The following is a 57671-nucleotide window of genomic DNA, read 5'->3' on the forward strand; positions in this document are numbered from 1 at the left end:
CTCAGATAAATTCGAATCAAACATTGAACAAATCAATGTTTATTTAGAAAACACACCCAAAGTCATGAACAAAATATTTGGCGAATATTTAAAAAGGTTCATCTAAATAAATGATTTGAGATAGGTAAACAAATGAGGGACGGACCTTGAAAAACAAGGTCCGTCCCTCCAATTACTTTTTCTTCACTGGAATCCAAATTTCACTTCTATACTTCGGATCCTCTGTGTCCTTGCTCTCATTCCACACAATTTCAGGACCTTCAACCGCTTCATAGCCTGAAGCCGGGAACCACTCTGAGTAGATCCTCCCCCAAATATTTTGAAGTGTTTCAGGGAATGGTCCAATCGATTCGAATACTGCCCAGGTACTGGCTTTTATCTTTAATTCATCAAATTCTCCTATGTCATCACTTGAAGTCGCTACACCGATGTAATGATCCACCTCTCCCTTTTCTTCCATCCTTCCTTCAGAAAAATTAGTTGAAGCGCTGATCATACCTGTTGGCTCAACGTTAGAAAGTGCTTTTAATTGTTTAATAACCTCAGGTGTCAATTGCTCATACATTTTAGCAATCTCTGGATTCACTCCATTGAAAATGATAGGAACCCTCTTCTTAAAGCCCGCTAACTTAAACGGTTCTTTTTCTACAATACGATAATTCATTTCGCATCCTCCTCTTATTGTGAGTTGGAAGGTCATTTTAGGATAAGCTTTTAATGGTGTATTCTCACTTCTTGCTTCAGAAGGAAGAAAGCCATGCATTGAATGAAAGGCACGGGTGAATGAATCAGCTGAACGATAACCGTATTTGACGGCAATATCGATTACTCTTAAATCGCTATCTTTCAAATCAAGGGCAGCAAGCGTCAGTCTTCTCCTTCGAATATATTCTGATAGGCTTATACCTGATAAAAAAGAAAACATTCGTTTAAAATGATACTCTGAACAGTAAGCAATTCTTGATAGTTCGCTATAGTCAATATCCTCTGTCAGGTGCTCTTCAATATAAGCAAGTGCATCATTCATACTGCTTAAAGAATCCATCAAATAACCTCCTTTCACCAACAATATTAATAAAGAATGCGTTCATCCATCCGACAATTCGTGCACAATATAGTCGGCATCTTTTAAACATTATATTTCTTATGGTATCCCGTCTCAAAATATCCACAAGTATTTTAACGGACTACTACTATATAAACCTGCTCATAACCCTGTAACAATATCAAAAGGTGCAGGTTCCCCATCCACCAGCACATGGATTACGTCTTGTCCCGGGCCTCTTGTCAGATAATATACTTTTTGTTTCACAGTATCACCTTGTAAACCTGAGGTACTGAACTTTATCGTGACCGTATCGCCTCTTGCTTCTACATCCGTTTCTATTTCTCCACTTGATTGAAATACTATATATGAACCTTCATCTCCTTCATCCATCAGTTGAAGTCTAACATTCGGGTCAATTTTGTTTTGTACATGATGAGGTACATTTTCAACCTCACTAAAACTTAATGTTGATGAATCGTTTGAAGATGATGTGTTACATGCGTTTAAAATCGAGAGCATTAAAATGGCTAATCCTACTAATTTCTTCATTTCTCCCCCTCCTAAAGCCTTAATCCTTGGTACGGTTTCAGACATATGATTCGATTCCTGTAGACACTCTTCTTGATGTCACAGCCATCCACTAAATTCCAATTATTTCAAAAAACCTTTCATTCGGCAATCCGCTTGTAAAATTATTATCTTACTATGTCTTGGACCGCAAACGGTAGGCTCATATAATTAAATGCTTTCGTCTTCTTTTTTATTTATTAAAAAAATCACCAATTCTATATTTCCACTTCTTACCATTCATACTATAATACTATATTGTAACAGAAATATTTTCACACTAGGGAAGTAGTTCAGTGGGGAATCTTAAATAAATTTTACAAGTTTTTAAGAATACCTGGCCCTGCTCCACAGTAAAATGAATTTTGTGGCCAACAGTTAGGAAAGAAAGATGAACTACGCCTCAAGACCTAGTTGAAAATTAGCCTGGAGGAGGCTGTGATGCAGTCCGTAATCAAGTATCTTTAAAAAGAAAGGAAAACTCATCCAATTCAGTATTAGGGGGGAAACACATGCAAGCTTTAATAAACTGGGGTTTTCGCAATAAAGCGGCCATGGGTCTTTTTATCATCATCACTTTGCTTATCGGCATCATTAGTTATTTCCGTCTGCCTATGGAGTTCTTGCCTGAAGCGGATAATCCACAAGTCACAGTCGTCACCTTGGGACAGGGGTATGACGCAGGCTCCATGACAACGAACATCACAGAGCCCGTGGAACAGGCGGTCGCATCCATTTCAGGAAAAACATCGATCCTATCCACGACCGGTGAGGGATATTCCCAGGTGACCATCAACTTTGATTCCAAAACCGACATGAAGGAATCCAAGAATAAAGTCGAGGATGCCATCAACGGAATCCGGCTTCCCGAAGGAGTCGGAGAACCTCAAGTCTCTCAGCTGAATACGTCGATGATCCCAATCGGTCAAGTGTCGGTGACATTTGATGACGGACTGACGAAAAAGAACCTTGACCTCGTCAACGATGAATTCAAACCGCTGTTTGAGAATCGATCAGGCCTGTCCCAGGTAAGTGTCGTCGGGGAAAACAACGCCCGGGTCCAGATCAACCTGGACCATGACAAGCTGAAGACATTACAGATCCCGGTCAACGCGGTGATGGGAGTGCTGCAAGGTCAAAATGTCTCTGCTTCTGCCGGAAGCACCACGATTGATGGACAAAAGAGTACCATTAATGTCACGGACAATTTGACTTCCGTGGACGCTTTGAAGAACTTGACCGTACCGCTACAAGTCCCGAATGCTCCTGTCGTCAAACTGAAAGACATCGCAACCGTCGAGACGGTGAAAGCTGAAAATACCATCACACGGGTAAATGGGAAAGAAGCCCTGGCAATCGTCCTGTTCAAGGAAAGCGATGCGAGTGCCGTTACGGCCGGGGAAGAAGTGAAGGACACGGTCGATAAAATCAATACGGATTATGACGGTGTAGAAGCGAAGGCGTTATTCACCACGGGTGATATGGTGAAAAACTCGGTGAACACGATGGTTCGAGAAGTAGCCCTGGGTGCATTGTTCGCAACGCTCGTCATCCTTCTGTTTTTAAGAAAGGTCAAGCCGACACTGATTACCGCCGTTTCCATTCCATTATCTCTCTGTATCACGCTTTTCCTTCTCTGGTTATCCGGAGTCACATTGAACATCCTTACGCTCGGAGGGGTGGCGGTAGCGGTCGGACGACTGGTCGATGACAGCATCGTCGTCGTCGAGAATATCTTCCGGCGCAGCCAAAATGAGAAGCTTTCGAAACAGACTGTTATACAAGCCACCTTGGAGGTTTCCCGTGCCATCACGTCTTCGACTCTTATCACTGTGGCTGTATTCTTGCCGATGGGACTCGTCAATGGATCGTTAAAGGCGTTCCTGCTTCCTTTTGGACTGACGGTTACATATTCCTTGCTCGCTTCTCTTCTTGTAGCCGTGACGGTCGTGCCACTCTTAAGCCGTGGCATGTTGAAAAATACTATCCTGCCGACTCATCACACGCCGCAACGCTACGTAAATGTGTTGCGATGGTCACTCAATCATAAAGTCGTTCCGATTCTATTGGCCATTCTTGTATTCGGGGGATCGATTGCCCTTTATATCACTCTGCCGAAAGCAGCGACAAGTGCCAATGATGCCTCTTTTGTAGCTGTCACGATGGAATTCCCGAGTGATACGCCGCAAGACACCATAAAGCAGCGGAGCGCAGATTTCGAAAACAAATTATCGGAGTTTGAAGGGTACGATTATTTAATTACCCAGTACGGATCAAGTGAAGAAAACGCTCAATACGGAGCCGTGAGTGATCCCGACACCGTTTCCTATACCGTGATCATGAAGGAAGATGCCGATGCTGAATCCTTCATCGAAAAGGTAAATGAAACGAAAAAAGATGAAAACAACGTGACCATCACTGCGTCACCATCATCCATCTTTGGAGGGTCATCCAATTCCAGCATTACCTATGACGTCGTTGGAAATGACACCAACGAACTTCTGGCCACTTCCAAAACAATAATGGATAAGATCGAGAATGTTGATGGAGTGAAGAAAGTTTCAAGCAATCAGGAGAAAACGTCACCCGTCTTCACGGTGAAGGTCGACACGGAGAAAGCGAATGCCCAGCAAACGGCCATGCAAATCCGCTCATTACTGAATCCGCAGCCGATCGGGGCAATCAACCTGGATGAAGTAACGACACCAGTCTTTCTGGACGCCGGAGTCAAACCTGATTCGAAGTCAGATCTAAATGACTTGACGATCGCCACAAGCTCGGGCATCCAGCCACTTACTGAAGTGGCTACCATCACCGAAGAAGAGAAACCAAGTACCATCCTTCACAAAGATGGAGAATTATATGTTCGGATCACGGCAGAAGTAGAGCCTGAAGAGCTTTCGGTCATTTCGAAAAATCTCGATACTGAAATCAAGGATATCGAGCTTCCAAAAGGCGTATCCCTGGATACCGGCGGCGCCGCTGCCCAGCAGTCCGACGACTTCAAGGACCTTGGAATGACCATGCTTGCTTCTATCCTGATCGTCTATCTGATCATGGTCCTGACCTTTAAGACGTTGAAAGCACCACTGGCCATTTTGATTACGCTGCCTCTCGCTTCAATCGGTGCCGTCCTCGGGCTGCTCATTGCACGTGTCCCTGCAGACGCAACGGCTCTCATCGGAGCATTGATGCTGATCGGTATCGTTGTCACCAACGCAATCGTCTTGATCGACCGTGTCAAGCAGAATGAAGAAACGATGATCATTCGTGACGCCATCCTGGAAGCCTGTGGCACGCGCCTTCGTCCTGTCGTCATGACCGCGATTGCCACCATATGTGCCATGCTTCCCCTTCTTTTCGGTCATACGGAAGATGGAAGTCTTGTATCGAAATCCCTTGCTGTCGTCGTCATCGGTGGTCTTGCCGGTGCCACCGTGCTGACGCTAGTCGTAGTCCCTGTGTTCTACGAATTGCTGTACTTCAAGAAATCGAAGCGTCAACGGGCTCAGCAATTGGCAAGTGATGAGAAAGTAGCTCAGTAACGACATAAGAATGTCAGTTCTGATCATGATAATTAAGAAGGTGCTTATCCTGTGTTGGATAGGCACCTTTTTGTTTCGTTGGGGTAAATAATCTCACCTTTGTTCCTGTATGTTTGTATCAGGTACAAATCGAATCTTTGGTATTCTTTCAGCTGCTGAATATCCGCTTGGAATCAGAAAACACACTCATATTAACGTAATCTCAATTAACATCAAATAGATTAAAGGATATCCACCCTCTTCATAGAACTTATCTATAGATAGTTAATAGAAGAGGAGAAGATAAGAAGTGGTAGATCAACTCATACCAGCAGTCATCGCTTTTGTATTAGTCTCGGCTTTATCCCCATTATTCATTGCACTCTTAAGAAAACTAAAGCTCCTTCAACCGATAAGAAAAGAACTTCCATCCAACCATCAAATAAAAAAAGGGACGCCGTTAATGTTTGGAATCATTCTCTTTATCGGTATTATTGTAGCCTTGGTTTTCTCACCTACCCCACTGATGTACTTCCTGGCCACCACCTACATTCTATTCAGCTTCATCGGCTTTTTGGATGATTTTTGGAAAGCGTCACGCCAGGATCCTGGAGGCGTATCGAGTAGAACCAAGCTTATTTTCCAATTCCTATTTACAGGTGCTTTGCTTTTTTACGTAATGAATGAACTCGGAATTGATACTACGATTGGTGTTTATCAAAATCTCTCCATCAATCTTCCAGCTTCGGTATATTTCATTGTGATCACCTTGTTTGTGGTAGGTTCTGCCAATGCGATCAATTTTACAGACGGGTTGGACGGACTCTTAGGAGTGGTGGCGATCCCTACATATTTTTTCTTTTTTATGATTTCAGACAGTAGTGAGGTCCAGCTTTTTTGTTTAATCATGATTGGCTGCTTACTCGGCTTTCTTATCTATAATATCTTTCCAGCCAAAGCTTTTATGGGGGATACAGGATCATTGGCGATTGGGGGATCCCTTTCCTTCCTGGCCATTATTGAGAAAGTGGAGATCCTCATTCCAGTGTTGTTCTTTATCTATTTCGCAGAACAGCTTTCAGTCATATTACAAGTGGCTTCATTTAAATCGACAGGTAAGCGAATCTTCAGGATGACTCCTATTCATTATCACTATGGCTTAAAATATGGGTGGGGTGAAACGACTATTGTTACCGCTTTTGGGTTTGTTTCGTGGATTTGTACGTTTATCTGTTTTGCTTATTGGAAGTTTATTCTTTATCCATAATTGAAGAGGCTCAGACAAATCTAAAAAACCACCATATAAATAAACCGAATAATAGAAGTTTAGGTTCTTAATACCGCTAATGATTTCCGTGCAAGACTACGCTTTCCGCGGGTAGCCCGTGAGCCTCCTCGGCAAGCCTGCGGGTAGAAAAGCGGAAGGGCTTCGCTCAGAGGCGGTTGGCATAAGGCGGAGCGGCCTTGAAGGCGTTCTTTGCCTTCATGGACGATCAGACTTATGACATTTGCCTCTAAGCCCTATAGCTAGACAAGTCTCACATAAGCTACTTTTCCCGCAGGAGTCTTCGTCTTGCACTCCAATCAACCGCTAGAAACAGCTAAAATCAAATGATATAAAAACAAATCTGCCCACTATGAAGCAGATTTGTTCGGGTTTGACTAAGGCTAAAAATACTTTTGTCCCAGCCTCTGTATTTCAATCTCGATTACGATAGAAGACCAATTTTATTTCTCGAAAAAGCCATCTCTTTCTACTTTACTTATCGGTATTCAAATACCGATTCCTAATCAAACTCCGATGATGAATCTCATGCCCGGCAATAATGTACGCAATAGCACGGACCGTCACTTCTCCTCCATTTGCCTTCCCGCGCTGGAGCAAGGCTTCTTCATACATGCTGCTCAGAAGAAGAATGGTATTCTGGCGGACAAGAGATTGATGGTGTAATAGTTCCTGTAAGGAAAACCGATTAAATCGGCCCCTTCTCACATACTCATCATCGTTATATCCAGGCAGCATCTCCTGTTCCCCTCTGGCAATGCTGAGAAGTCGGTAGCACATAATGCGCTCGGTATCGGTTATGTGACCCAAGACTTCCTTGATTGTCCACTTTTCCGGAGCATAGCGAAACCGGGCTTGTTCGTCACTTAGATCTTTTAACAGATTCGTAGTTTCTTTTAGTTGAACATCTAGAATCTGGAGCAAATCTCCATCTGGTACATTATTGATATAATCCTTATAATACGCAGGATATTCTTCTGTTCCTGGTTTCCTCAGCATGGCTTCTCCCCCATTAATCTGTCATTCACTTCCATTCATCAACATACCCATCACATCAAATTGATAGAATGGTTACCTTCTCCTTTATCTTGTCTACAATTTCGCCAACACTGACATGTTCAGTATCTATGTATTCCCCAAAGTTATTTTCTTGAAATGCTTTCAAACATTTATCTGTTTGCTGAAAACACCAATTCCCTTCTTCTTCACCGCGTTCTTTCAACCTTTTGTGGATTGTTTCTTTACTGGCTGTTAGGCAGAAGTGGTGAGTATCTTCATCTATTTCTTCAAATCCACTCTTAATGGCATTGAAATAGTCCATTTTCCTGATCGTCATGGGGACGATCAAGTCAACTCCATATTTTGCTACTAAGCGCTTGGCCACCTCTACAGTTAAGTCTCTCCATAACTGCAGATCTTGAAAATCGCCAGTTGCTGCTTCCATTCGTTTCTCTTTCTCTGGGATCACATGTCGTAACATGTACCCCACTACCTCCGGATCATAAATCATACTATTCTTCAATTCTTTATGAAGCTCATTTGCAATAGTGGTTTTCCCTGCACCAAAAGCTCCATTTATCATAATAATCATGTTTATCTCCCTATATAAAATAATTTTTTGTATAAAAATAAAGGCAGTTGCCGTTTTAGAGTGCTTTCATTAAAGATTCGCTTAAACCAAACAATGAAAATCCTTCACCATACTGCTGAATTTTTCTTTTTCCTCTAAATGAGGCGAATGGTCACTATCCTCGAAAATATAGAATGATGAATTTGGAACAAGATCAAAAATTTCTTCAGAATAAATAAATGGGCATTGAGAGTCGTGCTTTCCACAAAAAATGATTGTCGGGGTTTGGATTGTTGAAAGGTCTTCCCTGATATCATATGTTGGCAATTCGGAATAAGAGTAATAATCCAAACGCTTTTGAACCACTTTACCGCTGCTTGGCTTAGAAAAGTACTCCTCGAATCTGGCCGGGTCATACAAGGACATCTCGGTCCATTCCCTGCTTGCTTGTACCCGTTCTTCTTTTGTTGATTCTTCAGACTTAAGTATGGAAACGATCTCTTTCAATCTATTGTTATCGGGATGCTTGTCACAATAGATACTCTCCTGATGTTCCACATATTCATTTGTAGCTGATGCTCCACCTACAACCAACCGTTTTAAAGAATCAGGATGATGTGCAGCATAAACCAATCCTAACATCCCTCCAGTGGAGTGGCCGGCAAAGTTCCAATCATCATACCCCAATGCAACCCGGACAGCTTCTAAATCCTTGCATGTTTCATTCATACTTAACTCATCTTCATTTCTAACCTCAGTGGAATTCCCGGTTTCTTTAAGATTTACAAGGTACACCTTAAAATCGTCCACAAACCTGTCCGCAAAATTATAGCCACGCTCGTTAAATTCGTTATATAGATGAGTCACACATAATGGTTCACCACTCCCGGCTTCAAATACTTCAAAAGCCCCTCGTTCTGTTTGAATTAGTTTCTGTACCCACATAATGTCTCCCCCGTTCTTTTCATGGTCGGTTAACTGAATACAACAAAAGATATTTTTTTAAAACATTTACTTACTACCTATTAGACGTTAATCAAAGAGTGAAAGTTTCGATTTCTTTCATTAACTTACGAATTGTAAAGGGCAATAGCCGCAGATCAAGGTGATCTGCGGCTATTGCCCTCTTTATCAAAAGAGAGTTTATAAATCTATTTCCATCCGCCTGATTTTCGTCTTCAAATTCATTGATTCATAGAATTTTATAGCATCTTCGTTAAATTCCCACACACCTAATTCTAATGAGTCAGCTTCTATCTTCTTAGCGAACTCCACTATTTTTTCAAAGAATCGTTTCCCCAGCCCTTTTCCTCTGCACGTACGATCGACACCAAAATCGTCCATATAAACCACTTTCTTTGGAATGAGGATAGGCCTTTCCGCTGTATGTTTTATTGTAAGGATGGTATATGCGATGGGTTGGTCTTCTTCCACCAGGAATACCTTCGTGTCTTCTCCATCTATCAAATTGTTGAAATACTCTTTGTCTAACGTGGTATCAGCCATCCTATAATGGTCCGGTCTTTTCTTTACATGAATTTCGTGAACCTGTCTTTGCAGTTGATGAACCGCATCATAATCATTCTTTGTGGCTTCTCTCATATGTATATCCAATATATGTCCCCCTGATCGTTGTTGTTTGAGTTTTAGTGACTGACTTATTAAAGCACACTGGCCCATTAGTCTAATAACTTCAACAAAAAAAGCGTTAATCCTCCTTGGATCAACGCCCCTTATCTTTATATAACTTTCATCCCTTTTAAAGAAATCGCTGCATTAATCATTTTTTTCTCTTATCTACGCTGGATGGCTTATACTCCCCTACTAAGTCTGACTGATATTCTGTATTACTTAGTACTGTGTTAAAAAAATGACTGAATAGTGAAGAGTAAATACCACATTCGTAACCAGCTATTCAGTGGACATTATCTATTTCATTCCCTTTTTTTTGAAAGTCTTCAGGAAAATTGTTAAGAAAACAGGCGCAGCGTAAGAACAGGTGAAAACTCACTGGGCCTTGATTGTTAGTCACGACCAATCGTATCGTTCAACTTAGCGCGATGCTTGTCACTCCAAGTTTCCGAGCCCTTCACCAGTTCATCACAGAAAGCAGCCACGTCCTCACCCGTGAGGTCAGTCACTTTCCTGCCTTCCGCTGCACCATCCTCGAACAGATCGAGAATGCCATTGAAAATACGGCTGGTGTCCTTCCAGTCGGTGAGACCACTAGTGGTCCACATATATTTTTGGATCGCTTTGTAAGCGTGGAGGTATTCATCTGGAAGTGTTTTCGCACGCGCCTCCATCTCCTTCCATTCCCGCTTGTCAGCCAAACTTCCGGTGATTTTTTCAATAAACTTCATCTTATCCTCTCCTTTTGATTTCTTTCGTTTTGAGTTCGTTCATTTTGCTTGAAACGAAATCCCATTTCCCCCAGAAAACGTCGAGCTTCTCACGACCTGCTGCGTTAAGTGTGTAAAATTTTCTAGGTGGTCCCACAGTAGATCGCTTTTTTTCAATGTCCACCAAATTGTTTTTCTCAAGGCGCATGGTAATCGTATATACTGTACCTTCGACCACATCGGTGAAGCCAAGATCTCTCAGCTGTTGCGTGATTTCATAGCCATACGTTTCACCACGGCTGATGATCTCAAGCACACAACCCTCAAGCACCCCTTTCAGCATTTCTGTGAAGTTTTCCAAATGTTCACCCCCGTATTTGTATTTCATTATAATTTCGGTACTCTGCATAACAGACATTTTCCACTCTGTACTCAGTAACACTTACTACTGGTATATAGTATGACAAAGTAGTGTGGTGTGTCAACAAATATTTACGATATACAATGCATAACAAGCATTGACAGGTTTATATATGCAGTATAAGATACACATATAATAACTATGCATAGATTTACTATGTATCTGGAGGTAGAGTGTCTATGAAGATAAGTAAAGAGTTGCTTAAAGGGAGTACCACTACTCTTATTTTAAGCTTGCTTCATGCTAAACCAATGTATGGGTATGAAATTATTAAAGAATTGGAGTTGAAGTCTGACGGGATATTCAGCTTGAAAGAAGGAACGATCTACCCTATCCTTCACACCCTCGAGGATAAAGGGTTGATTGTCTCTTACTGGGGAGAAGGGACTGGAAAGAGAAAGAGAAAATATTACAAGTTAAATGACTCCGGAAGAGAATTTATTCAGGAAAAAAAAGAAGAATGGTCCGTTTTCAAAAATGCAGTTGACGAAGTACTAAATGGAGAGAAAATCATATGGGAGTAGAAAAGAAGTTCGAAGTGTATATTGAAAAATTGTGTAAACGGATCAGGAATAAGGATGTACATGCTAGTATAAAGCTTGAAATAAACGATCATCTTCATGCACTTAAAGAGGATGCCATGCAGAGAGGTCTCTCTGAAGAAGAGGCTATAGATAAAGCATTGAACCATATGGGAGATGCAGAAGTATTGGGGAAGCAGTTAAACAAGACACATAAAGCCCCAATGGATGCTAAAACCATTCTTCCAGTGCTGGCAGCTTCCCTATTTGGGTTGTTAGTCATGTACTATTTACAATTTCATTCAGCTATTACAGAGCTTCATGAAATGAATGTATTTAATAAAAGTCTTGTTTTTTACTTGATCGGCCTTCTGCTCATGCTAAGCCTGTTTACCTTTGATTACAGAAGATTGCTGAAGTACTCCAATCACTTTTATGTAGGAACTATCCTCATTCTTTTAGTGACCGTTTTAATCGGTGTCAGAGTCGATGGCGTGCCATATTTAAATGTAGGAGTTGCCAGTATTAACTTCACGGAAATCACTCCATTTCTTCTGGTCATTTCCTTTGCAGGAATCTTTCATTCATGGAATTGGAAAGAGAATCAAAAGTCTTGGCTGGGAATAGGCATCCTTTCCATACCTATCATTTTATTGGCAACGACAGGAGCCTTTGCAGCTACTTTTATTAGTATTATTGTCTGCACAGTGATCATGCTTGTGTCGAAAGCCACTCTCAAACAAGCTATAACATTTTCAACAGTAGCTACCATATGGCCAATCGTGCATCTGTTCGTTCAAGCTCAAACGTATACGCTGACAAGTCCTTATACTGACCTAAAGTTAGGAGACGCAGATTTTATAGGAAAAACCCCTCATGACACTCCTAGTTTTATTTCTGAAGTCCATACAGATTTCATCTTTGCTTATACCATCTACTCATTTGGCTGGTTGGCCGCAACCATTGCTTTGGTGTTGATTGGATACTTCATTTACAGAATCTCCAGTACGGCTAAAAGCGTGAAACATGTGTATGGTAAACTGCTTATTATAGGCTTGGCAGCTACATTCACAGCTCAGTTTATACTAAGCATCCTTACAAACCTGGGGTTATCGGTTCTGCCTGGTGTAGCCATGCCATTCATGAGTTTTGGTGGCTCACATATTTTGCTTGAAATGATTGCTGTAGGGTTCATATTAAGCATCTATAGGAGACGTAAAACCGTTGATCAACCTTTAGCATACAACTAAAGGAAGAAAATAATTGTAATGGGGCTTTTAGCAGTCGCAGCAAGTTCTTGCTGTTTTGATTCAAATTTTATATAAAAGAGACTGGGTAGAGTGATTCCGGCCCTACTCTACTTAGTCTCTTGCCTCAATATAAACTCAACGCAACTTGGCAATCATCATCAGATTTTCCCGCGCGGTTTGCGTGCCGTCTAAAGTGGCAAACCATCCAGTCATGCTGATGCTCTATCTCCCACGACCAATTGTATTATCATGTTAGCTGACTCCAGAAGAAATGAAACTCAATCCAATCACTCATTTTCCAAAAGCTTTTTTGATGAAGCCTTTACTATAAGAAAGTGAGGACTGGTCATGAGATAGTGATAAGACTTTTCTTTCACTTCTTTCATCTTTTCTTGCGGTTGGGGTTCAATCAGCTCATCGAGATTGAAGAATTGAGTGGTTTCATTAATAATCCTTTGCATGGGTCTCCTGTAAAAGCTTACGTCAATCGTAATATTCGGTTTGTTCCAGGTTTCTGTGAGGAGTTGGGTTTGAAAATAATCCTCGCAATTATGTCTTGTATAGTCCATGAATGGGTGATGAACCGAAAATAAAAAGGTTCCACCAGCTTTTAGAATGCGGTTGAATTCTTGAAATGGATGAGTCCAATCCTTGAGATAATGAAGGGTAAGTGAGCTTACAATCACATCAAAGGAATCATCTTCAAACGGGAGGGGTTCTTGAAGATCATGGCATAGGAATGTCGCTTCTTCACCTAAACGATGCTTCGCTGCTTTCACCATTTCGGAGCTGATATCTATACCCGTAACTTTCGCCCCTTGAAGCAATAACTGCGAAGAATACCATCCAGCTGCACAACCGGCATCAAGCACTTTTTTCCCTTTTAATTGTGGCGGCAAAGCCGTCATCATCGCCGGGCGTTCATAATATGCGTTATAAGGACTTTTCTCATCGACGTCGTTTTGATATGTATCGGCTAACTTATTATAAATGTCTTTCGTAGGTTTTCTCATTTAATTTCCCTCTTTCATGCCCTTGATAGTAAAAATCAATTATTAGTAAACTAGCTTCCGATAAAAGGGTAAGTACCAAAAAGAAAGCACCACTTTCATAAATAAGTAAACTTACTATGGCGGTCTCCAAACACTTTGGCAAATATTCTTTTCATCTACCTCTGGTAAGTATAAGTTCAACCTTTTTCGTTTAAATATTCACCATAAAGCAACTCCATTGCTTGAATAATCTTACTGTCAGCATCCTGACTGTTTAATCTATCAGGTAAATGAATTGCCCCTAATGCAAAGATATAAGGGTTTTCATTAAAGTCACCAATTATTCCGATATCAACAACAACATTTTCTAGTCCACCTGTCATATGGTTTAAATGGTGTGCTGGTATTTGGTTTATATCACCGTTTTGTCTAACCAATCCGTTAATGATTGGTGTCCATATGAGAGGTTTTGTTTTGTATCCTTGATAGATACGTATCATCAAATCAAGCATTTCGTTTAGCTGAGCCTTATTTTCAAGATCCCTTGGGTTTTCAGTAACATTTATTGTAGGATAATAAGACTGGATGGACTTATTTAACTTTTTCCATCCACCACAAAAATCAACTATACATCTAGCAATATAGCTATCGTGACAAGCAATCATTACTTCAACCGCCTCCCTCAAAGGAAGGCTTTGTCTGTTTTGTAGATGAGGATAAAGTTCTTTGCTGTCTTCTTCTGGATTAAATGATACTTCTTCAACAATGGCATCCCAATTAACCAAATCATCCTCTACCCATTTCGCTACACAAAATGCTATCGCTACTTTTGCTGCTGATGCAAGGGGGATTTTAAGTTCACTATTTAGAGAGGTATTTTCTTTATTTTCATTAGTGGAATATATAGTTATCCCTACCTCTCCAACATCTATTTCTTTAAGTTTTTCTATAACTTTACTCACTTTCCTTCACCTGCTTCGTTTTCTTTGCTTCATTCATGCACAAATACCCCGTTAATCTGCCCAATAATGGAATAGTTAGCCTCTACTAGCAGGTTTACTGAATATGGATTATAAATGGAAATCAGCTGACTGATTTCCATTTATAAACCCGTTTGCGGAAGAAACTATATATTCCCAAACCAAGGTAAAAAAGAATACCAACTGCCATTATGATATGTCCCCAAACCATCCACCCCATTCCAGTCCACCCTCTGATATACACAATCCCTATAATAAAGGCGATGTATCCTAGAAGTATGACGGTGAAGGGCGTGATTACCACTTTTTTAAACTTTGTAAACAAAAAGTGAACAAAAAACAAAATCACAATTACACTCAAGACTTCAACAGATGTTACCGCTTTCCAAATATATTCCCCCATACAAAAAACTCCCCCTAAATATTGATCTTTACATTCTGCCCTTTAACTTAATACCAATTATTCCAAAATACAGCAACTTACTCAAGGGGATATCGAAAACTAAATAGAGGCTCATCCTGTTCCGGATAAGCCTTCGTTTGATAAGTAAGATCTATACATGAATTTGTTTAAATTTTTTTGAAAGAGTAATTATTTTTTCTACAATTACTTGTTCACAATCTGCACTTATTGATATCATTTCTTTCGCAAAAGGAGCTAAATGTTTGTGGTGACCAATCATAACCGTATGTAATGCGTGTTCGAACATTGAGATATCATTCGCATCGTTCCCAAAAGCAATATATGTATTTTCTTCTATTCCAAGCGTTTTTAATGCACTCCATTTATTAATTCCACTTGGGCTGATATCCAGTACATTTTCGTTAGCGTGTGTATTTACATAGACATTGAGTTTCGAAAGTTTTACTGATAGTTCATCCATATTATTAGAGGTAAGAAACAGAATCTTAACGATTGAATCAAGAGAATCCATACTAACCATTTTGGCTAACTTTTCAGGGTCTAAATTTTGAAGTATAGGGTGTGTATCTGGTCCAGTATACGCATAGTCCCAATGACCGTCTATTAAATAAGTAGCATTATATTCTTTGATAAGGTTTTTTATATCTCTCATTTCATCTGTCGAGAACGAGTTGGAATGAATTACTTTTCCTTCTTTTGATATTAAAGAACCATTTCCACCAATCATTGTATAATGGTGAAATGCTTCGTCTATGACAGGTAGCATATCTCGAATCGGTCTTGCCGAGGCGAAAATGACTTCTATACCTGATTCTGTCAACTCTGACAATGAATGAAGGATCTTTCTGGAAATTGGTTGTCCTTTAAAACAAACTGTCCCGTCTAAGTCAAAAACAAATCTCAAAAAACTCACTCACTTCCGTATAAATGATATTCCAAATTATAACATAAAAAATTATTACTTAATCTCATTCTCCCTAATTAGATACAGTTCACCGTAACGCCTTTGAGGGAAAAATTAGCGAATTAAATTTTTGAAATTCCCCTCCAAGCAAAAAGGATCTGAAGTCTTACTTTCAGATCCTGTCCATATTGAGGCTGTATTTCCCCATCAAATCTTCATGAATTTTTCAGTGGTACCTATTTATTCATTCGCTTGTTAACTTCAATCGTAATGAATTCCGGCAAATAATTAGGCGTACATCCTTTTGATACCATTTCATCTTTGTAAAGTCCCGTTTTCTCACCAAGCTTCATACAACGTGCTCGATACTTTTCATCATAAACGCCTATCCAGCCTGCGGTAAAATTCATAGCCCATTGAACTTCCGGTTCTTCCTGCGTAATAGTAGCTTCAATTGCAGATAGTAAGTCTGCAGTGTTATCAGGCGGTGTTTGTCCAGTCCATCTCAATCGCGCTTGAAAATACCAGAAAGCTCGTCTTTGAAGGGCAGAAGGGCTATTCTCCCATGACTCCATCAATGCAATGTTCTTCTTGTTTTTAGTCAGCTGATTAGCCATTAACCAATCCATTAAGTTATTTCGTTCATCAAATGTGTGAGTCTGCATATCCTTATCAAGCTCATTTAGTACATCTTGTGAAAGAAGCTTTTTGTCCATAATTAAGATTGCCAATAGTCTTGGCAAAAACTCTCCGGTTGACCAAAGTTCCATAGCTAGTTTGTGATCTTTTTTAATGTCCTTCGCGATTTTTCGTAAGTCGCCTAGCTTCGTTTTACTATTGATCTGAGATAGAATATTTTCTGCCTTTGATGAGCGTTTTATTTCTGTGCTTTTATTATTATTCATTTGACACCACTCCTTGTTCAAGCATATTTCATAATATATTTTGGGGGTATATATCAGTAACTTACTTCCGTTATGAGGCTTATTACATACGATTGTACCATAACAATAAGGGAGTGATTTCGCCGCGATTTAGTACGATTAAAAGCTACTAGTGCTAAACAACATCTTCAACAATCTGGCACGTTAGCTGAATAAGAAAATTCATTCATTTAGATGTAAATACAATACTTCATTAGCATCCGGAGTTTTTACTAGCAATTGATTGTACTTGGTTAAACATACTCCAATACACTCTTCTTCATCACTGGTATCAACTTTTAAATTGAATTCTTCAGGCAAGAACAATAGATAATCACCAGCAATTCTTTCCCATAAATCCTGTAAATATTTCATGTCATTTTGGCTAATGGTTTTTGTATATGGTTTACTTATGTTTTTCCCATTCATGCAGTTTGGTTCATACCACCAAAGAATAGTGCATTTTTCGGAACCATAAATACTTGTTATGTAGTCAAATAAGCTGATTAACAATTCTGTTTTTGGTTCTGCTAATGGGAATTCTATCAATACCTTTAAATCAGCTTTTTGTCTGATATCTTGATTTAAACCAATTTGATCTAGAAACCCTTTCCAAGTCACTTCCATCCCATCTCCTTAGCTTGGTAAATAATTTGAAAATCTAATAGAACGACCTCCTCGTTAGAAAGAAAGTGACTTCCCTTATTAAGCAATACATGAATAAGTGTCAATTGAAGTATTATAATGACCGAGGAGTGTCAGGCATTGTATTAACAAGAATTAAATATATAAGTACATTAGCTGGTAAGAAAAGAAATAGTAGTCTTACTCCGAAAGAAGGAATACCGAAATATTTCGCTATCCCTCCACAGACACCGCTTATGGATTTATATGTTCGCGATTTTTTTAATTTGTTTTTCAATTCAACTCCCCCTACATGATTAACAGAGTAATTGAAGCTCGAATTATCCCATTAATTTGCCATTTAATGAAATACCGATAAAGCTTAAGAAAGCAGCTGATAAGAGATTTCATGAAGTTTGTATAGACACAACGAGTTTGACTATATGCCTATTTTTTATAAAACAGCATATGATGAATGACTGTTTCATCTTCATATATCCTGTACGGATATCCATCTATTAATCACAGAACCCTAAAATCTTTCATGCTTTCTCCAAGAATATAATGTGAAAACCACATCAAATTCTGCTTCATAATTGCCGCATTCGTAGTTGGCTGGTCAGCACTATAAGCCATTCCTTTAAATATAATTAATTCTGTATCTACTTCCATATCCTTTAATCCTTGATGGAGCTCATAGGAATTTGGAGTTGGGACCCTCGCATCCTTTTCTCCATGTTGGATCAAGGTGGGCGTGCAGGCTGATTGAATATAGGTCATAGGTGATGTTTTCGCATAGATCTCTGGATCATTCCAGGGGGTATCCCCTAAATACATCTTAATAAAGGAAGGTATATCTGTATTCACATAGTGGTTGCGCCAGTTCGTAATTCCGCCCCCGACGGAAGCCGCCTTAAATCGATCACTGTATATCGAACAGAAGGCTGATATAAATCCACCTTGGCTCCATCCCATCACCCCTACACGGTCCTTATCCACCATCCCTCTTTCTGCGAGTGCATCCACCCCGGATATCACATCTTGGCAGTCACCTATTCCCAGGTTTCGATAGTTTGCTTTTAGAAAGTCATTCCCATATCCTGAACTTCCTCTGTAGTTTGGTTCTAACACGATAAAGCCCTTTTCAATAAACTGCTCAACAGGATATTTATCATTGAAACAGCCTGAATGGATCGGGAAGGATGCCCACCCAGGACCACCATGGATGAGTAGCAGCAAGGGATATCGTTTATGGGGATCAAAGTCTGCCGGCGTTGATAACACCCCTTCTATTTCAAGATCATCACTACTTTTCCACGAGATGACTTCCCTGTTACTTTTCAGTTTCCCCTTAAACATATGATTCTCATTTGTTATTCTTTTATCGTCGAGATAGACTTCAAAGGTTTCATTGGGTGTGGCCTTACTGTAGGCAAGATGCTCCCCATTCTCGGTTATTGAAACATCTTGTATAAAGCAGTCCTTTGTTTCGCTAACCATGCTCACCTTACCATCCTCAGATAACAACCCTATAAGGCAATTCGTTTTATCCTGCCACTTAATGAGAATCCCTTTAGCCGTCCACCGTATGGGCATGACCGTACTATCAAAATCGGTTAAAGGCTGGATGTGCTCTCCACTAATAAGATCATAGATCACCAGTGTATTGCCTCTTATATGTGTCTTATAATGAGCCTTCTCCTTTATGCTTGCTGTATAAACTATTTTGGTGCCGTGAGGAGAAAAGCAAACGCTCCCTCCCAATAACTTATTTCCATTCACCTTATGTAACTTTCTAGATTTCCTATCTAGTATGTATAAATCTTTATTCTGATCATCTTCCGCGTCCGGACTTGGTGTAGCCATAAATACAACCTTTTCCCCATCCCTTGAAATATCAAATTCGCTGATATGAAAATCCTTATCGTCAGTTAGTTGATACGTAATGCTCCTTTCGGTTTTTTCCTGACACTCACTGCTAGAATCGTTTATTTCTATGTAATATAAACTATGATTCTGGTATTCCTTGCCTATATGATGGAAATCTCCATAAATCTCCTTGCGTTTCTTGATTTCTTCAGGTTCCTTTGACGGTGCAACATAATAAAAGCCCTTGCCGGCAGGCTCCCACTTGAATTGACTGACCCCTTCTTTCTTATCCGTCATTTGCAAACTACTATGACCATCTAATGATTCAACAAAGATCTGATTTTTCTTCTCATCCCCGTCACCAACTGAACGAAGGTATGCAATCTGTCGGGAATCAGGGGACCATAAGGGAGATGAACCCTCTATATCGCTGGTTGTTAATGCGTAGCATTCTCCCTTATCTTTTTCATATATCCATATGTGATTCGGATATGTATTCTCTTCCCAATCAGCTGTCCGTTTGACAAATGCTGCGTTTTTACCGTCGTCACTTATATGAATGCCTGATAAGGTTGGGAATGAAATGAGATCTTCTATGGTTAGGTACGTATTTTCGTATTGATTCATTGTAAGCCCCTTTATTTTTTAGAAAAATTTGTTATTTCAATTATTTCAAACTCCTTCAGGTTGTACAATCCCCTATTAAATAATTTAGGTGCATTCATTACCTAAGGAAGAAACGCTGCTTGTTTGCCCGATTATTGAAGAGGGCATTACGGAGATTATCCGTTGAATTTCCATTTTTTCTCAGATGACAAAGTATAAAAAAATAGCCCCCTCTCAAAAGGGGACTACTGTTCTCCATCTTATCTTTGATTCAAATAAATCGGAATAAAAGAGAATCCATTTTCTTCCCTTATTTTTTTAGCTGTTTTTGAATCCTGAGCCTCACTCATACTTAGAACTCCAGATCCTTCTGATATACTCATTTCTAGTATTTTCGAGTTATCATGACCCTTTAGCTTCCCAATAGCTTTTCTCTTAATGGAAAGTTCTTTCGGGAATGTCTCCAGATATTGATTGATCTCTTTCTCTTCTTCTTTGGTCAGTGGCACTAATGTATATCCACTTTCAGCTAACAATGCATTTATTTCAGATTGTTCATCCTCTACTTTTTTTTGTATGACCTTTCCGGATTTATCCAGAGGTATCTCGACAGAGTCACCTACTTCAAGAACACAGTCCTTTTGATTTTCAACCGGGGCAAACGTCATAATGTATTCATCATTTTCCCCTTCCACTTCGCCTTTACTAAAAATCGGTTCCACTTTTTTGCCGCCTGATTTTATAAACACTCCTGATTTCTTTTCGTTGACACTATACCCGTATTCTTTACTATTTTTCCTTGCATTGAGGAATTGTCGTTCCAATTTACTCATCACGTCGTATTCCGTAGCATTTTCATCTGTCAGGGTCCCTGTGTCTGACCCCGTAACCACTACCCTTGTTTCCAGCTTTGAGAACTCTACACGGGTAACGGTGTAGGTTTCCCTTTTGTATGTGAATGTTTTATTGAGCTCTACTGTTCTTCTTTCTGATACCGCAGCCGGCTTGATGGTGAAATGTAATGGCCAGGTTGTTTCCACACTATCCCGACCTCTATCTTTATAAATCGTTAATTGATCGATTTCCAACCGGATGTCCTTTCCCTCATAACCCTTTAATGATTCAAACGACAGGGCTGATACTACTTTGTTTTCCTTACTGTCATAATATCTACTTCCCCAGCCTACATTTTTCAATTTTCTTTTTTCATTTCCAACCATTAAATTGATCGAGCTCACACCTTCGAATAGATCAATATAATAGTCCTCCAAATCGGTTGTTTCACTTTGATAGGTAAGGAGGAGCTTTGTTTCTTTATCATCCGTCAACACCCTGTGGAAATGGACGGTGATGTCGTGTCTCTTATCGGTATATGTTTGATCAAGTATCTGCCCATCCCCAGATATGACGGCATTCCTCACACCTGAATCATCAATATGCTTACTTGAGAAGATTTTGTCATATACCTCTTGAATGGCCGCTATCACTGGTGTGAATGTTAACGTTGATGCAATTAGTAAAAGTGCAGCTGCAATGATTGAAAGTCTTTTATAAAGGGACTTTTTGCGCATTGGAGAGCGTCCTGGACTGCGTTTATTCTCCTTTGCAGGGGTATGACTCTCCTCATTTAATTCCGATTTTGCTTTCTTGACGCCTAATCTGGCCCTACTATGTAATTCATCAGGAATATCAATTTTTTCTAATTCGCGTCTAATATGGTTACTCATACATATCAACCCTCCTGACCTGTTTTCGGAGTTTTGCCAATGCTCGATATAAAACAGACTTTACTGTACCCAAGGGTGACTCCTCGATTTCCGAAATCTCCTTAAGGGTATATCCGTGATAAAACTTCCAGAGTATGATGTTTTTTTCACTTTCATTTAAAGTTTCAATCAAATCATGCAGGGATAGTGAAAGAGGAATATCATTGTCTTCCAAATTGATAGGATGAGAGTATTCCGGATTCAAATGAATGATTTTCTTTCTATGCCTCAGCATATCCGTTGCACAGGTTATGGTGATCTTTATTAACCACGTTTTGAAATAGGCAGGGTTCCTTAGTGTGCCTATCTTTTTGAATGAGCGATACGCCGTTTCTTGAACGACATCAAGGGCATCCTCCTGATTTTTCACGTAGACATAAGCCATTCGGTAGATATCTTTCTCGTATTCTTGAAACATTGTCAAGAAAGCCTCTTCGTCGCCTTCCTGGGCTTTGTGAACTAATTCAATAATTGAACTCACCTTCTTTTCCTTTGTGTATGACTATGTATTAGACGGACGTGTGCATGTTTTGGCTTCAATAATTTTTAACACTACGTAAAAAAGACCAAGGTGCCCCTTGGTCTTGATCTTTTGTGGGAAAAGAAAACAATACATCGCGCTAAAACCTATTAGGAATCCTTAGAGGAAAGTGACCAGAGGTGGTCACTTTTCTTTTTGATAAAAACGCCGCACCTTCGCCCGATTCCCACAATCAGCCATGGAACACCAGCGCCTGCTTCGATTCCGGCTCGTATCAAAGAATAACCAGCCACAAGGATCCCCTTCACATTGCTTAACCCGTTCCAATTCATTTTTTGAAACGAGTAAATCCACAGCAGATTGCAGAATGGGAGGAAGCATAGCGTCCATGTTTTTCTCTGGGTGGTTGAACTTCAACGTGAATTGATCCTCATCTTGGATGACTTGCAACGATCGATAGAAAGTGCTCACATATTCATTGAAGCGTTTCAGATCCTCCTCGTTCGGCGAGTTTTTTTTGGAAATGCTCTTGAATATTTGATACATGACTTCCCGCAGTCCGATTGCCTGCTTCAGGGCTTGTTCTGCTTGAGAAGGATTTTCTCCGGCTGCAATAAGAAGATTCTGTGCCTGTTGGGCAGTCAACACTTCAGCATGGACGGACCAGTCAACCAACTTAGGGTAACTCGTAAACCAATCCCGCCTTTTCTCAGCGCTTTCCCGCCAGCTGACGGTATTGATGAAATCCATACACAGCCGTTCACCGACCATCATATAAGGGTTTGTTTCCGACATGATCATGACTCCTTTACTCTAACCATCATAATACATATTGACAGTTAGAAACAACCGGGGTAACATTATAACCATCTAAAGTTATTTTGATGGTTAAATCCAAATTCAGGAGGTACTACAATGGAGAATCCGATGTTGGCAGCTGTTAAGACGTTGTTGAAGGAAACATTTGAAGGACCTGAAGGAAACGGAAGCTGGTACACAGAATCGAAACCTAGAAGTGGTTTATTCGGAACACTGGAAGAATTATCGGCAGAAGATGCTTCGATACCGGTCAACGGAACGACCATTGCCGCTCAAACCGATCACACACGTTATTATATATGGGTGGTAAGATCCCATTTGAATGGGGAAGTACCCGACAAGGACTGGGAAGCTTCCTGGAAAATCACGAGCGTAGACACCAATACCTGGACACAATTCACCTCTGAACTTCAACAAGAATACACCGCACTGCTGACAACGATTGATTCCGTGACCTCTTTAGATGAACAGACTTTATCAGGTATGCTTGGAGCGATCGCCCACTCCGCCTATCATCTTGGCTCCATACGACAAATGGTCAAAGCGATTAAAGTTCCAAGCCAGTCATAATTTTGAAAAGAGCTTCTGGCAAACCGTTTTAAATAGAAGAACCCGCCGTGTAGTTAGAATTGGCGGGTTTCTTTATTGGGAATATTAAAATAAGCGGAGATTTTCCGGTTACATTCAGAATGGAACATGTTTTTAGGGTAAATAAGGGGAGGTTTTCCGCTTATGCTCAGAAAAATCGCTTATAATTGGATCTATTGAGTCAATAGGCGGAATTCTTCCCTCTATTTCAGTCTTTTTTAATCGTAATGACTAGTTAAGCGGAATTTTTCCGGCTATTTATCAGTTCTTGAGCTCAACCTGATCTCCCAACGGACATAAGGCTATAAATAAAGGTACTCTAAAGAAGAAGCCATACACAAGGAGGAACGAACAATGAAACCAAGAATCACCGTACTCACTCTCGGAGTGGATGATTTAGAAAAATCACTGGAATTTTATCAAAACGGTCTACACCTCCCAACTGAAGGAATCATGGGGAAGGAATTTGAGAATGGCGCCGTGGCATTCTTTGACCTCCAAAATGGGATCAAACTCGCCATCTGGGAGCGAAAAAGCTTAGCGAAAGAAGCCAATGTCCCCCTCTCTCCCAGGAGTCCCTCTGAATTCACGATCGGTCACAATGTCAGCAGTAAATCGGAAGTGGATCAGGTGATGCAGGAAGCAGAAGCAGCCGGGGCGACAATTACCGACCCAGCAAAGGATACCTTCTGGGGAGGATATTCAGGTCACTTCCTCGATTTAGACGGACACCTGTGGGAGGTCGTGTGGAATCCACACTGGGAAATAGTGGAGTAAATTGCTTGGTAAAAACCAGCTCAATTTGTTTGTGTTGGTCTATATTAAAATTCATCTTACACCCTTATACGTAACAACAAATGGTGTTAACAAAGTACCTACCAATAGTATGAGCATTCCGATTCCAATTGTTAGAACAAAATTTTCGAACGGGGCAAGGAAGTTAAAGAACAATATTGCTGGTAGAATGGTACAAAGCACAAATGACAATCTTCCTCGAATGGTGATTTCGTGCTTTGTACCACAGTTCGTGCAGTGGATGGGTTTGTACGTCCATATAAATGATTTAAGAATCGCTCTCCAGCTAAATGAAGTCTGACATCTATCGCATTTTTGCAAGTTAATACACCTCGATAAAATAAATCTATTAATGCCTTTTTTAAATACCTTGTTCCTCTTCTGCTTCTTTCTCCAGCCCCAATGTCCCACAGGTTCGATTTAACCATGTTATGTTTATTCAGGTTTTCAATCACACCGTATAATGTGCCCGCCGCTATTCTGCATGGCCGCTTAGCCACGGAGTAGCTTACGCAAAATGCATCGTTTCAGACAGCGGTAATAATCTATGTTTCATCATCTCACCCTTTTTTCAGTTCAGCTTACTAACAATTTAATACAGTTCAACTGAACATTAAACTATATTTTTGAAATCCTATTAAAAAAGCCGATTTCCAGTACATTCGGAAATCGGCTTTCTGCATGACCTGTTACCAGTGTGCTTGCAGCTTATTGCCATCTAAATCATAAAAGTGGAAAAATGCATGTCCGTGATCTTCTTTAATCTCATCGACCTTCACCCGGTGATCTACTAAGTGTTGATGAAATTCAGCCAGCTCGGGACTTGTAAAGCCAATGCTGAATTCCTGTTCCTGATTCACTGTAAAATGGGCAAAGGTTTCATCTTCTGTTGGGATTAGGATCAGTAAGAAAGGTCCGTCATTTACTTTGATAGCTGCAAGTTCCTCTGTCATGTTTACTAACTGGAGTCCTAATACATCTCTGTACCAGTGTGCAGACCGTTCTACATCTTTAACAGGAATTCTAATATAGTGTACTTGTTCAATGAATGATTTACTCAAATCCTTCTCTCCTTTTTACTGGTCTATCAAATAGTTCGCTTTCTATATACCTATCCCCTTCAATTTCCCAATATAATTCCAGATTGCTAATGTATAATATGAAATGTTAATCTCTTAGTCTATCCTTTTGTTATCATTCTCTTCTTCATGATCTCTCACTTTACCTTCCAGGATATCGTCTAGAGGAGTGTAATGATTGTTGGGGAGTTTCTTTTTTCGAATGGCACTAATGATAATAAAAGCCGGTATGGCAAGATAAACAACAAATGCAAGTCCCATTGATAAAACCTCTTGAATGCTATTGATGATTTCCACCTTACCCTTTCCCTCCCTTAAAGAATGAGAATGTGAACCGCTCCCACAATATTCATATACAATCCTGTGAGAGATAGGACCGTCCCCAGGAGGAATGTCCAAGGGTTGTCTTCTGTTTCCTTATCAAAAGTCCAGATTGTCAATAGAGCCAATTTCAACGTGACGACAGTGAAAATGATATATTGGGGTCCAAATGCGAATGAAACCCCACCAAAAATCAGTACAAAAATTCCATAGGGATTGGCATTCTTGATATTATCAATGTATTCTTTCTCAGTAGTCGAAAAACCTTCATCATCATATTGATAAATGCTTAAATCTATTAAAGAGATTGACAATCTTTTTTAATCCGCCCATATAATCCTATTTCATTCCCTTCCTTTCTGCCCTAGTTCCTCCGATATTTCATGACTCAAGTAATCGTAAAAGGAAAAAAATGCCTCCCACTAAAGCTCATACTCTATTTTTTCCGATAGATTTTCATACTTAAATGACCCCAGTCCCCTTGAAGATTATCAACATGCACGATACTCCACGCATTAAAATAGGTCTGCCCACGTTTGTTAAAGAAGAACTGACCGTCAATGCAGTAAGAGGCATGTTGAATGATCCCGTCTGCATTTTCCCAAGTCACCACATCCCCTGCCCTCAACCCTTGAGAGGGGATGACATGATAATCTTCAAGTGCTAAACGTTGAAGAAACGTTTGAGGATGGACCCATTCGTGGACGATCCACTCCTGATGGGTGATGGCGAAGAGAGTTGCCGATAAACAATTACTTCCCGCTCTGACTGGAAAGGTGTTGGCAAACGGTAATAGGTGCGGAGGGGTTAAGGTCGGGGGATCATAACAAGTCCAATCCTCCCATTCTTGGGCAATGTCTGTTATGAGGTCTTCCTTACATCGATAAGAAAGTTCTTCCCACATCGCTTTATGAAGGACAGCATACTCCTCTCCCTTCACATCGACAACACTATTTCGAAGGGATGATGCGTCTCCAGAGAATTCAGAGATGGGGTGAATCAAGCCCCTGCCCACTGCCACTTGCATATGAAAAAGCTCGATTTTCTTTTCAGCTGGTAGATGATTCACCCAGCCTGGAGGTGTCACCAGTACATGGGCAACGTCCTTTGATAGATTCCAATACTCATAGCTGTTCGAAAGTTGTACCTGTTTATAAGATGAATGGTTTTGGAACTCTTCGTGGGGGATGACCAGGACATTCGTGAGGTATTCTTTAAAACGAGCAAGGTCGGTCCCTCGGAGGAAAAACATGTCTTTATCTGGTACATATGTCTTTATCCATTCTTGTAATATGTCTGGTGTTGGCTGGAGATTTCTTTTCAATTCATTTCACCTCAATCGTTTCATCTCATTTCCTCCGCCAGTTCTAAAATAATCCCCTCTGGACCACGGACATAGCATAACTTATATTTGTCTTCATATTGCTGGATATCACTAAAGAGCACCGTACCTTTCCTTTTCAAATGGGCAACCATGGTGTCAAGATCGTCAACAGCAAAGCAAATGTGGCGGATACCCAATGTGTTGGGAAATGTTTGCTGAATACCGTTTTCATCAGCCGGTGTACGGTACTTGACGAGCTCTATCCAGGTCTGACCGTCCGGCACCCCCATCCCTACACATGACGTTTTCACATCTTTAAGGCCAACGACCTTGTCCAACAGTTCTCCATCCATTTCCCATTCGGCTTTTACCTCAAGTCCTAAATCAATAAAAAACTCTTTAGCCTTTGAAAGATCGTTTACGTTTATACTGATATGATCCATTCTGGTGATTTTCATGTTTTGACCTCTTCCACAATTAGATTCCGCAAAAGTTCAAAGTTACATTTATCAATCCTAATCTTTGACTAAATTCCAATTATTTCAAATAATAAATAAAACTCAATGTTTTCCGGAACCACGGGGACAGGTCCCTTGGTTCCACAGAAATCAATCTTTAATAATCGGGGCTATTCTGTCTATTCTATTTGTCCAAATTCCCCCATTATAAGGCTCCGGTATATACTCAAGGTCTGACTTCTCATCAAATCCTTCTGACCAATCACCATCTCCAGCAACAAGAATGACCCTTGTATTCACATCCTCCATCCTATTTATGAACTTAGTGGGAAATCCCCAAAGGTAAGAAGCATATTTTTCGGGTATATGAATTTGAGTATTTTTACAAGAGTCAGGTATATACCCTGTCCAACTTAATGCTTCATAAGATAATAGACAGCTTTTTAGCGTCTCTTTAGACATGACACGCATTTCAGGCAAATTCTCCTTTAACGTTTCAATGGGTTCATCCCCGCCATAAACTGAAAGTTCGCCCAGCCTTTCCTTAGAGTAATGAGAGAGGTATTCAGCTAATTTTTCACCCTCAGCTGGATCATTGCTCTTAATGTGAATTAAAAATTGCTTGTTTGGAAAGTGAGTTAATACTTCATTTAATGTAGGCATCTGCCCGATTCCTTTCCCTCGAAAAGGATACGTCTCCCCATTGTCAGCTGTATAACCATATCCGATATCTAACTTTCTAAGCTCCTCCATTGTATAGTCTCGCGTCTTCCCTGTACCATCTGTTCTACAATCAAGGGTCCAATCGTGAAAAATGGCAAATTCCCCATCTTTCGTAGGTTGAATATCCATTTCGACAATATCCGCTCCCGCTTTGAAAGCTGCTTCCATTGAAGGAATGGTGTTTTCCAAGTAAGGGTGTTCCGGTTCAAAGATAATTTCTGCTGTACACGTTTCTCCCGTAATACCATCCATGGGAAAGGTTTGACCCAAGCCCCGATGAGCCATGAGAATCGGCTCTCCTTCTCTTTCCTCTGTAAATATTGAACTATTATTTAGATAAACAAAAATCGTTAATACGAAGCTGACTACTATCGATATTTTCAAACCTTTTTTCATTTTCTTCATTTGTTTCCCATTCCTATCTATGTAATCACCTGAAAGGACATCTATTCCCTATAAAAGGTTATAGATTCTGACGTGAAGTATTAACAATTTCGAAGTATTGTGTATCTCCTAAGCCATACTCTTTAAAATTCTCGATAAGAAGAGATACCAGCTCCTCTACCTGAACATCCTGGTGCTTTTGAATGTACATCATAAGGTCGCTATCTTTCTTTAGATAACTCAAATAAAGATCAATACCTTTTTTTAAAGGGCTTGGATGAACTTTCTGAGGGATCGTTTTTTGAATCATTACCTGTTTGTAGAGTGGTTCATATCCTTCTGCCTGTAGGCTGTAATCAATGACACGATGAAACTGATCATCGACTAGATGGAGGTCGATTGAACCTTTATAATCTGTTTGGTCTAACCAGGCGAGTATGGTGAGAAGATTTATTTGACAAAACATATCCTCATCAAACCACAGTGCTATACGATCAACATTCCCTTTTAAAAGGGGCTCCAATGGCTTAATCGTGATTTCAGCATATTGAGCGGTCGTTACATGATGAACATTTGCCCGCAGTTCGATAAACTCATCAGAGAATATGTCATCGCAGGTTTCCCCGTAACACATGGCTTCGTTAAAAGGAATCATCGAATTGGGTTCAAGAAATTGTTTCTCTTTGAAATCCTTATACATTTCAGTTCCATTCAGGATATTTACTGTACCTATCACTTTGACACCTCCTGCTCTGTTTCAATGATGATGAAATGATTCCGCACTATTTGTCTGTACCTCATATTTATTTCTCCCAAAGCTCAATCAGTCTGCCCTCAGGATCTTTAATCCAAACAAACGTACCATATTCACTAACCTCTTTTTCCTTAACAAGAGGTACACCCATTTGTTCAAGATGTTCAATCGTCTCATTTATATTATATACTTGGAAATTTAACATCACTTGCTGTTCTGTTGGGAAGTATGGGTCCTGTTCAGTAAAGAAAGAAAAGATTGTTTCATTTCCTGGTTGTGGTTTGATGATGGTCCCATTCCAATCCTCCATTTCAATCTTCAACACCTCACTGTACCACTTCTTTATAGCATCCTGATTTTTAGTCCTCCAAAAAATTCCTCCGAGACCTTTGATCATCATAATAAACATGCTCCCTTCCCTAACTTTTTTCGTTTCTATGTAGAAATTCAAGAAATAGAAACAAATTCCTTCTTCACCCACCGGGAACCAAGGGGACAGGTACCACGGGGCCCCTACCCAAAGAGCCAATGGACCTTTCCCCTTAGCTAAAAGTTTTGAATATTCGAATGTTTTTCACAGAAAGGAGACGATTTTGATAAAATAAGAAGAAAAAGTAGGTGTAAATATGAAAATTAAAACCTTTACCGTTATGACCAGTAGCAAAAAGCTTGATGAAAAAGTGAATGAATTTTTGGAAAGTGATATTGAATTAGTTGATATAAAATTTAGTAGTAGTGGGAATGGATTAGCTGTTTTAATTATGTATAATGAAAAAAAATGATCTACCATGGTCAATGAAGGGCAGTGTTCAGGTTCAATATGAGAGTTTGTTCAATCAACCTGCCCCTTGGTTGTTCTATTGTTAGATATGAATTTCATTACGGTCCATTTGTAAACCTCCTATTCTTTATTGATAGTTTTAAAAAACCCACGGGTGTTATGCATTTAGGCTGCCTAATCACTACGAATGGCCATAAGTTCAATTGGCAACTTTCAGTTATATATTCCATCAGATGAATACGAAAAAACTAACTGACATAGCGGAGGATCAGCCGATACAATGCTATGCAAAGCCCTAATATGCTTGCTTTCATTTTGGATGGATGGTTCCTTTTACTAAGCAACAAGTAAAGGAAAACAACTACAAATCCCAAAGGAAACCATAGCACGAAGGAACCTTCCTTTGTCTCCCGGGAAAAGATTGGACCGATGTGAGTGCTAATCAAAAAGTAAATAAAAACGGTATAACGACGTGTTTCTAATTGCTTACTCCAACTTACCAAAAAGAAAATAATAATAATTGCAATGATTGTAATGTGGAAAGGCGGGAGAACAATAGAAAAGTCACTAAATTTGAGTTCCAACCTGTACAGCCCCTTTTTTATATGTATGAAGTCATACATGCACAATTAAGGGAAACTGCTATCTTTAGCAATCACCCGTTACCTAGATTTTGAAAAATATACAGGCTCACTCAAAAGACTTTCGCTAGAGTTTCTTCAATCTTCTTCTGAAGCGGTAATAGTTTAGGTTGATCGTTAATTTTGAAGTGGAAACTTTTTAAAAATGTTTTAATATTAAAAACCAAGAACCAATACTTTTCATTCTCGATTTTTGCCTTTTGGATTTTTAATTCATTAGGTACGTCTTGGAGGAATTGTTCTATTTCTTTTACATTTAACCCTCTTTCTAACATTTCTAGAATCGGGGTTATTAACCGTTCATCCTCATCGTGAACATACACACTATCGGATATAAGAACTTTACTAAACAATACTCTTACTATCACTGGATAATCTTCTTTATCAAGCTTTGGATTTTTCACCAACTCTTCAAATGTGTCAGCTACGTGGGCGATACTATGAGCCCACCCTTTACCAGAGACGTACCCTCTTAAGTCTTCCTCAAGCTCAATGTACGTAATCAACTTTTCTTTAACCGTATCAATTAGGTTTTGGGGTAAAAAATCCGCTTGATTATCTCTGTATAATATTAATGCTATTAACAGGGTAGTGAACGCTCTTGTAAACACGGTGTCGGTTCCCTTTTCACCAATTCCTTTAAACATTCGTTCATTCATACAAGCATCTAAGAGTACAGTTAAGAGTTCAGCTTCAATTTGATTGCTTTCAACAATTAATCTATAAAAAGCGGTGTAAATCAACTGATCACGGAGTTCACCATCCATTGAACCAATATGCTCCATCATAGATTGTAATACCAATGTTTTATCTAGCTCTTGCCAACTGCATCTTTCGAGTTTAAATTCTGTTAAAATAGACTTCAGTTCACTTTCGTCTAATGACATATTCCTCGTTGATATATCCATCGATTTCAATTTCTCCTTTTGTTATATAAATAAAAGAATTTAACTAACCTGTCCGTTAATGGAGTTTCGATAAAGCTGAAGAATCGATCATTACTAGCTATTGCCACGGCTAAATAAAGTATTATTTTTCACAATCTACCTACAAACCCTGTCTATCAATTTTTTTACAGCACTTACTACCACTTCCGGTTCATCATTTTGTATGTAGTGAGCACTGTTTTCAGCTAACACAAATTCTCCTATAGAGGATATTTCAAGTATCTCTCTCTGCATATCATTCCATAATTCTTGTGATTCCTCCGAATAATGAGCTTTTTTTCCAGCTGAAAGAACCATTAGCGGGACATTTAATTTACGTCTGGTGTCTTTCAACTGCTTTAAGCTCTCCATAAATTCGTCATAATTTCCTTCATGAGTGAATTGCTTGTTGTATGCTTGTTGAAAGTCTTCTGACATTGTCGGGAGAAATCTTTCTCTATAATCTTCAGGTGTCGAATCTACCAAGACAAGTCCACACACTTCATCTTGATATTCAGTTGCAAACATTCTCAAGTTTACTCCACCAAATGAATGCCCTACTAATAGATAGGGAGGTTTAATCTTGGCCTCAATAAGAAGTTCCTTCAATTCTTTTACCATCTCACTGCTGGTTCTGAGATTAGAACTTGTGTCACTTTTCCCAAGTCCCGCCCTATCATAAATTAGAACATTAGAGAGCATTGAAAGATCTTCGATTACTGAATTCCAAGCCTTGGAATAATCACCATATCCAGCATCCATTACAACAGTTGGTTTTCCATCATTTTCTCCCACCAATTTTGCATATAGTTTACAACTATTAATTTGGACGAACATTTCTTTCATACTTTCATCTATCCCCTCATTTGGCCAACCATCAAATATAAGCTGACTTCTTCTGCTGAACTGCACGATAATCGAATAAAAAAGCAGACTACATACAGATCGGTGTAATGATACATAGCGTTTCTCTTACCCGAATACCTGAGCAGCAATTCCAAATAATTCACCATTTCTCTGGGGCATCTTATTGAAATTGAACATCATAATGGGTGGATTACTTACATTTACAAACCCGCATTTCTCAACGGATTCCATAAATACTTCATTTCCTGATGGCATATCGATCCTTAATTTGCCTTGATGCCCTATAGCCAGCTTATCTAAAATCATAGATGCTACGTGAGCATCTGGTGCCACAATGGGACCTATTATAAGATTGACAGGTCCTACTATGGATAATCCAAAACCTATGGTATCCCCTATTTTATCTTTTACGACTACACATGCCTCGGATTGATTGATTCTATGTTTAAGGAAGTTGCTTCTTTTATCTCCAAAAGCCGCTTCATCCAACTCTATTATCCTGGGTAAGTCGCTTTCATTAAAATGTTCAATGGTAACTGTTGTATTGGTTAGATTAGAAGGTGAATAAGTATCGCATATGTACTTGTGCACACGGTCAGCAATATGAAACCCCATTTTTTCATAGAGAGGCTTTCCGTCTTCAGTCGAAATGAGCATGATCGCAGTGTCGCTTGAAAGGGAATGCATACATTGTTGCGTCGCTTCTTTTCCTAATCCCATTCCTCTATATTCTTTCTTGACTATGACCATACCAATAGAGGCGAAACTCGTTTCATAGGGGATTATGGCCGCACTTGAAACAATTTCACCCTCAGTATTCTTATGGCCGAATACTTTGCCTGATGACATCACTGTACCAATCTCTTGTGCATCATAATCCCATCCAACTGATTCAGACAGTTCAATTAAACCCGGGATGTCTTTCTTTTCAAACTGGACTAAATATAATTTTGACATCTTTCTTGTCGTCATTAATCTGTCTCCTTAATCGATACCAAATTGAGAGTATGACTTTCCTTCCCAGTTAGCCCTATAGTTGAAGAAAAAACTAATTAACTGGTTCTTCTGTTTCCCTTATAACCATCCATTTTTCATTTATTAATCTCCAATTTTCAATGGTAAATAATCGTGCTAATACTTCCCCATCTTTTACAATCAATTGTTCATAGAACACTACTGCATTTTTGTTATCCCTTAGTCGAATAACTCTATTTTCAAACCTCTTGCTAGCTCCTAGAAAATGTCGAACCGATTGTTCCATACCATTTATAGCTTCTTGTTTGGTAAAAATAATTGGTTTTTCATTTCCACTATTAAAAAAAGCAACATAGTAATCTTCTGACATTCTCTCTACTGAGGATGTGTCACCTGAACTCATCGCTTGGTTCCAATCACGTATAAATTCATCATGCATTTTTGTAAATTCATTTAAGCAGTTTTGTAATTCAAGCATTGTAAAACCTCACTTCTAATTTACATTTATAAGTCTGTTCCCCACTACTACACACATGTTCCTTCTTCAAATAACCTGCTCCTTTATTGAAATAGCTGAAGGGGATTTTATCTCCCGAATATTTCTGGTACCGACACACCCATATCAAACAACATACTCATGATAAAAAAGATGAGGAACACAATAAGACATATGATTACAACGATGCTTCCAATGGTTCCAACCTTATATTCTTTAACTTCTGTTTTTAGTTCGCGCCTTTTCTTTCTGTACACTCCTTGCACCTTATTGAGTTGTTGATTTTTATTTTGTTTGTCAGGGTACATTGGCATCACTCCTGTTCCCGATTGCTGAATTAAAATAGCTGGTCGGAGCTTTTCAGGCTGGATCTACAGTTTTTGCCCCCTTATATGGAATAAGATTTAAATTATTTCTTAGTAATTGAAAATTGACGACTTTAAATAGTCTGCGTGACCTCTTATTGTTTCAACGCCATCTCAATTCCAATTATTTCAAATCCATGAAACTTACTCAAGGAAAACTTTAGATAAAAAAAGAAGCCCATCCCGTTCTGGATAAGCCCATTTACTATCAACTCAACTAACAAATTCACTGAGAGTTTCCTATTTTACTATCCGGATAACATACGCAATTGATAAACTGACAATTAATAACATCTAAAATATGGACTTTCCTCCGGATTTCTTCAAAGGAAAATCTCTCCGTTCCATATTAAAGGAGCGACGGGAAAAGGTTTATTATATCACCGGCCCCTCATAAGGAGCTTTCGGCATTCGATGGAAATCGTACGTCGCCAGTTCTTCCACCTTCGTAAAGTAAGCATGTAAACTATCAGCCATCATTAAATTCATGACTGAATTTTTTTCATTAATCAATAGGATCGGCTTTTGCAGGGAGTAGGCGTACCCGATTTCAAATGCTGTTCCGCTGTCCACGTACTTGCCTTCGTAATCGCGGATTCCCACCAGGACATCGGAACGCCTTAAATTTCTTAGGTCGTTTCGGAACACTTTCCGCCTCCACTCTTTTGATCCAAATTCAAGATGTTCGTATTGATGAAATCGTGCGGAGAAGATTTCTGATACATATGGATTCTGCATGAGAGATTGTTCAAGCCTTTGTACCCGATCGACTTGTTCCTTACTGAAAAAGGGACTTGCAATAAACACTCTGACGTTCCTTATGATTGTGTTCTCCATGTGACCTCCCCCTGAAATGTACTCATACTATATCTTATTAGGGGTATCACTGGTTCATGTATGAAAAGCCACGGGGACAGGTAACGACTCCTACTCAAGGAGCCAATGGACCTGTCCCCGTGGCACCATAAAAATAAAAACAGTAGAGCGCGACCTGTTCCCGCTCTACTGTTTTTCATCTACTGTACCTTGATCCGATCTGTCTCAGGCGGTGCTATGCTTCCGCCGGATTCAATGATATAGGTTATGAAGGAGTCCAATGTCGGCGGACCTTCTACAGAATCCTTGCCTTTTTTAAAAGCAGTGAACCCGTCTCCGCCGGTTGCAAGATAATTGGTGAGGGCTACGGTATATGTCTGGTCCGGCTGAATGGCGATTCCATCTCTATCGGTCATGGCAACGACTTTTTGGCCAGGTGGTGCGTCTTTATCGTAGGTGTAGTCGAGCCCCGATGTCTGCATGATGGTTTGAAAATCCCCTGTCCACTGCTGTTCCAGTGCTTCTTTTATCTCGGCGCCCGTCAATGATGTTTTGACTAGGTTGGTGCCGAACGGGAGCATGGTGTACAGGTCCCCCCAAGTAAGTTCGCCTTCACCCAGGTTCGCTCTAATTCCACCCGGATTCATGAATGCGATGTCGGTGCCCATGTTCTCCCGATGTGAATCTGCGATGAGATTTCCGATCGACCGCTCCCCGCTGGCGGTTTTATCCTTTGTGATGGGGGCTTCTGCCTGACCCATTTTCTGGTCCAGCATCATCTGTTTGTCGGTAGAGTAAGAATCGACCATCTTTTTGATTTTTATGTCGGGCTCGATTCCATCGTGATATGTGGATAGGATGGCTGCTTGCTTATTGACAATTCCCTTCGTCTCCCGGTCGATCAGGAGATCTACATCTGAAAAGGCTGTTCCATATGAGTACGATTGAACAATCATTTTCCCATCAACTGACGCATTGGCAAAGCCGTGACTGTGTCCGCCGAAGATGATATCTACTTCATCATCGATGCGGGGGGCAAATTCAGCGGCGTCTTGGGCAGGATTTGTTCCGTCTTCGTTTGAAGAGGCGGAAACATGCCCGAGGACGACGATGGACCGAACTCCTTTTGCCTTCAATTCTTTTACGCTTTGATTGATGGCAGTGACTTCATCCGTGAATTCAATGCCTTCAATCCCGCTTGGCAGGACGATATCTTTCGTTTCTGTCGTGACAACTCCGATAAACCCGATGGGCACCCCATCGACTTCTTTGATCAAATATGGTGGTAAAATGGATTTCCCTGTCTTTTTATCGATGACATTGGCAGCTGTGTATGGAAAAGCCGCCCCTTCAAAGTTACCCGTTTTCTCATGTTTGCCGCCATCAAGGAGCCTGAACATTTCCTCCGTTCCTTCATCGAACTCATGATTTCCTAAAGTCCCGATGTCAAATCCGACTTCGTTCATCCATTCGACGGCAGGTTCATCCTGCATAAGAGATGACACAGGTGAGCTTGCACCGACCATGTCGCCGGAATGGACCAACAGGGTATTTTCATTTTCCTGCCGGTGCTTTTTTAAATAGGCAGCTAAATATTCAGCACCGCCTACCTGCTTTCCATTCCTTGTTCGAACCGTTTCCAGCTGCCCATGAAAATCATTGACTCCCAGAAGCTGCACAGAAATATACTCTCCAGGGTCGGTGGAAGATGACGCAAATGATGATCCGATGAAGAAAATACCAGTTGCGATTGCCGCCAACATCAATTTACTTAGAGACATGGAAAACCTCCCTGTGCTTTTGTCATCTTCAAGGTAGCACAGCAGTTTTGACCCATTTTTAATAGAAAGTTATTGTTTTGTAAAGACGTGAAAGATACAAACCACAAACTGACCATCAACAAACGCTATGGGCACAGGTACAAGCCGTTTCGAAAAAGTAAAATAAGCGGAGATTTTCCGCTTACATTCAGAATGACAGTTGTTTTAAGGTAAATAAGCGGAGGTTTTCCGCTTAAGCAAAGAAAAATCATCCGTTATTGTATTTTTTGAGTCAATAGGCGGAATTTTTCCTTCTATTTCAGCTTTTTAATCTTACAATGACGAATTAAGCGGAATTTTTCCGTGTATCTGTCAACTCTGGTATGTAAGAGCCATGGGGACAGGCATCGCGGCCAATGGACCTGCCCCCGCGGCTTAAGGAATATCAATGCCGAAGAATGCAGTTGTTATTCATGTTGATTAAGTCCATATGATTGTGTAAAAAGAAAGAGTCATTTTATTCCTTCTTGTCAACACTGTTTTCAACGACGGTAAACAATGAGTAGAGGAATAAAGATGACTCAATTACAGTTTAACCTAGATTTGGGACGAAATCCCATGTGGATCATGTCAAAACGATAGAATCACTTTTGGAAAATGATCATGAAGTTCATAAAATAACAAAGAGACCCCTATTTTGTGGAGTCCCTTGGTTTTATATAGCAGGTGCAAGAGAACCATTCCCTTGCATCCCTCTCTATTTACATTATACTACTAATAAAAAATGGTTTATAGACTACATTTTCTCCATTTACTGTCCTATACTGTTAAATACAAATCTTTAGAAGAGGTGTATTAATATGGATGACAAAAAAGATGTCTTAGATAAAGGTCCTTTCTTTCATGGTACAAAAGCAGCGCTTAATGTTGGAGATTTTCTAGTACCACAGCACAAATCGAATTACCAAGATAAGAAGTCGAATTATATCTATTTCACCGCTACATTGGATGCTGCAAAATGGGGTGCTGAATTAGCAGCGTCAGAATCAAAAGAGAGAATTTACATCGTAGAACCAACGGGTGATTTCGAAAATGACCCGAACGTAACTGATAAAAGATTCCCTGGGAACCCAACCCGTTCTTACAGATCCAAATCACCTTTGAAAATCGTAGCTGAATTAAGTGCGTGGGAAAGACACTCCGATGAAGACATTAACCATATGCTGACCTCTTTAAAAAAATTGAGAGAAGAAGGAAAAGCGGTAATATACGATTAAATCAGGATACCCGGGTACGGTTCTCATCCTGGGCCCCGTTTTCCAATAAAAATAAAAAAGTAGAGCGGGAACCGTCCCCGCTCTATCACACATTAATAAATTAAAAGCTGAAGACACTCCTACCTTCAGCTGCAAAACCTTGAAATAGTTTAACTACTTCCATATAGCCATATATTTTCTTTCGTACTTTTTGTCATCAACCGTATCGATCAATTCTAAAGCCGTTTGTTTGATGCTCTCATCATTAAAATGGTCATATAAATTTTTCATATTTTGAAGGATGTCATTACGAATTAAAGTGAAATTTTTTTCGTCTGTTCCATTTTTAAAACGTTCAACCATATGTTCCATCACCATTTCTTTTTGCGGTGTACCAGCAGCTCCCACCTTCCAAATTGATTGGAGGCTGTGTCTGGCTGTAACAAACTTTTCATCTTTTGTTACTTCCCACAACTTAGGGAAATCTTCCATCATTTTCATCTCTGGATCGCTTTTAGCTAGATTAGCCAAGTATTGTGCAGCCCGGGAACGTTGATGGTTATCCTTATGAGTTAAATCCTCTACTAGTTGATCCCATACTTCATACGCCCAATTAACTTTTTGATCCGTTACAGCTAGAATCTTTTGATAAGCTTCATAACGCTCATCTTTATCGCCTGATTTTGATTTTTCAAATTCCAATTTGATTTGACTATCCATTTTCATACCACCTAACGAGTCACATAAAGAATATTTTTCGTGAATATCTTTGCGAAGAGACCCCAATTGATCATTTAATGAACAAATTTCTCTTTCATTTAGTTGCATGATTGCCCATATTACTGCTGAATGATCTGAATAAGGTTGCCGCAAGTATCGTTGAAAACGGCTATTGTGATTTCGCCCATTTTTGTTGGATCCATAGTGAACTGCACGTCTTTTTCAACTAATCGTTTATACTCTTTGTGAATATCCGAAACGCCAAACATTGTGACGGGTATGCCGTCCTCAAATAACTTTTGTTGATACTCTTTTGCCGCCGGGTGTTCATTCGGTTCGAGTAAAAGCTCAGTTCCCTCTTGTTCATCTGGGGAAACAAGCGTTATCCATCTGTGTTCTCCTGTAGGGACGTCATGCTTTTTCACAAAACCTAACGTTTCCGAATAAAACTCTAATGCCTTATCTTGATCTTCTACGAATATGCTTGTAACGATGATTCTCATATTTTCCCCTCCTATGTTATCTGCAACTCATCATGCTTTGCTAACAATCAGAAAGCATTTCATCCATCTCTAATCCCGGTTAAGGTACTTTAAAATTATTCTACCCAACCTTTCAGTAAGTTTCTCAGTGGTTCGTTATGAAAGATAAGTACTCGATATTTCCCCTTTCTTTTTGATGTGACAAGCCCCGCCTCTTCCAAAGCAGAAAGGTGTTTAGCTATCGCTTGTCGTGAAATGGAGAGGTTGTGCTTCATAATGAGGCGTGCCGTAAGCTCATATAACGTCAGCTCGTTACGTTCTGATAGCTCGTCCAATATAAGCCGTCTGGTAGAATCACTAAGTGCTTTAAATATTGCGTCTTTGTCCCAATTCATATATTGATTATATGCAACTATCAGGTTGCACGTCAAGTATACGCAACTAAAAAGTTGCTTATTATGCATTGAGAAGAACCACGGGGACAGGTACCGCGGCTCCTATTTAAAGAGCCAATGTACCTGTCCCCGTGGCTACCCTTAATCATTTTTAACTCAACAAACTCCCCCTCATCCAAGCCTTCTCCCGATAAGGTCCGATAGGGATCTGGATCAAAGTCGTTCTGTCCTTTGAATTCAGTTTGTAAATTTCATCCGTCAATTTCGTATCAAACCCAAGCAGTGGGTGTCCGCCCAATCCGATGGCAGATGTGGCCAATAACAGGCGCTGTACAAGCATTCCCGCTTCCATTTGCATGATCCGGTAGCCTCTGTATCCCAGGGCGTCTTGATAGTGATTTTTGTTTCCGATGATGTGAAGGCAGAGCGGCACCTGAAGCAGATTGACGTTATCCAGTGACAGACCTGATTGCAGCTGGAGACGATAATCCCCTGTGGCGATTTCCCGCAAGGAATGACGCACGCTGTCATATACGTATGCCCCATTTGGAATGCCTTCTACATTATACAAACAGCCATAGATTGAAACTCGGGGTTCTTTGCCGACATAGACGTCCTCTATGTCACTTCTGAATGCGTATGAATGGGTAGCCAGTTTGAGTAAAGTCGATAGGCGCTCCTGACTGACCTTCCCCATGACAAAATCCATTTCAGGAGAATGGCGATTTTTGCATGCTTCAATAAAATCATACGTATAGGACTCAATCTCCGGCAGAGGGATTTCTTTTTCACCGGTTCTAAAATCCGGTTGTTTTCCGAGTGTATGAAAATCACCTGTTGAATGTATTTTGGAAGCTTCATTCACCGCCAGTAACTTAGGAAACTCCCTAACTCTTTTAGACCTTTCGTAGTGTGCTACAGAAAGTGCTGGCAGCTCCCGGAATAGTTCTTCAGCAGTGAATGTCCTTGCCACCCCGGTTCCAGCCCAATTCGTTGCTGCAACGGAAAGCGGAATGACGGCATAGACGTTTTCATCTTCCTCACTCAGTCCGATCAGGCGGTTGACTGCTGAATCGAGGAATTGAACATAGACCCCAGACTCAAATCCGAACCGTTTGGCCGTTTCCAAGAGCTGCCCCGTTACGACACCGGCATCCAGTCCCTGCAGCCGGTAGGAAAAGTTGTTGTATTTAAAAAAGTTTTTCCAAAATCTTGTGGAGACGAAGGCCGTGGCAAAACACGTCGAGATATCGCAGCGATTGCCGAGTGCCCGTTCTAAGTACGAATCGAAATCCCCTTCCCGGAGCAGGACGAGGCGATGGTGGGCGGCATCATAATGGTAGATTCCATGGGGCAAATCATCGAGCTTTAAATAGAGATATAGTTCATTTGGATACAGCGCCCCTCCGGATGGAGCAAACCGCCGATACGAGTGGATCGGGTAATCCTCCTCTTCCTGATATTCATCGGGATACACCGACTGACTTACCCCGGTGATGCCGTAGACGTACCAGAGAAAATGACCGATCCTTTCCAAAGTGGGTTGTAAGGGCGGCTGTCCCTCGGGGAGTGACAGCGGTACTTCTGTAGACAATGGGACCACCTGCAATCCCCGGTACAGCTTATAGGGAAGGGGGGCATCGTCCCAGTCCACTTCCCAGTTAGGCTGATTGGCCCGATTGATATCAAATTGCAGATTGTGCAAGAATTGTTCCAGACTCATCCTCCTCACCTCCTCGTACCTTAAGGAAACGGATGCGGTTTCTGGTTGAGCTCATCGAATGTCAGGGGTCCGTCCCTATATCCCAGTTCCGCCGGGACGTTCAGGACCCTATCAAGGCCAGTCAGACGGGTAAGGTGATGCCCGAATGTCATGGGAAGCATGCCGGGAATCAGGACTTTTACGCAGTGTAGTCCGTTCTTTTCAAGTTCTGGTGCGGTTTGATCCACGACAATGACGTCAAGGTCCCGGCTTCGAAATCTTTCAAGAATGTCCTTCAGGTCATCCGTCAGATCGCTGTGTTCAGATCTCCAATCGAATTCTCCCTGGAAACTTCGCAGGGACCGGCTGTCACCCTGTAAAAACGTGAATCGTTCTTCAGCCTGTGGTAATCCATACAGCATACCGTGATCATCCATCTGCCTTACAAGGGAATCATCATAAAGCATTTTTTCATATTTCGTCTTGTTCTGCTCCAATTTCTCATCGAGATTCAGCATCATCCCCGCAAGCTCCTGAATCGCGCTTTTCGCCGCTCTTACCGGGTCCAGATGGGCACCTGCCGCGAGGATCAGATTCAATCCTTCATCCTTTCGGTTCTTTGCCATGGCAAAGACGCTTGGAATGCCGTGCTCCATGGTGGAGTTATACAAATAGAGATCATAACCTGCGACCGCCCGCATCCGTTCAGTCATTAATTGCAGCTCTTCGTCCTCTGATGTAAGGGGGTCAAGGCGCGGCAGGTTGAGCTCTGCATACCAGGTCATCAGGAATGAATCCCGTTCGACTACCTCCATGATTCCGTAGAAGATTGCTTCCTCCCGGCTTCCGCCAAGGGCACAGCCATTGGACGTTTCATAAACAAAACCGGATGAGCCGCAGCCCAGGCTGTAATAGGCAAGGAGCTCAGGTACGAGAATCGGCCGCTCTTCCATGAGTGAATATCCCCATACCCAGTCAATCTCCCTGTCAGGGTCGAACTTTTCAAATGGGAAACCTGGCGTTGCGTACTGTTCATCTGTGTGCACGCCGACCTTTAGGGGATCAAGTGCATGATCCTTCACGTTCCGGTAGCAGTCATGGATGACGGTCCGTTTGCCCCGGGGCTCCAACCCGCAGTGACGCTCCAATCCTTCAAGGATGGCGGTCAGCTCGCTGTCCGAGTAAACCTGTGTCCGGCCCGCCGTCCCTTCATCCCCGGAAAACATCGGCATGTTGACGCTCGCATCGGCAAATGGCGTCACCAGGTCATACATTTTGCTGTTGAAAAGTCCCGTCCGATTATCCAGATAGTCGCTTATGAGCACGTTTTTCAGCTCATCCAGGGGTGTACAGCGGAAACTGTCTGCACGGATTTTCGGGCTGGGCATGAGTGAAATCCGTGCTAACTCCGGCGAATCGTCCGGAATCCGGCTGCAAACCCGGCACAACGAGTCTGGAACGAAGGAGTGCCAGGAGCTGTTCAACGTTCTCATGTCAGTGTGACATACCCGTCCTTTTGAATGTGCCTCGTCACCCTCAAGGATCCTGACAGCTTCTGAGGTGATAATGTGAGCCATGTGCAAGATACCGGTTTTCGAAGCCCACGGATCTTTCGTCATTCCACCGTCTTCCGCGAGTTTCCTTTGGACTCCCCGCATCTCATGTCGTTCCTTTCCGCCAAGGAGACGCCTCACATCGGCACATTGTGAGCATCCCGGTGTATCGTGCTGTACCAGGGGTCCGATGACTCCTTCCCCAAAGGAAACGAAGCCTCTCAGCCATGGAACCTGGGTCCCCCTCATCACTTCTTCTGCCATCTGATGAACGCCTGGATTCCATCTATCATCCAGGATCAGCACCAAGTCGGTATTGGCCGGGATGTTTTTTTCTACGTTTTTTTGCCTGAATACGGGGTACCGGGCTGAAATTTCCGCACATACACGGTCCGAAAGCATCCCCTCCCCCACGATTACCACGAACGAACTCATCGCACTTCCTCCTCTCGCAGCAGAACACCAAACACACCTGCGAGCTCCTGTTTAAAAGCAGGTTCCATATTCAGTTCGTACACTACTATCCGCTTTTGATTCCGTTTTAAGGTGTTGATTGCTTCTTTCAGGTTTTCAGGCTGGATACTGTCTTCACTGGCTGGGATGGTTACTCTTTGCACATTCTGTTCCTCTAAAGCAACGGCAACAGGGTTTGCGTCGACGGCATCCGTATCGTTCTGAGCTTGAAAGAGTGCATTCTGCAGAGAGTTCCTCAGCGCCATGGTGATGGTAAAACCGGTATTCCCATACCAGCCTTTCTTACCCCGGACATAGACGACGGGAAATCCAGCCACATCCTCCCCTACACCGATTTCCGGTTGTCCTTCCATGGTGGTCAATGCTTTTACATAAAAACGGCATGTTTCATCTTCCACCGTATCTAATGCAAGACGGGTAATGGTGCTTTTTTGAACCGACTCTCTTTTTCGCAGCACATCATTCAGGCACTGATGAAGCCCGCGTCCCACACATTCTGCAAACGTCGCTCCAGCTCCGATGCCCATATAATCACCTGTCTGATGAGGAACGATCAAACTGCCAAGTCTTGCAGCGTATGCCTCAATTCCTTTTAACCCGGCTTCGCGACGTGCATCTGCATGAGTCAAGCCACTGCAGATCACCTCATCCAGCAGTTCTGCCGGACCCTCAGACAGTCCCTCGACGGGCTGAACACGGCATTGAGCGAGTGGCAGCTGCTTCGTATCCCCTTCCTCCCACACATGAAATACCCCAGTCTCTTTTGACGTCAGCAGACTGAAGAAATACAGCATTTTTTCAGGATCAGACCTTTCTGACACCTGTTCCAGCCGCGTCTCCAGGCCATGAACAGCTTCAGCTGCTAAACGCCCTGTCTCCAGCGGATGTGGTAAAAAGGAATGCCAGCTTCCTTCAAGAGTCTCTTTATCCAGGAGAAAGATCCGATTTCGCTGATCGGCTTTTGCCACTCCTGTTATCTCTTTGAATAATTCAAAGACGATCATGTTCGCAAGCATGGCTCCCGGGATCGCCGACTCAAAAGATTTGCCATCATCTTTCCGCAAGGCCGTTGCGTGGATGCGCCTCCATGCAGATTCCCACCCTGCCTCAGTATCAGGATGGATGATGGGTCCGGCCATTCCTTTCTCCTTGTGACAAATGGCCGGAATAAACAGCTTGTGATCCGTCCTGCAAATCGCATGGATGAGGTCGAGTTCCTCATGGTTTTCTTTTTCACTTACATATAAAATCGAATCGAAAGGCTCCAGGGTCTCCCGCCACCCGCCTTCACTGAATCGGACTTCCATGAGCTCTACCTCCGGATCCGTTTTCCGGGCATGGTCCACAAGCTCGATCAGCCGGCGTCTGTTCGTAGGTACCTCGTCGGTCACAAGTACCTGCAGCTTTGCCAGTCCCGATTCAATGAGGGATGAAACCAATGAAGTCAGAAAAGGACCAGATCCCACTGCCAGGACATTGGCCCCGCGGTAAGTTTCAAATCTGGCAGAACCCGATTCTGCCAAGCTATCGACAAATTCGATTTGTGAGGCGAATTTTTCCACTGCATGCCGGGGCAGCTGGTGTGGCAGATCCCTGCTTACATCCCGGACAAATCCATTTCCATGAAGTACCTCTGCTATTTCCATGACCCTGTTTTGATAAGGTCCAGGCAATCCATTCGTCAAATACTCAAGGGAATACTCCCCGTTGAACATCGGCAGCAGCTTCTCAACCCATTGATCAATCCCGTTACCTTCCATACGGAAAGAGCATAGGTTATTCCTGAAGTAAACACCGCTGTTCGGTTCGGGGAGGTAAAACGTATCCCTTTTCACTTTTAAACGCATAGAAGGGTCCAATTTTCCCATAGTGCTCCTCCTTACCCCCGCTTATCTCTTGTATTTTGGCTGTCATTACCATCGTATGAGTGTCAATTTGTCCCTTATGTATAAAAGAAAGACCCCTGCATGAACTCATACAGGGATCCATTTGAAAACGATATTCTAAAAGCCGATTATCGACCGCAGCGTCCACATCTGCCGCAACCGCCACACCGGCCACATCCGCCACATCTGCCGCAGCCTCCGCAACGGAAGCATCCGCCGCAGCCAAAACAGCTAAAGAAACATGAAAAACCAAAGCCAAAACAGCCTCCAAATCCTAGGAAAAGCCGCTCGTCATTCGGATCATACATGTTTTGATCCCAGGAAACGGGCTGTGTCGCCTGGAAATCACCTACATTCAAATGTTGAAGTTCATTATGAAAATTATTCATCTTCTTCATTACCTCCTAAAAAAGTTACCCAAAGTCTCTCCCGACTAAAAACAATTGAGCTCTCTAAGAAAAATTTCAGTCATATAGGTTCATTCACTATAAATGTGAACACTCCCAAACAATTTATGTCATTTTGCTGGGTATTGTTACTGATGCATAAGCCTATTTTATAGGGACATGACATAAAGAAGATGGTTATCTGGGAACTGTTCACTTCCTACTGAGCATTAACCCTCCCGACATCTCTAAAAATCAGATTAAATTACTTCAGCGTTTTTGATACACTACATATAGAAAAAGAGGTGATTGGTTCATGGAAAAAATGACGGTCGCAGAACAGCAGCAATCAATTGAGGCGTTTCGGTCAGTCATACGTAAATCGGAAAACGCTCTCGCTAGTATGAAGACAGGTGCGCCACAGACAAAGTTGCTTGAGAAGCGATTGAAAGCAGCCCGGATTGGTGCCGATGTACTTGACGCACATTGGGAAGGCAAGGATTTGGATGTCAGCAATGAAGATTTATTAGAGGCAAAAGAGGTGCTCGGAGGTTTACTGCTGACGCTTCCTTCCTTTCTTGAGAAGACAAAACCAGGAAGTGGACAAAGAACCTACATTGAAAGGAGGATAAAGGCATTTCAGATAGCAGTTCTTTTCCTTGATGATTCGATTAAATAAAAGAGCCGGCATCCGCCGGCTCTTCTTAAGTCTTATTTATGGTTCCTGCAAACTCCTCTTAAATCCTTCATCACTTCTTCTTTTTCCTCCCATGAGTAAATCGATGCGCTAGCCGCGAGTGGATGACCTCCACCATTGTACTTCTTGGCGACAGTGTTGATGACAGGACCTTTCGAGCGAAGGCGAACCCTGATCTGGTCGTGTTCTTCGATAACAATCTACAGGACATCTTCCGTTCACCTGATGTTCGTTTCCTTATATAAAGATGTTGAATTATTTTATACTACTCGATAAAAACATCGAGGCATCCTCATTCATAAAGATGCGATGTCCATGATGGAATGTCTTGATTTCAGTCGACTTAAATCCCGCATCGGATAGTCTCTCTTTCAGTTCTTCATGGTTAAAACCGTTGTGAACCTTCGGATGGTAGACACGGTCGTTTTTGTCAAAGTCAACAATGATGAGCTTGCCGCCATCATTCAGAATGTTGGACAACTCTTGTAAGATGTTTTTTGTATCTGGAATATGAAGAAGGACGAGTGACATTAACACGATGTCTGCCTTAAGTTCAGGAGTTCCTTGTGTAAAATCTGAATAAAGGACATCAGCGTTGGTGATCCCTTTTTGAGAGATTTTCGCTTTCGCAACATCCAACATTTGTTCGGATGAATCGACCAACAAAATGGAATCGACTAAATCTGTTAATGCTAAGCTGACTAGCCCGGTACCACTCCCGTAGTCGATCAGAGATTTTGAATTGCTATCTTGTAATTCCTGTTTTACTTCCTTAACGATTACTTTAGCCAATTCCTTTCTATCTTCTGTATCGTATCTTTTAGCCATCTCTTCAAAAACGTTCTGTTCCATCTTCCACTCTCCTATTCGTAAACATTCAAGCTATGTGGTGGTCATGATTTCACCATACATCAACCTAACTCATTTACCTAAACAGAAGAAGCCGGCATCCGCCGGCTCCACCAAAACTTACCCATGATTCCTGCACACGTCTCTCAAATCGCTCATTACTTTTTCTTTCTCTTCCCAAGAATAAATCGAAGCTCCTGCTGCCAATGGATGTCCGCCGCCGTTATATTTTTTGGCGATGGTGTTGATGATTGGTCCTTTGGAACGGAGGCGGACCCTGATTTGATCACTTTCTTCAATGAAGAAAACCCACGCTTTGATGCCTTTTACGTTCCCCAATGTGCTGACCAGTAAAGAAGCTTCTGAAGGAATGACCTGGTGCTGCTCGAGTATTTCTTTCGTCATGACCATGCTTGCACAGCCGTCCCCATCCATCTCGAAGTTCTGAAGGACAAATCCGTGCAGCTTGATGACATTGGCATCGATCTCGTACATTTTGTTGAATAGTTCATTACGGTCAAAATCAAAGCGAATCAATTCGCCTGCGATATCAAACGTATTCTGGGTTGTACTTGGATAAAGGAACCTTCCTGTATCTCCGACAATCCCGGCAAATAAAAGTCTTGCGCCTTCATCAGATAGTGTTAATCCTTTATCCTTACCGAACAAGTAGAACTCATAGATCATTTCGCTTACTGAGCTTGCGGATGTATCGATCCATAAATAGTCTCCGTATGCATCTTCATTGGGGTGATGATCGATTTTTACGAGCTTATCCCCTAACTTATAACGACTGTCACAGATACGTTCTTCATTCGCCGTATCGCAAACGATGATTAACGCTCCTTCGAACACATGGTCTTCAATGACATCCAGGCGTTTTAAATAATGAAGGCTTGCATCTTCTTGCCCGACGGCATAGATCTTTTTATCCGGGAAGGACGTTTTCAGCATTTCCACCAGGCCACCCTGGGATCCGTATGCGTCAGGATCCGGGCGGACATGTCTATGTACAATAATCGTTTCATATTGTTTGATGAGCTCTAGTATTTGTTCTTTCATGGGAATCTCCTTTGTAGTGGATTTTTTATTTGGCATTCTGTCCTGATATCTGTAAAATAGTAGCGAGAGAAGTCAACGATGGAGGACAAAACTATGTATTTTCTCGCACTACTGATTGTCGTAGCATTCACCTTTTATGTCTTTTATAAAATCAGACAGGTCCGAACGAATCGACCAATGGAAAAGAAATGGTTATCGGCGAAGGCAAGCATCGCACTAGGGCTATTTGTTGCCCTGTTTGGGATCAATCAGCTGTTTTTATTCCCTGGGACGCTGACGTATTTCATCGGCGGTCTTTTCATCCTGATTGGACTTGGGAGCTGCTGGGCTGGGTATAAGTTGTACAAGCACGTGCTTCCTTATGCTCAAAGGGAAGCAAAGGAATTGGATAAGCAATAAATACGACAAAAGACTGGATGTTCATCCGGTCTTTTTTTTGATTACATAGCTTTTGTTTATCCAAAAACTCTTTTAGTGTCGATCAATCAGCTGACAAATCATCAGGGATTTCCCTACCATTACACCTTCACAATAGACTTCTACATCCACTTTACCAAATTTCCTCCCGACGTCGAGCACTTTGGGGTGAATTTCGAGCATGCTCTCCATTTGGACGGGCTTGATGAAATAGATGGTCATGTTTTCGATGACGATATCGCCTTTTTTGTAAGGCTTCAACGCACGATTGGCCGCTTCGGTCATTAATGTAGTGAACACTCCATAGGAGATCGTCCCGATACCTGTGGTCATCTGAGGCGTCACGGCGAATTGGTAGACTTCTTTATCGCCCTTCTTTTCAGCTGCAGCCTCCACTGCGTTACTGATCAGATCATCGATCGTTTCCCCAACCTGTGGCTGCCTTTGGATCATTTGCAGTGCCTTCAATACATCCTGACGGCTGATGATTCCCTGGAGCCTGTTTTGTTCATTCACGACGGGAAGCAATTCAATTCCTTCCCAGATCATGATATGGGCGGCTGAGGCTACGCTTGTATTCGGGCTGACGGTGATCGGCTGCTTCGTCATGATCTTATCGATCCCTGTATACTTTTCCTGCCCCATGACGTCTTTCGAGGTGACCATCCCATGTACCTTCAGGTTGTTATCCACTACTGGGAAACGGCTGTGGAACGTATACTGATTCTTTTCGTACCATTCCTCCAACGTATCATTGATATGCAGGTAAGCCGTGTCATCCGCTTTTGTCAAAATATCTTCTACTAAGATGATTTCCTTTTTGATGAGCTGATCATAGATCGCCCTGTTGATCATGGTTGCCACTGTAAAGGTGTCGTAGGAAGTGGAGATGATTGGAAGTTCCAGTTCGTCTGCGAGCTTCTTGACATGATCTTCTGTATCGAATCCACCGGTGATGAGTACGGCAGCCCCGGCTCTCAGTGCATGTTCATGGGCCTGTGTCCGGTTCCCGATGATCAACAGGTTCCCTGCTTCCGTGTATCTCATCATCGCTTCAAGCTTCATCGCACCGATGACAAACTTATTGAGCATTTTATGTAATCCCGTTCTTCCACCCAATACTTGTCCATCAATGATATTGACCACTTCTGCATAGGTGAGTTTTTCGATGTTATCTTTCTTCTTTTGTTCGATCCGGATCGTCCCGACGCGCTCGATGGTGCTGACGTATCCTTTGGTTTCGGCATCCTTGATCGCTCTGTATGCCGTTCCTTCGCTTACGGTCAATGCTTTTGCAATTTGGCGGACGGAGATTTTTTCACCGACTGGTAAGGTATCTATGTAGTCTAATATTTGTTCGTGTTTAGTAGCCAATGCTTTTCACCCTTCTTTATAACGTCCTGGTTTATATGTTTATTATAATGTGAAAAGCTTGGTGTTTCAATTTAATCGGGGCTTTCGGTGGTGAAAGCCCCACTTTAGATTAGAGAGTGCTGGTTGATTTCCGCTGCAGGGGCTCGCTTTCCGCGGGGCCGGCGGTGAGCCTCCTCAGCTGCGCTTCCGGGGTCTCACCTGTCCGGCTATTCCCGCAGGAGTCGAGCCCCTTCCGCTTCAATCAACTTATTGGGTTTGCAACTTCTACCTTTAAGAAGCACCACTCCCTCCCTAAAACTCAACCAAACGACCTTGATTTCACTCTGCGAACCGGTGTAGATTTCAACTTCTTGCCTTTACCCTTACTTGTTCCTTTAGGTGTGTATAGTAGGGCTGCGAGATTTCCTGCTGCGACGAATGTGGCGAGGACGAGCCAGCTGATGGCAAAGGTGCCTTGAAGGCCTTCAGCGAAAATGGACATGCGGGGAGCTCCGTAGTAGATGAGTGCTCCTGTTACGAGTAAGCATAGTATATATCGTTGTTTCATGCGTTCTTCCTCCTCTCTGGGCTTGTATCATGTATATGCGAGTGAGTGGAGGATATTGTGTAAACATGAGAAAAAGGGTGATGCGAATGCACCACCCTTATTTTATTAGTATTCGATTACGTCTCCGGCCTTCATGATTTGCCCTTCAGAATCCTCGAGCAGCTCGATGAATTTGTTTGGATCCTGCTTGATTGGCGGGAATGTATCATAATGGATCGGCACGACTTTCTTCGCTTTTAAGAAGCTTGCTGCCGTGGCCGCATCTTCAGGTCCCATTGTGAAATTATCCCCGATTGGAAGGAAAGCAAGGTCAATCGGATGTCGTTCCCCGATTAGTTTCATGTCGGAGAATAATCCTGTATCCCCTGCATGGAAGATGGTTTTTCCTTCAATCATTAAGAGAACGCCTGCTGGCATACCCATGTAGATGATTTCGTTGCCGTCTGTGATGAGACCTGATCCGTGGAAGGCTTGAGTCAGCTTCACTTTACCGAAGTCAAATTCATAGGCTCCACCGACGTGCATCGGATGGGTCTTCACTAATTGCCAGCTTAAGTACGTAGCCAGTTCATGATTTGCAATCACCAATGAGTCGTTTTTCTTCGCAAGCTCGACGGTGTCACCTACGTGATCGTTGTGACCGTGTGTAAGGATGATGACATCCGGCTTTTCGTCATCCACTTTAAGATCTGTCAGTTCGTTTCCATTGATAAATGGATCGATTAAAATCGTTTTACCGTTTGTTTCGATTTTCACTACTGAATGTCCGTGATATGAAATCTTCATTTTGCATCTCCTCCAAATAAACTTATCTATTTTTCTTTCTCTCGTTTGCTATTTTATGTTATACCCCAATTTTATAAAAATAAGCGAGTAGTAGCAATTAAGTTGTTGTCTCTACTCATATAAAACAGTAATAAAAAAACCAAGGTAACCCTTGGTAAGTATGGTTTTCTATTTTACAGCTGATTGATCATCCGTTTCCTTTTCCAATACATTCACGATATAATCTTTGCCCCACTCATACATAGCCTCTAAGATTGGCAACAGTCTTTCCCCATGCTCGGTAAGTGAGTATTCAACTTTTGGTGGAACTACAGGATAAACTTCTCGGTGTACGATTAAATGATCTTCAAGTTCGCGTAATTGGTTTACAAGCATTCTTTGGGTAATTCCCGGCATAAGGGACTTTAATTCACCAAATCGTTTCGTTCCTTCCTTGCCTAGATGCCATAAAATTAACATTTTCCATTTACCACCGATTACGGCGAGCGTTAATTCTTTCTCACAGTTAAAACTTTTCTCTCCTAAATTTGGCATTTACGTCAACTCCCCTTTATTTCATCCAATAGTATACTTTTTGTCACTATATGCGATAAAAGTGCGTACTTTAAATTTATTTACATACTGATTATACTAAACAGCATGCTAGTGAGTAAATACATTCTCATGACAACACTTAGCATAACCAATTAAAATTTATGATAAGGAGCGAATATAAATGAAATTACAATTAGCATTAGATCTTGTAGATATTCCAGGAGCCATTGCATTAGTAAAAGAGGTAGAAGAGTATATTGATGTTGTAGAAATTGGTACACCTGTGGTGATCAATGAAGGCCTTAAAGCAGTGAAAGAAGTAAAAGCAGCATTCCCTGACTTAACCGTATTAGCGGACTTGAAAATTATGGATGCAGCTGGATATGAAGTAAGCCAAGCCTCTGCTGCAGGTGCTGACATCATTACGATTCTTGGAACGGCAGAAGACGAGTCAATCAAAGGCGCAGTAGAAGAAGCCCGAAAACAAGGGAAACAAATCCTTGTTGATATGATTGCCGTCAAAGACGTTGCCGCCCGTGCGAAAGAATTGGACGAACTTGGTGCCGATTATATTTGTGTACACACAGGTTATGATTTGCAAGCTGTAGGAAAAAATTCCTTTGAAGATCTACACACGATCAAAAGCGTTGTGAAAAATGCCAAAACGGCAATTGCCGGTGGAATCAAATTAGAAACACTCCCGGAAGTTATTAAAGAACAGCCTGACCTCATCATTGTAGGTGGCGGGATCACGGGCAAAGAAGATAAAAGAGCGACTGCACGTGAAATGCAGGAATTAATTCAACAAGGGTAATGAAACGATGAAGTCTACTCAATATTTAGCCAAAGTCGTGGAAGAATTAAGTCAAACAGTACACTTAATCTCTGATGAAGAGGCAGAGAAATTAGTAAACCAGATATTAGAATCCAAGAAAATCTTTGTGGCTGGTGCCGGCAGATCTGGATTGATGGGAAAATCTTTTGTGATGCGAATGATGCACATGGGGATTGATGCCTATGTCGTTGGGGAAACAGTAACAGCTAACTTAGAAAAGGATGATCTATTAATCATTGGATCAGGTTCAGGAGAAACCAAAACGTTAGTGGCCATTGCTGAGAAAGCAAAAAGCTTGGGAGGTACCGTCGCAGCAATAACCATTTCTCCTGATTCAACCATTGGAGAATTAGCTGATTTGACCGTTACATTACCAGGAGTAACGAAAGACCAGTCCGAAGGTGATTACAAAACGATCCAACCAATGGGCTCTCTATTTGAGCAAACGATGTTGTTATTTTATGATGCCATCATCCTGCGATTTATGGAGAAAAAGGGATTGGATTCTACTAAAATGTATGGGAAACATGCAAATCTCGAATAGAGTAAAAAATACGGAAAAAGCCACATTTCAGGATGTGGCTTTTTCTGTGTATTCCCATTTTGTTATGTAAAGTATTGCAGTCCAATCAACTTAAGGCATAATCTCTACTATATTTACATAAAAAAGCCGACTGAACATTTCCATGCAGTCGGCTTCGTGGTGTTATTGTTGCTCTAATTGTGTTCTTGTGTCTGAGTAGTCTACAGCGTGTGCTTCGGCTACGGCTTGGTATGTTACATATCCATTCAATGTGTTGATACCTTTTAATAGCGCTTCGTTGTCTAAGCATGCTTTTTTGTAGCCTTTGTTTGCGATTTGAACCGCGTAAGGCACTGTTACGTTTGTAAGTGCGATAGTAGACGTACGTGGTACGGCACCAGGCATGTTAGCAACGGCATAGTGTACAACGCCATGCTTCACATAAGTTGGATCGTCATGAGTCGTGATGCGGTCCGTTGTTTCGAAGATTCCACCTTGGTCGATGGCGATATCAACGACAACTGATCCAGGCGTCATCGCTTTGATCATGTCTTCTGTTACCAATTTAGGTGCTTTCGCTCCCGGAATCAGAACAGCTCCGATGACAAGGTCTGCTTCTCTAACAGCTTGTTCGATATTCAGCGGGTTGGACATAAGCGTTGTTACGTCGCTTCCGAAGATATCATCCAGCTGACGAAGGCGATCCGGGTTAAGGTCAAGGATGGTTACGTTGGCACCAAGTCCGACAGCCATTTTCGCTGCGTTCGTACCTGCAACTCCTCCACCGATGATCGTTACTTTACTGCGGCGAACCCCAGGGACACCTGAAAGTAACACACCTTTACCACCGTGGATTTTCTCTAAGAACTGAGCACCGATTTGAGTCGCCATACGTCCAGCCACTTCACTCATCGGAGTCAATAATGGAAGGGCACGATTCAGTTCAACCGTTTCGTACGCGATTCCAATCACTTTATTATCGATTAACGCTTTCGTTAATTCAGGTTCTGGAGCAAGATGTAAATATGTAAATAAGATAAGTCCCTCACGGAAATAAGAGTACTCACTTGGAAGCGGCTCTTTTACCTTCATGACCATGTCCATGGACCATGCTTCCGCTGCAGAATCAACGATGTGTCCACCTGCTGCTACGTAATCTTCGTCTGTGAATCCTGAGCCTAATCCAGCTCCTGATTCGATGTAAACCTCATGTCCAAAAAGAACCAGATTCACAACACCTGCGGGAGTCATAGCCACCCGATTTTCATTATTTTTAATTTCCGTTGGTACACCAATACGCATACTAAGCCAACCTCCTAAATGCACTATTGCTCCTTGGAGCATTTACTTCCTAAATATAACACTATTCATATATAATAGCGAAGGGCAATTACTCACCCTGTAAGCACTTACATTCTAACAAATAAATAAGGAAATATCTCTATTTTTCTTTAATAAATTTAAAGATTATTTCTTCGCTTTTTTCCAAAAATTCTTTAAAATAGAAACAGTGCATCTTAGTATACCCAAAGGAGACTTTTTCATGAAACAACCCATGATCGAACGGCTCGGACTTGAAAAGGTCCCAACCCAATTAAAATCAACCACATGGATCGAATACTTCATCATACAGCTCGCTTTTTCCGTAAACGCAGGAAACTTCCTCATCCCGGCACTGGCTGTCCTTGAAGGCGGACTATCCTTTCAGGCAGCCTTTACAGCAACCGTACTGGGAGCAAGCGTCGCCTTCCTATTCGTATCATTCTTATCTCTTCCGGGCTCCCGCTACGGCCTGCCCGCTCAATACGTCCTGAGGTCCATCATCGGAACCCGGCTGTCGATGCTCATCGCATCCCCCATCCGGTCCCTGACGTCCCTTTACTGGTTCAGCGTCCAAACCATCGGAGGAACCTTCGTCATCATCTCCATGGTGGAAAAAGTCACACCGTACACCATCCCATTCGTCCCCGTCGCCATCGGACTCGCCATCATCATGACCCTTCTGGCACTCATCGGCTTCGAAGCCGTCAAAAAAGCGACCAAACTATTCATCCCGATCCTCGTGATCGGCCAGGGAATCATCCTCTACCTATTCCTAACCAAAGGAGCCGATTCCCTCACAACACTAAGCCAAGGCCAGGAACCATTCTCCATCGGAACGTTCCTATTCTACTCAAGCCTCGTCTTCGTCCAATACATCTCAGGCGTCAGCGCATCATCCGACATCACCCGCTACAGCAAAAGCGACCGCCACGGATTCTGGGGCCTGTACGCTGGAAACATCGTCGGATTCATGATGACCGCACTACTTGGAGGATTGAGTGCCAGCTTGTTCAAAGACCTCAACCCATTCGTGGCAGCGAGTCAACTGACCGACTCCAGCCTGCTTCTCCTGGTGATCACGGCTTGTGCGATGGTATCGATGATTTCTATTAATCTTAGTAATGCGTATACGGGGGGATACAGTTTGCTTAATGCACTGCCCTCCCTGTCGCGGATTCAAAGTGCCATGTTATTCAGTGTCGCGGGGATTATTTTAAGTTCGTTTCCGCAGCTGGTTTACAATGCGCAGGAGTATATTTCTTATCTGGGGATCTTGATTATTCCGATATCGGCGATTGTGGTGGCTGAATATTTGGTTATTAGGAAAGGGAAGATTTCTGAGAGTGCGCTTGTTCGGCTTGCGAGTGGGGAGTCGAACTTTAATCGTGAGGCGTTGGTTGTGTTGGGGATTGGGATGGTGTTTTATTTGGTGATTCCTGATTCGTTTTCGCCGGGGTTTAGTTGTTTTTTGGTTACTTGTGTTGTTTATGTATTAAGTAAGATGCGAGGTAGTATGGAAGGACAGGAGGCTGTTCAGAAACTTAGTTAAGGAAAAAGAGTGAACCAATATGTTCACTCTTTCCTGTTTAACAAACTCCAATTAGTGGAGATTGCGAATTACCTAGTCCCTCTGCTAAAAATATTGTATCAGTATCTCAAAATTATGCCCGACACTAGGTTTAATTAATATATCGAATTAACTACACACAATGATAATTCAATAAATCAATCTAAACTACTTCGCTGTCGAGGATTGTTAGCAATGGATTCAAGAATGGATAACGCTGATCGGTAAATTTTCTTCTTATTCGTGGCTGATTGTGGGTTAAATTCGTCAAATGGCTGCAAGTGGTTTTCTTGAAGGTAAACAGTTAATTATTCTTGTGATAACTGGATCCCTTTTGTTTCTAATTCCAAGTATTGTATATTGTTCATTTGTTCATCTCCTTTGGAAAATAAAAACACCCTCAAATTAATGAGTGTGTTTAGGTGATTTTTAGTTATTCTTCATCATCATAATTTTTTATTGACACACTAATCGTAAACTTAGTGGCAAAATTATCTTTTAAAGTCACTTGGTCAGGATTAGGGTCTAAAACTTCAACAATAACTTCTTTATTTTGGTTTATAGCCATGTGTGAGGCTTTAACTTGATCAAGTTTTCTTTCTAACTCTTTTTTACTACTAGCATGTGTAAATGTAATCATATCTGACATTTGGACACCTCCCTTCATCCTACTAATTTCGACACAAAGGGATTTTTTTCCTTTTATTCACCTTCAAAATATGAAAAGTCTACTTCTTTTACAACAAATTTTTTCTTATTTGTAACACCAATATTATTTTCTATCATTAACTTTGCTAATTTTCGTCCATCAATTAGTATTATCTTTTTTCGTTCTAATCTATCAACATATTCTTCAGCACCCTTAGAAAAACTAGATGTTGTAATAAATATACCTTTACTTGCACCTTTAGCATCTAGTGCTCCTGAAAACCCCATAACATCTGGTCTTCCTACAGTATTCTCCCAACGTTTTGCTTGAACATAAATATTATCAAGACCCAATTTATCTTCTTTTATAACACCGTCTAATCCACCATCATTTGTTTTTTCAGTAACTTCACCATCTCCATATCCCATAGATGTAAGTAGCTCAACAACTATAGTTTCAAGCCTTCTCCAATGAGCTTGTTTAAGATGATCAATTAAATCATTAATTAAATCTGTTTCAATCTCTTCAACCTTCTCTTGAATAATTTCAAAAGGATCGACTACTTTTTCAAGTTCTTCAATTTCATCTACTCTCTCATCAGAACTATCATTTAATAACTCTAGTCCATCTTCAGTAATTTGATATGTAAATTTACTAACTTCTTCTATATACTCTTGTTTCTTAA

At 41.4% G+C, this 57671-nt stretch carries 65 protein-coding genes and 1 pseudogene (2 of these 66 cut by a window edge); 14 read left to right on the forward strand and 52 right to left on the reverse strand.

Annotated features, from left to right (window positions below; translation table 11 throughout):
• Positions 1–106, forward strand: the 3' end of a protein-coding gene (locus ACCB35_RS16315) for a permease (protein ID WP_374054498.1). Its footprint begins 566 nt before the window's first position; only the last 106 of its 672 coding nucleotides appear in the window; its start codon lies beyond the left edge, outside the window; it ends in the stop codon at positions 104–106.
• A 66-nt stretch (positions 107–172) separates the two neighbouring features.
• Here ACCB35_RS16315 and ACCB35_RS16320 read toward each other — a convergent pair whose 3' ends face one another.
• Positions 173–1045 (reverse strand): GyrI-like domain-containing protein, encoded by an 873-nt coding sequence (locus ACCB35_RS16320; RefSeq protein ID WP_374054499.1) that lies wholly within the window; start codon positions 1043–1045, stop codon positions 173–175.
• Positions 1046–1207: 162 nt separating this feature from the next.
• Positions 1208–1597: a hypothetical protein gene (locus ACCB35_RS16325; protein ID WP_374054500.1), complete on the reverse strand. Its 390-nt coding sequence runs from the start codon at positions 1595–1597 to the stop codon at positions 1208–1210.
• Between the two features lie 530 nt (positions 1598–2127).
• On the opposite strand from ACCB35_RS16325, the gene ACCB35_RS16330 reads away from it, so the two are divergent.
• Complete coding sequence (locus ACCB35_RS16330) at positions 2128–5160, forward strand: efflux RND transporter permease subunit (protein ID WP_374054501.1); 3033 nt, start codon at positions 2128–2130, stop codon at positions 5158–5160.
• A gap of 289 nt (positions 5161–5449) precedes the next feature.
• Entirely contained in the window at positions 5450–6406 is a 957-nt protein-coding gene (gene mraY, locus ACCB35_RS16335; RefSeq protein WP_374054502.1) for a phospho-N-acetylmuramoyl-pentapeptide-transferase, read from the forward strand.
• A 492-nt stretch (positions 6407–6898) separates the two neighbouring features.
• Here mraY and ACCB35_RS16340 read toward each other — a convergent pair whose 3' ends face one another.
• The 6 genes from ACCB35_RS16340 to ACCB35_RS16365 form a co-directional block, all read right to left on the reverse strand.
• Positions 6899–7423, reverse strand: coding sequence for a DinB family protein (locus ACCB35_RS16340; RefSeq protein ID WP_374054503.1), 525 nt, complete (start codon positions 7421–7423; stop codon positions 6899–6901).
• A gap of 55 nt (positions 7424–7478) precedes the next feature.
• On the reverse strand, positions 7479–8015 hold the full coding sequence (locus ACCB35_RS16345) for an AAA family ATPase (RefSeq protein WP_374054504.1): 537 nt from the start codon (positions 8013–8015) through the stop codon (positions 7479–7481).
• A gap of 81 nt (positions 8016–8096) precedes the next feature.
• Entirely contained in the window at positions 8097–8939 is an 843-nt protein-coding gene (locus ACCB35_RS16350) for an alpha/beta fold hydrolase (protein WP_374054505.1), read from the reverse strand.
• Positions 8940–9137: 198 nt separating this feature from the next.
• Complete coding sequence (locus ACCB35_RS16355) at positions 9138–9608, reverse strand: N-acetyltransferase family protein (protein ID WP_374054506.1); 471 nt, start codon at positions 9606–9608, stop codon at positions 9138–9140.
• 410 nt (positions 9609–10018) lie between these two features.
• Entirely contained in the window at positions 10019–10357 is a 339-nt protein-coding gene (locus ACCB35_RS16360) for a DUF1048 domain-containing protein (protein ID WP_374054507.1), read from the reverse strand.
• A gap of 1 nt (position 10358) precedes the next feature.
• Positions 10359–10697 carry a PadR family transcriptional regulator gene (locus tag ACCB35_RS16365; RefSeq protein ID WP_374054508.1) on the reverse strand — a complete coding sequence of 113 codons (339 nt, stop codon included), beginning with the start codon at positions 10695–10697 and terminating at the stop codon, positions 10359–10361.
• Positions 10698–10936: 239 nt separating this feature from the next.
• Here ACCB35_RS16365 and ACCB35_RS16370 point away from each other — a divergent pair, with 239 nt between their 5' ends.
• Positions 10937–11281, forward strand: a complete 345-nt coding sequence (locus ACCB35_RS16370) for a PadR family transcriptional regulator (RefSeq protein ID WP_374054509.1) — start codon at positions 10937–10939, stop codon at positions 11279–11281.
• Positions 11272–12528, forward strand: coding sequence for an FtsW/RodA/SpoVE family cell cycle protein (locus ACCB35_RS16375; protein WP_374054510.1), 1257 nt, complete (start codon positions 11272–11274; stop codon positions 12526–12528). Before ACCB35_RS16370 ends, ACCB35_RS16375 begins: the two co-directional genes overlap by 10 nt.
• 287 nt (positions 12529–12815) lie before the next feature.
• On the opposite strand, the gene ACCB35_RS16380 is transcribed toward ACCB35_RS16375, so the two are convergent.
• From ACCB35_RS16380 to ACCB35_RS16430, 11 genes are all read right to left on the reverse strand, one after another.
• Positions 12816–13541, reverse strand: coding sequence for a class I SAM-dependent methyltransferase (locus tag ACCB35_RS16380; RefSeq protein WP_374054511.1), 726 nt, complete (start codon positions 13539–13541; stop codon positions 12816–12818).
• Between the two features lie 176 nt (positions 13542–13717).
• Positions 13718–14482 carry a serine hydrolase gene (locus ACCB35_RS16385; RefSeq protein ID WP_374054512.1) on the reverse strand — a complete coding sequence of 255 codons (765 nt, stop codon included), beginning with the start codon at positions 14480–14482 and terminating at the stop codon, positions 13718–13720.
• A 121-nt stretch (positions 14483–14603) separates the two neighbouring features.
• Entirely contained in the window at positions 14604–14903 is a 300-nt protein-coding gene (locus tag ACCB35_RS16390; RefSeq protein WP_374054513.1) for a hypothetical protein, read from the reverse strand.
• Positions 14904–15054: 151 nt separating this feature from the next.
• Positions 15055–15828, reverse strand: coding sequence for an HAD-IIB family hydrolase (locus ACCB35_RS16395; RefSeq protein ID WP_374054514.1), 774 nt, complete (start codon positions 15826–15828; stop codon positions 15055–15057).
• A 236-nt stretch (positions 15829–16064) separates the two neighbouring features.
• Complete coding sequence (locus tag ACCB35_RS16400; RefSeq protein WP_374054515.1) at positions 16065–16733, reverse strand: DNA alkylation repair protein; 669 nt, start codon at positions 16731–16733, stop codon at positions 16065–16067.
• A 201-nt stretch (positions 16734–16934) separates the two neighbouring features.
• Complete coding sequence (locus tag ACCB35_RS16405) at positions 16935–17378, reverse strand: hypothetical protein (RefSeq protein WP_374054516.1); 444 nt, start codon at positions 17376–17378, stop codon at positions 16935–16937.
• A 112-nt stretch (positions 17379–17490) separates the two neighbouring features.
• Positions 17491–17673, reverse strand: coding sequence for a PspC domain-containing protein (locus ACCB35_RS16410; RefSeq protein ID WP_374054517.1), 183 nt, complete (start codon positions 17671–17673; stop codon positions 17491–17493).
• A gap of 224 nt (positions 17674–17897) precedes the next feature.
• On the reverse strand, positions 17898–19871 hold the full coding sequence (locus ACCB35_RS16415) for a prolyl oligopeptidase family serine peptidase (protein WP_374054518.1): 1974 nt from the start codon (positions 19869–19871) through the stop codon (positions 17898–17900).
• Between the two features lie 239 nt (positions 19872–20110).
• Positions 20111–21577, reverse strand: a complete 1467-nt coding sequence (locus tag ACCB35_RS16420) for a DUF4179 domain-containing protein (protein ID WP_374054519.1) — start codon at positions 21575–21577, stop codon at positions 20111–20113.
• Positions 21570–22097: a sigma-70 family RNA polymerase sigma factor gene (locus ACCB35_RS16425; RefSeq protein WP_374054520.1), complete on the reverse strand. Its 528-nt coding sequence runs from the start codon at positions 22095–22097 to the stop codon at positions 21570–21572. Before ACCB35_RS16425 ends, ACCB35_RS16420 begins: the two co-directional genes overlap by 8 nt.
• A 183-nt stretch (positions 22098–22280) precedes the next feature.
• Entirely contained in the window at positions 22281–22892 is a 612-nt protein-coding gene (locus ACCB35_RS16430; protein WP_374054521.1) for a CGNR zinc finger domain-containing protein, read from the reverse strand.
• Between the two features lie 120 nt (positions 22893–23012).
• Between ACCB35_RS16430 and ACCB35_RS16435 the strand changes: the two genes are divergently transcribed.
• Complete coding sequence (locus tag ACCB35_RS16435) at positions 23013–23486, forward strand: hypothetical protein (protein WP_374054522.1); 474 nt, start codon at positions 23013–23015, stop codon at positions 23484–23486.
• Positions 23487–23858: 372 nt separating this feature from the next.
• A complete protein-coding gene (locus ACCB35_RS16440; RefSeq protein ID WP_374054523.1) occupies positions 23859–24281 on the forward strand; it encodes a VOC family protein in 423 nt (140 codons plus the stop codon).
• A 51-nt stretch (positions 24282–24332) separates the two neighbouring features.
• Here the strand turns inward: ACCB35_RS16440 and ACCB35_RS16445 are convergent, their stop codons facing one another.
• The 9 genes from ACCB35_RS16445 to ACCB35_RS16485 form a co-directional block, all read right to left on the reverse strand.
• Positions 24333–24710 (reverse strand): TIGR04104 family putative zinc finger protein, encoded by a 378-nt coding sequence (locus tag ACCB35_RS16445; protein WP_374054524.1) that lies wholly within the window; start codon positions 24708–24710, stop codon positions 24333–24335.
• Between the two features lie 278 nt (positions 24711–24988).
• Positions 24989–25360, reverse strand: coding sequence for a VOC family protein (locus ACCB35_RS16450; protein ID WP_374054525.1), 372 nt, complete (start codon positions 25358–25360; stop codon positions 24989–24991).
• Between the two features lie 114 nt (positions 25361–25474).
• Positions 25475–25675, reverse strand: a complete 201-nt coding sequence (locus ACCB35_RS16455) for a hypothetical protein (RefSeq protein WP_374054526.1) — start codon at positions 25673–25675, stop codon at positions 25475–25477.
• 17 nt (positions 25676–25692) lie between these two features.
• Positions 25693–26013, reverse strand: a complete 321-nt coding sequence (locus ACCB35_RS16460; RefSeq protein WP_374054527.1) for a cell division protein FtsK — start codon at positions 26011–26013, stop codon at positions 25693–25695.
• 122 nt (positions 26014–26135) lie between these two features.
• Complete coding sequence (locus ACCB35_RS16465) at positions 26136–27023, reverse strand: hypothetical protein (protein ID WP_374054528.1); 888 nt, start codon at positions 27021–27023, stop codon at positions 26136–26138.
• 20 nt (positions 27024–27043) lie between these two features.
• On the reverse strand, positions 27044–27481 hold the full coding sequence (locus ACCB35_RS16470) for a VOC family protein (RefSeq protein ID WP_374054529.1): 438 nt from the start codon (positions 27479–27481) through the stop codon (positions 27044–27046).
• Positions 27482–27631: 150 nt separating this feature from the next.
• Positions 27632–28609 carry a glycerophosphodiester phosphodiesterase family protein gene (locus tag ACCB35_RS16475; RefSeq protein WP_374054530.1) on the reverse strand — a complete coding sequence of 326 codons (978 nt, stop codon included), beginning with the start codon at positions 28607–28609 and terminating at the stop codon, positions 27632–27634.
• Positions 28610–28667: 58 nt separating this feature from the next.
• Entirely contained in the window at positions 28668–29324 is a 657-nt protein-coding gene (locus ACCB35_RS16480) for an AraC family transcriptional regulator (protein WP_374054531.1), read from the reverse strand.
• A gap of 67 nt (positions 29325–29391) precedes the next feature.
• Positions 29392–29739, reverse strand: coding sequence for a VOC family protein (locus tag ACCB35_RS16485; RefSeq protein WP_374057049.1), 348 nt, complete (start codon positions 29737–29739; stop codon positions 29392–29394).
• Positions 29740–29992: 253 nt separating this feature from the next.
• Here ACCB35_RS16485 and ACCB35_RS16490 point away from each other — a divergent pair, with 253 nt between their 5' ends.
• The gene (locus ACCB35_RS16490) at positions 29993–30124 is read left to right on the forward strand and encodes a hypothetical protein (protein ID WP_374054532.1); all 132 of its coding nucleotides are present in this window, start codon (positions 29993–29995) and stop codon (positions 30122–30124) included.
• A 693-nt stretch (positions 30125–30817) separates the two neighbouring features.
• Here ACCB35_RS16490 and ACCB35_RS16495 read toward each other — a convergent pair.
• The 7 genes from ACCB35_RS16495 to ACCB35_RS16525 form a co-directional block, all read right to left on the reverse strand.
• Complete coding sequence (locus tag ACCB35_RS16495) at positions 30818–31672, reverse strand: DUF2785 domain-containing protein (RefSeq protein WP_374054533.1); 855 nt, start codon at positions 31670–31672, stop codon at positions 30818–30820.
• Positions 31673–31807: 135 nt separating this feature from the next.
• Complete coding sequence (locus ACCB35_RS16500) at positions 31808–32536, reverse strand: alpha/beta fold hydrolase (protein WP_374057050.1); 729 nt, start codon at positions 32534–32536, stop codon at positions 31808–31810.
• Between the two features lie 126 nt (positions 32537–32662).
• Entirely contained in the window at positions 32663–33529 is an 867-nt protein-coding gene (locus tag ACCB35_RS16505) for a GNAT family N-acetyltransferase (protein WP_374054534.1), read from the reverse strand.
• Between the two features lie 76 nt (positions 33530–33605).
• Entirely contained in the window at positions 33606–34010 is a 405-nt protein-coding gene (locus ACCB35_RS16510) for a hypothetical protein (protein WP_374054535.1), read from the reverse strand.
• A gap of 107 nt (positions 34011–34117) precedes the next feature.
• Positions 34118–34336, reverse strand: coding sequence for a hypothetical protein (locus ACCB35_RS16515; RefSeq protein WP_374054536.1), 219 nt, complete (start codon positions 34334–34336; stop codon positions 34118–34120).
• Positions 34337–34768: 432 nt separating this feature from the next.
• Complete coding sequence (locus tag ACCB35_RS16520) at positions 34769–35230, reverse strand: nucleoside 2-deoxyribosyltransferase (protein ID WP_044339344.1); 462 nt, start codon at positions 35228–35230, stop codon at positions 34769–34771.
• 179 nt (positions 35231–35409) lie between these two features.
• Positions 35410–36990, reverse strand: coding sequence for a bifunctional UDP-sugar hydrolase/5'-nucleotidase (locus ACCB35_RS16525; protein ID WP_374054537.1), 1581 nt, complete (start codon positions 36988–36990; stop codon positions 35410–35412).
• Between the two features lie 839 nt (positions 36991–37829).
• Here ACCB35_RS16525 and arr point away from each other — a divergent pair.
• Positions 37830–38246: an NAD(+)--rifampin ADP-ribosyltransferase gene (gene arr, locus ACCB35_RS16530; RefSeq protein WP_374054538.1), complete on the forward strand. Its 417-nt coding sequence runs from the start codon at positions 37830–37832 to the stop codon at positions 38244–38246.
• Positions 38247–38399: 153 nt separating this feature from the next.
• On the opposite strand, the gene ACCB35_RS16535 is transcribed toward arr, so the two are convergent.
• The 7 genes from ACCB35_RS16535 to ACCB35_RS16565 all read right to left on the reverse strand — a co-directional run bounded on the left by ACCB35_RS16535 (position 38400) and on the right by ACCB35_RS16565 (position 45835).
• Positions 38400–38945, reverse strand: a complete 546-nt coding sequence (locus ACCB35_RS16535) for a hypothetical protein (protein WP_374057051.1) — start codon at positions 38943–38945, stop codon at positions 38400–38402.
• Between the two features lie 119 nt (positions 38946–39064).
• Complete coding sequence (locus ACCB35_RS16540) at positions 39065–39448, reverse strand: VOC family protein (protein ID WP_374054539.1); 384 nt, start codon at positions 39446–39448, stop codon at positions 39065–39067.
• A 95-nt stretch (positions 39449–39543) separates the two neighbouring features.
• Positions 39544–39822, reverse strand: coding sequence for a helix-turn-helix transcriptional regulator (locus ACCB35_RS16545; RefSeq protein WP_044339464.1), 279 nt, complete (start codon positions 39820–39822; stop codon positions 39544–39546).
• A gap of 151 nt (positions 39823–39973) precedes the next feature.
• Complete coding sequence (locus ACCB35_RS16550; protein ID WP_374054540.1) at positions 39974–41545, reverse strand: SagB family peptide dehydrogenase; 1572 nt, start codon at positions 41543–41545, stop codon at positions 39974–39976.
• Positions 41546–41565: 20 nt separating this feature from the next.
• Entirely contained in the window at positions 41566–43512 is a 1947-nt protein-coding gene (locus ACCB35_RS16555) for a TOMM precursor leader peptide-binding protein (RefSeq protein WP_374054541.1), read from the reverse strand.
• On the reverse strand, positions 43509–45419 hold the full coding sequence (locus ACCB35_RS16560; protein WP_374054542.1) for a putative thiazole-containing bacteriocin maturation protein: 1911 nt from the start codon (positions 45417–45419) through the stop codon (positions 43509–43511). The genes ACCB35_RS16555 and ACCB35_RS16560 overlap by 4 nt, the downstream gene beginning before the upstream one ends.
• Positions 45420–45565: 146 nt before the next feature.
• A complete protein-coding gene (locus tag ACCB35_RS16565; RefSeq protein WP_367379317.1) occupies positions 45566–45835 on the reverse strand; it encodes a heterocycloanthracin/sonorensin family bacteriocin in 270 nt (89 codons plus the stop codon).
• Between the two features lie 304 nt (positions 45836–46139).
• Here ACCB35_RS16565 and ACCB35_RS16570 point away from each other — a divergent pair, with 304 nt between their 5' ends.
• Positions 46140–46502 (forward strand): hypothetical protein, encoded by a 363-nt coding sequence (locus ACCB35_RS16570; protein WP_374054543.1) that lies wholly within the window; start codon positions 46140–46142, stop codon positions 46500–46502.
• 32 nt (positions 46503–46534) lie between these two features.
• Here the strand turns inward: ACCB35_RS16570 and ACCB35_RS16575 are convergent.
• The 3 genes and pseudogenes from ACCB35_RS16575 to ACCB35_RS16585 all read right to left on the reverse strand — a co-directional run.
• Positions 46535–46714, reverse strand: a pseudogene (locus ACCB35_RS16575) (bifunctional oligoribonuclease/PAP phosphatase NrnA); the annotation flags it as partial.
• A gap of 61 nt (positions 46715–46775) precedes the next feature.
• Entirely contained in the window at positions 46776–47372 is a 597-nt protein-coding gene (locus ACCB35_RS16580) for a class I SAM-dependent methyltransferase (protein WP_374054544.1), read from the reverse strand.
• A 117-nt stretch (positions 47373–47489) separates the two neighbouring features.
• Positions 47490–48431, reverse strand: a complete 942-nt coding sequence (locus tag ACCB35_RS16585; protein WP_374054545.1) for a bifunctional oligoribonuclease/PAP phosphatase NrnA — start codon at positions 48429–48431, stop codon at positions 47490–47492.
• Between the two features lie 93 nt (positions 48432–48524).
• Between ACCB35_RS16585 and ACCB35_RS16590 the strand changes: the two genes are divergently transcribed.
• Positions 48525–48830, forward strand: coding sequence for a YtpI family protein (locus tag ACCB35_RS16590; protein ID WP_044339353.1), 306 nt, complete (start codon positions 48525–48527; stop codon positions 48828–48830).
• 72 nt (positions 48831–48902) lie between these two features.
• On the opposite strand, the gene ACCB35_RS16595 is transcribed toward ACCB35_RS16590, so the two are convergent.
• The 4 genes from ACCB35_RS16595 to ACCB35_RS16610 form a co-directional block, all read right to left on the reverse strand.
• The gene (locus ACCB35_RS16595; protein ID WP_044339354.1) at positions 48903–50222 is read right to left on the reverse strand and encodes a DRTGG domain-containing protein; all 1320 of its coding nucleotides are present in this window, start codon (positions 50220–50222) and stop codon (positions 48903–48905) included.
• 298 nt (positions 50223–50520) lie between these two features.
• Positions 50521–50769, reverse strand: coding sequence for a hypothetical protein (locus tag ACCB35_RS16600; RefSeq protein ID WP_374054546.1), 249 nt, complete (start codon positions 50767–50769; stop codon positions 50521–50523).
• A 105-nt stretch (positions 50770–50874) separates the two neighbouring features.
• Complete coding sequence (locus tag ACCB35_RS16605) at positions 50875–51555, reverse strand: metal-dependent hydrolase (RefSeq protein ID WP_374054547.1); 681 nt, start codon at positions 51553–51555, stop codon at positions 50875–50877.
• A gap of 168 nt (positions 51556–51723) precedes the next feature.
• Positions 51724–52089, reverse strand: a complete 366-nt coding sequence (locus tag ACCB35_RS16610) for a winged helix-turn-helix transcriptional regulator (protein ID WP_374054548.1) — start codon at positions 52087–52089, stop codon at positions 51724–51726.
• Between the two features lie 181 nt (positions 52090–52270).
• On the opposite strand from ACCB35_RS16610, the gene hxlA reads away from it, so the two are divergent.
• Positions 52271–52903 carry a 3-hexulose-6-phosphate synthase gene (gene hxlA / locus ACCB35_RS16615; RefSeq protein ID WP_324744922.1) on the forward strand — a complete coding sequence of 211 codons (633 nt, stop codon included), beginning with the start codon at positions 52271–52273 and terminating at the stop codon, positions 52901–52903.
• A gap of 7 nt (positions 52904–52910) precedes the next feature.
• Positions 52911–53468, forward strand: a complete 558-nt coding sequence (gene hxlB / locus ACCB35_RS16620) for a 6-phospho-3-hexuloisomerase (RefSeq protein WP_374054549.1) — start codon at positions 52911–52913, stop codon at positions 53466–53468.
• Between the two features lie 162 nt (positions 53469–53630).
• On the opposite strand, the gene ald is transcribed toward hxlB, so the two are convergent.
• Positions 53631–54749, reverse strand: a complete 1119-nt coding sequence (ald, locus tag ACCB35_RS16625) for an alanine dehydrogenase (protein ID WP_148970863.1) — start codon at positions 54747–54749, stop codon at positions 53631–53633.
• Positions 54750–54990: 241 nt separating this feature from the next.
• Here ald and ACCB35_RS16630 point away from each other — a divergent pair, with 241 nt between their 5' ends.
• Positions 54991–56319 carry a cytosine permease gene (locus ACCB35_RS16630; RefSeq protein WP_374054550.1) on the forward strand — a complete coding sequence of 443 codons (1329 nt, stop codon included), beginning with the start codon at positions 54991–54993 and terminating at the stop codon, positions 56317–56319.
• Positions 56320–56770: 451 nt separating this feature from the next.
• Here ACCB35_RS16630 and ACCB35_RS16635 read toward each other — a convergent pair whose 3' ends face one another.
• Together ACCB35_RS16635 and ACCB35_RS16640 are read right to left on the reverse strand one after the other, a co-directional pair.
• Positions 56771–56986 (reverse strand): hypothetical protein, encoded by a 216-nt coding sequence (locus ACCB35_RS16635; protein ID WP_374054551.1) that lies wholly within the window; start codon positions 56984–56986, stop codon positions 56771–56773.
• A gap of 53 nt (positions 56987–57039) precedes the next feature.
• On the reverse strand, positions 57040–57671 hold the 3' portion of the coding sequence (locus ACCB35_RS16640; protein WP_374054552.1) for a restriction endonuclease. 508 nt of this gene lie beyond the right edge of the window; the window shows 632 of its 1140 coding nt (coding positions 509–1140); its start codon lies off the right edge, out of view — the gene reads right to left on this strand; it ends in the stop codon at positions 57040–57042.

This window comes from Rossellomorea sp. FM04394 (genome assembly GCF_041889765.1).
Taxonomy (GTDB): domain Bacteria; phylum Bacillota; class Bacilli; order Bacillales; family Bacillaceae_B; genus Rossellomorea; species Rossellomorea aquimaris_B.

Coding starts and splice junctions, on each gene's coding strand:
- ACCB35_RS16320 (WP_374054499.1), bottom strand. CDS start 1,045: ATGGATTCTTTAAGCAGTATGAATGATGCACTTGCTTATATTGAAGAG.
- ACCB35_RS16325 (WP_374054500.1), bottom strand. CDS start 1,597: ATGAAGAAATTAGTAGGATTAGCCATTTTAATGCTCTCGATTTTAAAC.
- ACCB35_RS16330 (WP_374054501.1), top strand. CDS start 2,128: ATGCAAGCTTTAATAAACTGGGGTTTTCGCAATAAAGCGGCCATGGGT.
- ACCB35_RS16340 (WP_374054503.1), bottom strand. CDS start 7,423: ATGCTGAGGAAACCAGGAACAGAAGAATATCCTGCGTATTATAAGGAT.
- ACCB35_RS16345 (WP_374054504.1), bottom strand. CDS start 8,015: ATGATTATTATGATAAATGGAGCTTTTGGTGCAGGGAAAACCACTATT.
- ACCB35_RS16350 (WP_374054505.1), bottom strand. CDS start 8,939: ATGTGGGTACAGAAACTAATTCAAACAGAACGAGGGGCTTTTGAAGTA.
- ACCB35_RS16360 (WP_374054507.1), bottom strand. CDS start 10,357: ATGAAGTTTATTGAAAAAATCACCGGAAGTTTGGCTGACAAGCGGGAA.
- ACCB35_RS16370 (WP_374054509.1), top strand. CDS start 10,937: ATGAAGATAAGTAAAGAGTTGCTTAAAGGGAGTACCACTACTCTTATT.
- ACCB35_RS16375 (WP_374054510.1), top strand. CDS start 11,272: ATGGGAGTAGAAAAGAAGTTCGAAGTGTATATTGAAAAATTGTGTAAA.
- ACCB35_RS16380 (WP_374054511.1), bottom strand. CDS start 13,541: ATGAGAAAACCTACGAAAGACATTTATAATAAGTTAGCCGATACATAT.
- ACCB35_RS16390 (WP_374054513.1), bottom strand. CDS start 14,903: ATGGGGGAATATATTTGGAAAGCGGTAACATCTGTTGAAGTCTTGAGT.
- ACCB35_RS16400 (WP_374054515.1), bottom strand. CDS start 16,733: ATGAATAATAATAAAAGCACAGAAATAAAACGCTCATCAAAGGCAGAA.
- ACCB35_RS16405 (WP_374054516.1), bottom strand. CDS start 17,378: ATGGAAGTGACTTGGAAAGGGTTTCTAGATCAAATTGGTTTAAATCAA.
- ACCB35_RS16415 (WP_374054518.1), bottom strand. CDS start 19,871: ATGAATCAATACGAAAATACGTACCTAACCATAGAAGATCTCATTTCA.
- ACCB35_RS16420 (WP_374054519.1), bottom strand. CDS start 21,577: ATGAGTAACCATATTAGACGCGAATTAGAAAAAATTGATATTCCTGAT.
- ACCB35_RS16430 (WP_374054521.1), bottom strand. CDS start 22,892: ATGTCGGAAACAAACCCTTATATGATGGTCGGTGAACGGCTGTGTATG.
- ACCB35_RS16435 (WP_374054522.1), top strand. CDS start 23,013: ATGGAGAATCCGATGTTGGCAGCTGTTAAGACGTTGTTGAAGGAAACA.
- ACCB35_RS16440 (WP_374054523.1), top strand. CDS start 23,859: ATGAAACCAAGAATCACCGTACTCACTCTCGGAGTGGATGATTTAGAA.
- ACCB35_RS16470 (WP_374054529.1), bottom strand. CDS start 27,481: ATGAAAATCACCAGAATGGATCATATCAGTATAAACGTAAACGATCTT.
- ACCB35_RS16475 (WP_374054530.1), bottom strand. CDS start 28,609: ATGAAGAAAATGAAAAAAGGTTTGAAAATATCGATAGTAGTCAGCTTC.
- ACCB35_RS16485 (WP_374057049.1), bottom strand. CDS start 29,739: ATGATCAAAGGTCTCGGAGGAATTTTTTGGAGGACTAAAAATCAGGAT.
- ACCB35_RS16490 (WP_374054532.1), top strand. CDS start 29,993: ATGACCAGTAGCAAAAAGCTTGATGAAAAAGTGAATGAATTTTTGGAA.
- ACCB35_RS16495 (WP_374054533.1), bottom strand. CDS start 31,672: ATGGATATATCAACGAGGAATATGTCATTAGACGAAAGTGAACTGAAG.
- ACCB35_RS16500 (WP_374057050.1), bottom strand. CDS start 32,536: ATGAAAGAAATGTTCGTCCAAATTAATAGTTGTAAACTATATGCAAAA.
- ACCB35_RS16505 (WP_374054534.1), bottom strand. CDS start 33,529: ATGACGACAAGAAAGATGTCAAAATTATATTTAGTCCAGTTTGAAAAG.
- ACCB35_RS16510 (WP_374054535.1), bottom strand. CDS start 34,010: ATGCTTGAATTACAAAACTGCTTAAATGAATTTACAAAAATGCATGAT.
- ACCB35_RS16515 (WP_374054536.1), bottom strand. CDS start 34,336: ATGTACCCTGACAAACAAAATAAAAATCAACAACTCAATAAGGTGCAA.
- ACCB35_RS16520 (WP_044339344.1), bottom strand. CDS start 35,230: ATGGAGAACACAATCATAAGGAACGTCAGAGTGTTTATTGCAAGTCCC.
- ACCB35_RS16525 (WP_374054537.1), bottom strand. CDS start 36,990: ATGTCTCTAAGTAAATTGATGTTGGCGGCAATCGCAACTGGTATTTTC.
- arr (WP_374054538.1), top strand. CDS start 37,830: ATGGATGACAAAAAAGATGTCTTAGATAAAGGTCCTTTCTTTCATGGT.
- ACCB35_RS16535 (WP_374057051.1), bottom strand. CDS start 38,945: ATGGATAGTCAAATCAAATTGGAATTTGAAAAATCAAAATCAGGCGAT.
- ACCB35_RS16540 (WP_374054539.1), bottom strand. CDS start 39,448: ATGAGAATCATCGTTACAAGCATATTCGTAGAAGATCAAGATAAGGCA.
- ACCB35_RS16545 (WP_044339464.1), bottom strand. CDS start 39,822: ATGAATTGGGACAAAGACGCAATATTTAAAGCACTTAGTGATTCTACC.
- ACCB35_RS16550 (WP_374054540.1), bottom strand. CDS start 41,545: ATGAGTCTGGAACAATTCTTGCACAATCTGCAATTTGATATCAATCGG.
- ACCB35_RS16555 (WP_374054541.1), bottom strand. CDS start 43,512: ATGAGTTCGTTCGTGGTAATCGTGGGGGAGGGGATGCTTTCGGACCGT.
- ACCB35_RS16560 (WP_374054542.1), bottom strand. CDS start 45,419: ATGGGAAAATTGGACCCTTCTATGCGTTTAAAAGTGAAAAGGGATACG.
- ACCB35_RS16565 (WP_367379317.1), bottom strand. CDS start 45,835: ATGAAGAAGATGAATAATTTTCATAATGAACTTCAACATTTGAATGTA.
- ACCB35_RS16570 (WP_374054543.1), top strand. CDS start 46,140: ATGGAAAAAATGACGGTCGCAGAACAGCAGCAATCAATTGAGGCGTTT.
- ACCB35_RS16580 (WP_374054544.1), bottom strand. CDS start 47,372: ATGGAACAGAACGTTTTTGAAGAGATGGCTAAAAGATACGATACAGAA.
- ACCB35_RS16585 (WP_374054545.1), bottom strand. CDS start 48,431: ATGAAAGAACAAATACTAGAGCTCATCAAACAATATGAAACGATTATT.
- ACCB35_RS16590 (WP_044339353.1), top strand. CDS start 48,525: ATGTATTTTCTCGCACTACTGATTGTCGTAGCATTCACCTTTTATGTC.
- ACCB35_RS16600 (WP_374054546.1), bottom strand. CDS start 50,769: ATGAAACAACGATATATACTATGCTTACTCGTAACAGGAGCACTCATC.
- ACCB35_RS16605 (WP_374054547.1), bottom strand. CDS start 51,555: ATGAAGATTTCATATCACGGACATTCAGTAGTGAAAATCGAAACAAAC.
- ACCB35_RS16610 (WP_374054548.1), bottom strand. CDS start 52,089: ATGCCAAATTTAGGAGAGAAAAGTTTTAACTGTGAGAAAGAATTAACG.
- hxlA (WP_324744922.1), top strand. CDS start 52,271: ATGAAATTACAATTAGCATTAGATCTTGTAGATATTCCAGGAGCCATT.
- hxlB (WP_374054549.1), top strand. CDS start 52,911: ATGAAGTCTACTCAATATTTAGCCAAAGTCGTGGAAGAATTAAGTCAA.
- ald (WP_148970863.1), bottom strand. CDS start 54,749: ATGCGTATTGGTGTACCAACGGAAATTAAAAATAATGAAAATCGGGTG.
- ACCB35_RS16630 (WP_374054550.1), top strand. CDS start 54,991: ATGAAACAACCCATGATCGAACGGCTCGGACTTGAAAAGGTCCCAACC.
- ACCB35_RS16635 (WP_374054551.1), bottom strand. CDS start 56,986: ATGTCAGATATGATTACATTTACACATGCTAGTAGTAAAAAAGAGTTA.